The following is a 57,671-nucleotide window of genomic DNA, read 5'->3' as shown; positions in this document are numbered from 1 at the left end:
ATGAAATAATAAAAATAAAAAATAATTTAAAAGATGAAAATCAAAAGTTTGATGAATTTATTAAAATTGGTATAATGATAGAAACTCCAGCTGCTGCAATGATTTCTGATCATTTGTCTAAAGAAGTAGATTTTTTTAGTATTGGTAGTAATGATTTAACCCAGTACACATTAGCTGTTGATAGAGGTAATGATTTGATTTCGAACTTATATAATCCAATGAGTCCTTCTGTATTACGATTGATGAAAAAAGTAATAGATGCATCACACATGGAAGGTAAATGGACTGGAATTTGCGGAGAGTTAGCTTCTGATGAAAAAGCTACTTTATTACTATTAGGTATGGGAATAGATGAATTTAGTATGAGTTCTTCTTGTATTCCAATTATAAAAGATATAATAATAAATAGTAATTTTACACAAGCTCAAAAATTAGCAAAAAGAGCATTATCTCAATCTACTGTACAAGAATTAATTCATGTTCTCAAAAACGATATTTAAAAATTTTATTATAATATATTAAAAAATTAAATTAATTTAATTTTTTATTAATTTGAAATTGATATTCAGGATTAAAATATGAGTTTATTTTCTAATTTTTTTAAATCAAAAAAAGAAAAATATTTTCAAGAAATAGAAATTGTATCCCCTATTTCTGGAGAACTTATTAATATTGAAAAAGTACCAGATTCAGTTTTTTCAGAAAAAATAGTAGGGGATGGAATATCAATTAAACCTTCTGATAATAAAATTGTAGCTCCTATAGATGGAAATATTTCTAAAATATTTGATACATTGCATGCTTTTTCCATGAAATCAATTCATGGTATTGAAATTTTTGTTCATTTTGGCATTGATACTGTAAATTTAAAAGGAAAAGGATTTAAAAAAATTATTCAACATACAGGAAAAGTAAAAAAGGGAGATGTAATTATTACTGTTGATTTAGATTTTTTGATAAAAAATGCTAAATCTATCATTACACCTGTTGTTATTTCCAATATGGAAAAAATAAAAATATTAAAAAAAATGTCCGGTTTAGTAGTTGCTGGTAAAACTCCTATTATGTTAGCTACTATGTAATATTATTTTTATAAGTATAAAAACATATTTTTATATTAAAAACGACACAAAATTATGGTGTCGTTTTTATAACATATTAATATTATATATATTTATATGAATATTATTTCATTCAGATAGTTTTATTATTTTTCATGTTTATAAAATTATAAAAATTTTAATAAAATTTTTTTATAAATTTCTCCATTGTTCTATTTTTTTTATTCTTTGTCGGTTTAATTCTTTTCTGATTTCAATTCCTTTAAAATTTTTATTTAAAATAGGATGTATTGGAATAGATTTTGCAATATCAAAAGAATTTTTTAAAAAATTACCAGGGTAATATAATTTATTTTTTTCATAATGACAAAATATATTTTTATAGTAGTAATTTATCAAAATTGATAATAGAGATATTATTTTTGGTTTTCTCCAAGCATCTATAGAATAAAACATATTGATTATAGATTGAGAAGATTGAAATTTTATATTTATTAAGAAGTATTTATATCGTACAATATGAAGAACTAAATTTTTGATATATAAAGGAGTTTTAATTCGATTTAAAAAATTTTTAATTAAAATAAATTCAAATTTTTTATTTTTTAATTTATTTATTATTGTAACAAAATTATCTTGTGAAATATTTAAAACAAGAAATAAATAAGCAATACGTAGATCTATTCTTTTTGTTTTTTGAGATATTTTAGATAAACCAAATAATAATATTTTATTTAGGGAAAATCTGTTTAAAAGAATTAAATTTGATACACTTAACTTCCATAATTGATTTAATTCTGGAAATAAATAAGGTAAAGCTGAACAACTTTCTAAAGTATGAAAAAAAACATGAGGATGTTTTGTTTTCATAGCTTTTTCTATTTCTTTCCATATTCTAAAAGGTTCTAAATAAAGTATTTCTTTTTTTTTTACCATATTTATCATTAAACGCATAGTGTCTGGTGCAACTGTAAAACCTATATGTGAAAATTCTGCAGAAAATCTTGCTACTCTTAAAATGCGTAATGGATCTTCTTGAAAAGAATGAGAAATATGTCGAATAAATCCATTTTTCAGATCTTTTATTCCATTGAAAGGATCAATATAATTTCCTTTTTTATCTTGAGCAATAGCATTAATAGTTAAATCTCTTCTAGATAAATCTTCTTTTAGTGTAATATTAGAATTATATTCTATTTTAAAACCAGTATATCCTACACCTATTTTTTTTTCTTTTCGAGCTAATGCATATTCTTCATTGGTTTGGGGATGTAAAAAAACAGGAAAAGATTTTCCTACTTGTTTAAAATTATTTTTTAAAAAAAAATCTGGATATCCTCCAACGACAACCCAATCTTTATCTGTAATAGGTAAATTTAAAATACTATTTCGAACTGCACCACCTACCAAATAAATTTTCAATTACACTTTCCTGTTAAATATTTTTATAAAATATTAATTTTAAAAAAAAGTATTGTAATAAATATTTATAAAAAATCAATATATATATTTGATAATTTTAAAAGAGAATTAAAAAATTAACAATGATATATAAAATAAATTTTTTATATAATTTATTGATATCAATAAATTATATATTTTTAATATAAAAAAATAATATTATTAATATATTCATATTTATTGTTTTATATATTTAATAAAAAATTTTTATAATGTATTATATAATATTAAATTTATATATTAAATTGTTTTTTAATATTTAAAATTAATTAAATAAATTTTTTATAAAAAATTTTTATATTTTTACATTAAAAAATAGTATTTTTATTTATTGTATAAAAAATTCATTTTTATTTAGATTATATTTTGTATTAAAAATATAATAAAATATTTATTTTTATTAAAATAAAATATATAATAAAATAATTTTAAAATTATATTTTAATTTTTTTTAAATCAGATATTTTCCATTTAGGTAAAATTTTTGTTTTAGCGGAAGAAAAAAATCCTCCTTTTAATCTTAATAATCCAGTATATGCAATCATAGCAGCATTATCAGTACAAAAATTTATATCTGTAAAATAAGATTTTACACCTATATTTTTCATTACTTTATTAATTTTATTTCTTAATAAAATATTTGAACTTACTCCTCCAGAAATAATAATTTTTTTTAAATTTGTTATTTTAATAGCTCTAATACATTTTATAATTAATGTATCAATAATAGCTTCTTGAAAAGAAGCAGCTATGTTTTTTGCATCTGTTTTATTATTCATTTTTTTAATAGTATTTTTCACAGCAGTTTTTAATCCAGAAAAACTAAAATTTAATCCTGTTGTTTTAGTCATAGGTCTTGGAAAATTAAATTTATTTGGGTTTCCTGTTTGTGCTAATTTATATAAACCTAAACCTCCAGGTATATTGGTTTTTAGTAATTTTGCTATTTTATCAATTACTTCACCAGCTGCATCATCTACTGTTTCTCCTAAAATAGTATATTCTCCTAAATTTTTAGCATATATTAATTGGGTATGACCTCCAGAAACTAATAATGCAAGAAACGGAAAAAAATGTGAAATATTTTTTTTTGTATTGATCGCAAAAGAAAGTAAATGAGCTTCCATATGATGAACTAATATATTGGGAATATTTAATGCAAATGATAAAGCACTTCCTATCCCTGCTCCAACTAATAATGAACTTGATAAACCAGGTCCAGCAGTATATGCGATTCCATTTAATTCGGATAGTTTAATTTTAGATTCTTTTAAAGATTGTTTAATTAATGGTATTATTTTTATTACATGATTTCTAGCAGCTAATTCTGGTACTATTCCTCCATAATTATCATGTAAGTAAGATTGAGAATGTAATTGATTGGATAATAGACCAAGATTTTTATGATAGATTGCTACTCCTGTTTCATCACAGGAAGTTTCAATACCTAATACTTGCATTTTTTTAACCTAAATTTAAAATAAATATAAATATATTGTTTTTATATAAAAAAATTTAATTTTTTTATATAATATTATGTGTTTTATTAAATATATATTAAAATATATAAAGTATATATTCTAATAAAATTTTTATAAATTTACAAAAGGAACTGTTTTATAATGCCTATTATTCAAGTTAGAGAAAATGAACCTTTTGATGTTGCTTTGCGAAGATTTAAACGAGCATGTGAAAAAGCAGGAATTTTAGCTGAAATTCGTAGGAGAGAATTTTATGAGAAACCAACTACGGAAAGAAAAAGAGCTAAAGCTTCTGCAATTAAAAGATTAGCAAAAAAAATTTCTAGAGATTATTCTAAAAGAACACGTCTATATTAATTTATATTATTTTTAAAATATAACAATTTTATATATAAATGACCGATCTATATTTTTAGCAGTTCGGTCTTAATTAATTTTTTCATGAACATGAATCAGGTATATGACAGGAAAAATACCACAAGAATTTATTAATGAGTTATTACATAAAACAAATATTGTTGATTTAATTAATAATTATATTCATTTAACAAAAAAAGGAAATAATTATTTATCTTGTTGTCCTTTTCATCATGAAAAAACACCATCTTTTACTGTAAATGAAAAAAAACAATTTTATTATTGTTTTGGATGTACTGCACATGGTAATGTAATTGATTTTTTAATGAATTTTAATAATTTAAAATTTTTAGATACAATAGAAGAATTGTCTAATATTAACGGTGTAATAGATACTTATTTTAAATTTTTTAATACCGCCAAAAAAAAATATGATAAAAAAATTCATTTATATCAATTATTGAATAAAATATCTGTAATATACAGTAAAAATTTATTTTTTCAAAAATATAATTTTTCTTTAATTTATTTAAAAAAAAGAGGTATTACAGAAGATACCATTAATAGATATGCTATTGGATATTCAGATAATTATTCAGAAAATTTTAAAAAAAAATTAATTTTATCAGATAAAAAAAAAATTAGTTATTTTATAAAATCTGGTGTATTGATTCAAAAAAAAGAAAATTTTTTTGATCGTTTTAGTAAAAGAATTACTTTTCCTATAAGAGATTCAATAGGTCGAGTTATTGGTTTTGGAGGTAGAAGATTAACAAATGTTAATCCAAAATATATTAATTCTCCTGATACAATATTATTTAATAAAAAAAAAATTTTATATGGTTTATACGAAATTAAAAAAAAATATAAAAATATTCCTTGGTTACTAGTAGTTGAAGGATATATTGATGTTCTTACTTTATCAGAATTCAATATTCGTTATGTTGTATCTACCTTAGGATCTTTTATTTCTATATATCATATTCAAATGTTATTTAGAGAAACAGATAATGTAATCTATTGTTATGATGGAGATCATGCTGGAAATATAGCATCATGGAGGTCGTTAAAAATGACTTTACCTTATATTGTTGATGGTAAAACAGTAAAATTTATTTTTTTACCAAAAGGAGAAGATCCTGATAGTATTATTCATAAAAAAGGAAAAAAATATTTTGAAAAATTAATTGTAAATGCTACTCCATTGTCAAAATTTTTGTTTTATATTCTTTTAAAAGATATTAATTTAACTTGTATCGATGAAAGAAGTAAATTAATTGTGAAAGCATTACCTTTGATTTCTCAAATTCCTAGTAAAACAACTAAAAATCTTTTAAAAAAATATTTAGGAGAAAAAATAGGAATTTTAGAATCTTATTATTTAGATAAACGAATCAATATTAAAAAAAATAATATTTTTTTAAAAAAAACAAATAAATTAAGAAATACAACAATGCGTTTTTTAATTGGACTATTAATACAAAATCCTATTTTTGTAAAATTAATATCTCATATTCCAGATATAAAACATACTATAAAAATACCAGGATTATATTTTTTTTTAAATTTAGTTAAAATATGTATAAATTATTCCATAATGAATACTGCTCAATTAATTGAATATTATAGAAAATCCAATCAATTTAATGTTGTAAAAAAAATTGCAAAATGGAATCATATGATAGATGAAAAGAAAAAAAAATATGTTTTTATAGATTCGGTAAAAAATTTAAAAAAAATAATATTAGAACATACATATGAAAATTTAATTTTTAAAGAACGTTCTCAAGGATTAAATAAAAATGAAAAAATTAAATTATGGGAAATAAATAAAGAATTATCCAAAATATAGATTTTTATATTTTTTTTAAAAATAAATTTGTGATATTTTTAAAAATTTTTATATAAAATAATAAAATTTTTTTTAAATTATTTAATTTAATATTTAATTCATGTAAAAATGTGGGTGGATACTGTATTTATGGAACAAAACTCGCAATCTCAATTAAAACTACTTGTAATACAAGGTAAAGAACAAGGATATTTAACTTATTCTGAAGTTAACGATCATTTACCAGAAAGTGTTATAGATTCAGAACAGATAGAAGATATTATTCAAATGATTAATGATATGGGCATACAAGTAGTAGAAAGACCTCCTAATCCTGATGATTTAATACTAAATGAAAATGATAAAATCACGAATACTGATGATGATCCTATTGAAGTAGCTACACAAGTATTATCTACTGTAGAATCTGATTTAGGTAGAACAACAGATCCTGTACGAATGTACATGCGTGAAATGGGTAGTGTAGAATTATTGACCAGAGAAGGAGAAATTAATATAGCAAAAAGAATTGAAGAAGGTATTAATCAAGTTCAATCTTCTGTTGCAGAGTACCCTGAAGCTATAATATATCTTTTAGAACAATATAAAAAAGTAGAATTAAATGAAATACGATTATCTGAAATTATTATTGGTTTTGTAGATTCTAATATAAAAGAAATGTTATACCCTTTATCTAATAATTCTATTTTATTAGAAGAAAATAAAAAAAATGATGAAGATTTATCAGACGTTGATAATAATAATGAAGAAGATAATAGTATCGATCCTATAATTGCAAAAGAAAAATTTTTATGTTTAAAAAATCAGTATTTTATTACACAAAAAATTATTTTAACGAAAAAAAGAAATCATATTGATTCTATTCAAGCTATAAAGAAATTGTCTAAAATATTCAAACAATTTAGATTAGTTCCTAAACAATTTGATTATATAATTAATAATATGAGGTTAATTATTGAAAAAATTAGAAAAATAGAAAGAAATATTTTTAATATTTGTGTAGAAGATTGTAAAATGCCAAAAAAAATTTTTTTAAAATTTTTTATAAAAAGAAAAAATACGAAATGGTTGTATATATCTATTGCAATGAAAAAAAATTGGTCTGAAAAACTTTTGAAATACAAAAAAAAAATTGAAAAACAAATAGATAAATTGCATAAAATAGAAAAATATACAGGATTAACTATTGAACAAATTAAAGATATTAATAGAAGAATATTTATAGGAGAAGCAAAAGCTCGTAGAGCAAAAAAAGAAATGGTTGAAGCAAATTTAAGGTTAGTGATATCTATTGCTAAAAAATATACAAATCGTGGTTTGCAGTTTTTGGATTTAATACAAGAAGGAAATATAGGTTTAATGAAAGCTGTAGATAAATTTGAATATCGAAGAGGTTATAAATTTTCTACTTATGCGACTTGGTGGATTAGACAAGCTATTACTCGTTCCATTGCTGATCAAGCTAGAACAATTAGAATTCCAGTTCATATGATTGAAACAATTAACAAGTTAAATCGAATTTCTCGTCAAATATTACAGGAAATTGGTAGAGAACCTACTCCAGAAGAACTTGCACAAAAAATGTTAATCTCGGAAGAAAAAATACGCAAAGTATTAAAAATTGCAAAAGAACCTATATCAATGGAAACTCCAATTGGAGATGATGAAGAATCGCATTTAGGTGATTTTATAGAAGACACTTCTCTTGAACTTCCTTTAGATTCTGCTACTTCTGAAAGTTTACGATCAGCTACAAATGAAGTTTTATCAGGTTTAACCGCTCGAGAAGCTAAAGTATTGCGAATGCGTTTTGGAATTGATATGAATACTGATCATACTTTAGAAGAAGTAGGAAAGCAATTTGATGTTACGAGAGAACGTATTCGACAAATCGAAGCAAAAGCACTTAGAAAATTGCGACATCCTAGTCGTTCAGAAGTATTAAAAAGTTTTTTAGATGATTAATTATAATAAAAATTTTTAATATTTAAAATTATCGATTTATCCCTTCTGTTTTTTTTATATTTATAATTCTTCTAAAAAAAATAGAAGGGTGTTTAATTATTTAATATTTTTAGTTTAATGTATAAAAATTTATATATGAAAAAATTTTTTAATAATTGATATTATTAAATTATTTTTTATATATATATATTTTTTATTTTTTTCGTATAATTTTTGCAGGTACTCCAACTGCTATAGAAAAAGGAGGAATTCCAGTTAATACTACTGAACCAGCACCGATTTTAGACATAAAACCAATTTCTATATTTCCTATTATTTTTGCACCAGCTCCTATTATTACACCTTGTCTAATTTTAGGGTGACGATCTCCTAAAATATATTTTTTACCTCCTAAAGTTACAGAATGAAATATAGAAACATTATCTTCCACAATAGCAGTTTCTCCAATTACAATTCCGGTAGCATGATCTAATATAATTCCATTTCCTATTTTAGCCGCAGGATGAATATCAACAGAAAAAATTATAGAAATTTGATTTTGTAAAAACAATGCTAAGGATTTTCTATTTTCTTTCCATAAATAATGACTAATTCGATATGCTTGTAATGCATGGAATCCTTTAAAATATAAAAAAGGGATATAAAAATTTTTTACTACAGGATCTTTTTTAAATATTTGTATTAAATCTTTTTGTATAGATTTTTGAAAATTTGCATGATATTTTTTTAATGAAAATATTATATTTTTAATATTCTTATAATTTATTGTCGGTGTTTGTAATTTAATAGCTAGTATATGTACTAATGATTGAAAAATATTTTGATGTTCAAATATATTTTTTTTATAAAAATTTTTTAGTTCTTTTTCTTTTTTAAAATTCATTTGAACTTCTTTGTTTATTATTTTCCATATGTTATGTACTTTTTTAGCAATCACTTCATTCTCCTAACAAATAATTAATAAAAATATCAAAAATAAAATTGTAATTAATATATTAAATTTTAATTTTTTAAAATATAATTCATTAAAAAAATGAAATACACATTTTTTTATATTCTATATAAATTTAAATTTGTTTAAATAATTAAATTTTTTATGTGAATTTTAATTTTTTTGATTTTAAAATTTCTTTTTTTGCTTGTTTTATAGATTTTTTTACTTGATTTATTGAAGTTCCTCCATAAGAATTATATTTTTCTATTATTTTTTCTATTTTAAGAAAATCATAAACATCATTTTCAATTAATGAATGATATTTTTTAAAATCAGAAATTTTTAAATTCTCTAGAGAAGATCGATTTTTTATTGCATATAATACAATATTTCCAGTAATATTGTGAGATTCTCTGAAAGGAATTCCTTTTGTAACTAAATAATTAGCTAGTTCTGTTGCATTAGAATAATCAGATTTAGATGCTAATAAACATTTTTTTTTATTTATTTTAATTTTTTTAATTGTTAAAGAAGACATTTTAATACAACTATTCCAAGTATGAATGGTATTAAATAAAATTTCTTTATCTTCTTGCATATCTTTATTATAAGATAAAGGTAAACCTTTAAATATTACTAATATATTTATTAATAATCCATATATTTTTCCGCATTTTGATCGAATTATTTCTAATATATCCGGATTTTTTTTTTGAGGCATAAGAGATGATCCTGAAGATATTTCATCGTCTAATTCAATAAATTTGGATTCTCCAGAAGAAAAGAAAATAAGATCTTCTGCAAATCGAGATAAATGCAACATACTAATAGATGCAGCAGATACAATATCTATTACATAGTCTCTGTCTGAAACACTATCTAAACTATTTTTTGTAGGTTCTAAAAAATTTAAATTTTTTGATAATGTCATTCTATCTATATTCCAACTATTTCCAGCAAGAGCTCCTGATCCTAAAGGACAAGTATTTAATCGACTAAAAGAATCTTGTAATCTGCTTTTATCACGTTGCATCATTTCATAATATGCTAAACACCAATGACCAAAAATAATTGGTTGAGCTCTTTGTAAATGAGTATAACCAGACATGATAGTATTAGAATTTTTTTCTGCTATTTTAACTAATTTTTCTTGAAATTGTATAATTGAACAATATATTTTTTTTATATTTTTTTTACACCATATTTTAAGATCTGTAGTTATTTGATCGTTTCTACTTCTACCAGTATGAATTTTTTTTCCTACTGGTCCTATATTTTCAACTAAACGATTTTCTACCCATGAATGTATATCTTCTTCTTTACTACATAGTATTTTTTTAGGATTTTTATTGGTAATGACAAGCAATTTATTTAATTCTTCTTCTATTTTTATTTGTTCTTGATGTGAAATAATTTTTGCTTGTAATAATGATTTAGACCAAGCTATAGAAGTTATGATATCTTCTTTTATTAAAATATAATCGATATGTAAAGATTTATTAAATTTTTCAAAATCTTGATTGATATTTTTTTTAAATCTACCACCCCATAGTGACATAAAAACCTCTATTAATATTCTTTGTATTATAATATTTTTAATATATTAATTAAATTTTTATTTTTTATATAATGCTCTAATTTTTGATGATAAGGAAAATAATTTAATAAATCCTGAAGCGTCAGAATGGTTATAAATTTTATCTTTTTCAAAAGTAGCATATTCTTGTGAATATAATGAATTACATGATTGTTTTTTTAAAACAATAATATTACCTTTATATAAATTTAGAACAACAATTCCTGTCAGTAATTTTTTATATATACTTATTGCATTTTGTAATGAAATACGAATAGGAGTAAACCAACGTCCTTCATATATTACGTATGCCATTTCTAACGAAATTTGTTTTTTCCATTTTGTGCTTTCTTTATCTAATACTAGTTGTTCTAATTCTCGTAAAACTGTGTATATTATTGTTCCACCTGGTGTTTCGTAACAACCTCTAGATTTTATTCCTATTAATCTATTTTCTACTATATCAATACGACCAATTCCATGTTTGGAACCTATTTTATTTAATATTGATAAGGATTGAAGTATAGATACTTTTTTTTCATTAATATGAGTAATTATTCCTTGATTGATATGTAATGTTATTTCTTCAGGTTTATCAGGTGTATTGTTTAATTCATTTATCCATTCCCAACAATCTGGTTTAGATGCATTCCATGGATTTTCTAAAACTCCACCTTCAGTAGATAAATGAAAAATATTTTCATCTCTACTATACATTTTCTCTAAGGTTACTTCTATTGAGATATTTTTTTTATGAATATATTGTAATAAATCTTGTCTAGAATTAAAGTTCCAAATTCTCCAAGGTGCAATTATTTGTAAATTTGGAGCAAGCGCTGCATATGCACTTTCAAATCGCACTTGATCATTTCCTTTTCCTGTTGCTCCATGGCATAATGCAAAGGCTCCTTTTTTTAAAGCTATTTCAGTTTGTGTTTTAGCTATAATAGGTCTTGATATTGCTGTTCCTAACAAATAATTATTTTCATACATAGATCCTATTTGTAGTAAAGGATATATATATTTTTTAACAAATTTTTCTTGTAAATCTACAACAATACATTCTTTAGCTCCAGATTTTAATGCGTTTTCTTTTACTTTTGAAAAATCTTGATTTTTTTGTCCTATGTTTGCGACAAAAGCAATTACTTCTAATTGATATTTTTCTTTAATCCAAGGTATGATTACTGAAGTGTCTAGACCTCCAGAATATGCTAATACTACAGTTTTCATATTATTTTTTATTTTCCCATTTTTTTTAATATATTTTTTATATAAAAAGTTTTTTAAATATCGATTTATTATAAATTTATTAATTATAAATTATTATTTTTCGATATATTTATTTAATATATTAATTTTTAATTATAAAAAAATTATTCATAGTACTTTATAATTTTACAAATATTATAAATAATGTCTGATTTATTTAATGTATAAAAATGAAATTTTTGTACTCCTTCTTTTTTTAATTTATTAATCATATCAGTAGCTAAAATTGCACCAGTTATTTTTCCAGTTTCAGGATTTTTTTGGTTTTGAAATAAATTATGTATAAATTTAGGAATATGTACATTGGTTAATTGAGAAAATTTATATAGTTGAATAGAATTAGAAACTGGTAATATACCAGGTATAATTTCTTTTTTGATACCTATTTTTTCACATTTATCTCTAAATTTTAAATATTTATTTGTATCAAAAAAAAATTGAGTAATAGCTCTATTTGCGCCAGCTTCCATTTTTTTTTTTAAATATATTAAATCTTCTTGTGCATTAATAGCTTCTGGATGTACTTCAGGATATGCGGCAACTGAAATATCAAAGTTAGCTATTTTTTTTAATAATTTAACTAAATTTAATGCATAAATGTTGGGTTTTATATTATTATTAGGTATATCGCCTCGTAATGCAACAATTCTAGTAATACCATTTTTCCAATATTTTCTTGCTATTTTTTTTAATGTATTTTTGGAATAGTTAATACATGTTAAATGAGCAGCTGTGATTATTTTAGTATTTGTTTGTAATGTTTTAACTACATTGTAAGTTCTATTTGTTTCTCCGTTATTAGCACCATGTGTGACAGAAAAAAAATTAGGTTTTAATTGTGACAATTGGAAAGCAGTGTTATTTAATTGAAAATCATCTTTTTTATCTTTAGGAGGAAAAAATTCAAAAGAAAAATGAATTTTTTTTTTATCAATCGGTTTTTTTAATTTTATTATATTATTTTTAATCACAAAAATTTTCCTTAATTTATATTAGATAATTATTTTATAGATTATATATTTTTATATTTTAAATAAAAATTTTATTTATTTATAAAAATTAGCTTAAAAAAATTTTGAAAATACTATTATTAAATAATGTATATGCATATTATTTTTGTTATTTTGATAAATATGTTAATTAAATTTTTAATTTATTTATTTATTAAATTATATTGAAATGAAATGAATATATAAAAATAGTATGTAAAATTAAAAAATATAATTTTATTATTTTGAAATTTAATATATTTTATGATTTTAATTATTTTTTACTTTCATATAAATAAATATTTTTTTAAAATTATTTTTTATGAAAAATAAAATATTATTTAAAATATTGTGATAATTTTTATTTTTGTGATTTTTAATTCTAAAAAAAATAAATCATTTTAAATAAAGTATTAAACTTTTCTTGAAAAAATATAAAATATAGTATAATCTTAAAAAATAAAATTTTAAATATATATAATGTAAATTTAAAAAAAATAAATGCCGGTTTAGCTCAGCAGGCAGAGCAACTGACTTGTAATCAGTAGGTCACCAGTTCGATTCCGGTAACCGGCAAAAATTCAATATAAAAATATATGGTGGGATTCCCGAGTGGCTAAAGGGAGCAGACTGTAAATCTGCCGTCATTGACTTCGAAGGTTCGAATCCTTCTCCCACCAAAAAATTATACGATTTATTTTTTTTACGCGGACATCGTATAATGGTTATTACTTTAGCCTTCCAAGCTAATAATGCGGGTTCGATTCCCGCTGTCCGCTAAAAAATTAATTGTATTTAATAAATAAAATTTTATAATATTATTAATATTTATTAAATAAAGCTGATATGGCTCAGAAGGTTAGAGCACACCCTTGGTAAGGGTGAGGTCCCCAGTTCAAATCTGGGTATCAGCAAATAAAATATTTATATAAAAATTTTTAATTTTTTAGATCAATTCTAATACAATCCTTGTATATTCGACATTTATAAAAAAAATATTTATTACTATGTAAATATATAATTAATATTATTTTCATTAAATGTTCATTTCGTAATATTTCCTAAATTTATTATTATAATATATAATATATGATTGAAATAATAATACTCATTATTAAAAATAATTTATTTAAAATTTTTTTAAAATATTATTTTTTACAAATGTTAAAATAATATTTTTAATTTAAAAAAAATACTTATTTTTGAAATATTCAATTAAATATTATATAAAATATAAAAATATAATACCATTTTTTATTTTTTGTATATTTAATTTATGTATATAAAAATTTTTAAATCTGTATAAAAATTTTAAAGAGAAAAATATGAAGAAAAAAAATAAATTTAAAAAAAAATATTTTGATTTTTTTTTCAATAAAAAAAATTACATTATTTATTTAATAGCGTTAACTTTTTTTTCTTATTTTTATATAAAAAATAATTTATATAGAAATATGTGCAATATTATTTTGATTATTTTTATAGTTTATATATTTTCTTTAACAAATTTAGGAATAAGATTTTTAAGTTTTTTGCAAGAAATAAAATACGAAAGTAAAAAAGTTGTTTTTCCTAATCATAAATATACTTTTCAAACTACTATAGTAGTAATTTTTATGATAATTATTGCTTCAATGATACTATGGATATTAGATCGTATAATATTTAATATTATATCTTATATAATAAAACTAAGGATATAAAATATATGGTAAAAAAAAAAAAATGGTATGTATTACAAGCATTTTCTGGTTTTGAAAGTCGTATTGCTGAATCAATACGAGAATATATAAAAAAAAATAATATGGAAGAAATTTTTGGTGAAGTCATGGTACCAGCTGAAGAAGTAATTGAAATTAAAAAAGGACAAAGAAAAAAAAGTGAACAAAAATTTTTTCCAGGTTATATTTTGATAAATATGATTATGAATAATGAAAATTGGCATTTAATTCGAAATATACCACATGTAATGAGTTTTATAGGAGGTACATCTGATAAACCTTCTCCTTTAAGTGAGAAAGAAGTAAATGATATTATGAATAGGTTGAAAAAATCAGAAAATAAACCAAGACCAAAAACCTTATTTGATCCTGGGGAAGTAGTTCGTGTTAACGATGGTCCTTTTTCAGATTTTCACGGAGTAGTAGAATCTATTGATTATGAAAAAAACAGGTTAACTGTTTCTGTTTCTATATTTGGACGTTCTACTCCTGTAGAATTAGATTTTTCACAAGTAGAAAAAAATTAATAAAATTTTTTATTAACAGATTAATATATTAGGAAAAAATATGAAAAAAAAAATAACAGGTTTTATTAAATTACAGGTATCCGCAGGAAATGCAAATCCTAGTCCTCCTATAGGACCGGCTTTAGGACAGAAAGGTTTGAATATTATGGATTTTTGTAAACAATTTAATTTACATACTAAAAATATAGAAAAAGGTTTACCTGTTCCAACTATTATTACTGTGTATGCTGATAAAAGTTTTACATTTATTACTAAAACAACTCCTGCTTCAATATTGTTGAAAAAAGCAATTAATGTAAAATCTGGATCTAGTCATGCGAAAGAAAAAAAAATAGGAACAGTAACACAAAAGCAATTACAGGAAATAGCAAAAATTAAATTAGCAGATATGACAGGATCTAACTTAAAAAAAATAATTTCTTCTATAAAAGGTACTGCAAGATCCATGGGGATAGAAATCGAGAATATGAATAATGAAAAAAAATAATAGTAAAAGAATAAAACAATTACATAAAGAACATAAATATAATAAACAATATACATTATTAGAAGCAATTAGCATTATAAAAAAAACATCTACTGCAAAATTTGATGAAAGTTTTGATGTATCTTTACATTTAGGAATTGATCCCAAAAAATCTGATCAGAATGTTAGAGGTTCCATAACATTACCGCATGGTTTAGGAAGAAAAATATCTGTTGCAGTTTTTACTGGAGATATCTTACAAATTGAAGAAGCTAAAAATGCAGAGGCAGATGCAATTGGGTTAGAAGATTTAGCTAATAAGATTAAAAAAGAAAAAAAAATATTTGATGTTATTATAGCTACTCCTGAATCTATGAAAATAGTAAGTACATTAGGATCCTTTTTAGGACCACGTGGAATTATGCCTAATCCTAAATTAGGAACTGTTACCAAAAATATTTATAAAGCAGTAAAAAATGCAAAATGTGGATTAATTCAATATAAAAATGATAAAAATGGAATATTAAATTGTTCTATCGGAAAATCTAAATTTTCAATTAAACAAATTCAAGAAAATTTATATGCTTTAATTGATTCTGTACGAAAAAATAAACCTAGTAAATCAAAAGGAATTTTTTTAAAAAAAATTATTTTTTCTTCAACTATGGGTATATCTATAATATTAGATCAAGATAGTTTAAATTCTGTCAAGAAATAAGATATTTTTTGTCTTTACGAAAAAATAAAAATAATTTACAATAAAAAAACACATCGTAATTTTTATATTCGTGAAAAATATTTCGTATTAAATAATTTTTGTATTAAATAAATGTTTATTATTTTTTATTTTTTTATATTATTACATTTTAATTTAAATAATATTTTAAATTTAATAAAAAATTATTTTTTTTTTTTTTAATTTTTAAATATTTTTGAATATAAAACATTTTCATTACAAAATAAATGTATGTGTAAATTAGGAATTTATTAAATATGATATTAAAAAAACAAGATAAAGAAAAAATTATATCTAAAATTAATCTTATAGCTAATTCTGCTTTATCTTTAACTACTGTAATAATTAAAGGAGCTTCAGTTAATACAATTAATAATTTACGCAAGGAAGCAAGAGAAAATAAAGTAAATATTCATGTAGTACGTAATACTTTATTAAAAAGATCATTATCTAAAACATCTTTTGAATGTATAAAAAAAAAAATTACAGGACCTATTTTAACTGCTTTTTCTTTAGATCATCCGGGAAGTGCAGTAAGAATATTAAAAAAATTTGAAAAAAATAATAATGGTATAAAAATAAATAATGCTGTTTTTGAAGGAAAAATTCTTTCAATGATAGAAATAGATAATCTTGCTGTAATGCCTACTTATAAAGAAGCAATATCACGTTTTATATTTTTAATACAAGAAGCTTCAATAGGAAAATTACTTCGTGTTTTATCTCTTCTAAAGAATACAAAAAAAAAATAATAATTTTTTTTATCAAAAATATTAGAATATTTTTCATATAAAATTTTTATGGATTACTTCTAGGAAATATAATCATGTCTATTCTTACAAAAGAACAAATTGTAAATTCTATATCAAAAATGTCGATTTCGAATGTCATGGAATTAATTTCTGAAATAGAAAAAAAATTTGATGTATCTGCTGCTATGTCTATGAATACAACAAACAATCAAAGTGTAAAAACTGTAGAAGAAAAAACAGAATTTGATGTTTTATTAAAAAAAATTGGTGCTAATAAAATTTCTGTAATTAAAGCAGTTCGAAGTGCAACTAATTTGGGTTTAAAAGAAGCAAAAGATCTTGTAGAATCTGCTCCTGTAGTTATAAAAGAAAAAATAAATAATGAAGATGCAATGAATTTGAAAAAAATTTTAGAAGAAACTGGAGCAGAAGTAGATATTAAATAAAATTACATAAATAAAATTATTTTTTTAACCTATTAATTAGTTCTGGTGGCTCTAAATATAAAAAAGTCACCAGTTATTATATTAATTAAATATTTATTTTTTATAATTTAAAAAAAAAAAAATAAAAATAATTAAAATACATGTAAACTATAAAAATTTTTATGATTTATAAAAAATATATTAATAATGGTATAAGTTTATTTGTAAACAAATAAACTGTCAATATACTTATTATATAGATGAGGAAACTATGGTTTACTCTTATACAGAAAAAAAAAGAATACGTAAAGATTTTGGAAAAAGAGTACAAGTATTAGAAATTCCTTACCTACTTTCCATTCAACTTGATTCTTATAAAAAATTTATTATAAAAGATGATAAAGATGTAAGTGGTTTAGAATCATCTTTTAAATCTATATTTCCAATCAAAAGTTATAGTGAAAATGCTGAATTACAATATGTTAACTACAGGTTAGGGACAACAATATTTGAAGTACAAGAATGTCAAATACGAGGAATGACTTATTCAGCTCCTTTACGTGTTACATTAAGATTAATTATTTATGAACGAGAAAATTCTGAATTAATTGTTAAGGATATTAAAGAGCAAGAAGTGTATATGGGTGAAATTCCATTAATGACTAAAAATGGAACATTTATTATTAATGGAACTGAAAGAGTTGTAGTATCACAGTTACATAGAAGTCCGGGAGTTTTTTTTGATAGTGATAAAGGAAAAACACATTCTTCTGGAAAGATATTATATAATGCACGTGTTATTCCTTATAGAGGTTCTTGGTTAGATTTTGAGTTTGATCCCAAAGATCATGTATTTGTACGAATTGATCGAAGAAGAAAACTACCAGTTACAGTAATATTGAGAGCTTTAAATTATAATAATGAAGAAATATTAAACATTTTTTTTGAAAAAACAATATTTAATATTTTTAATAATGAATTTGAAATGGATTTTATTCCTGATAGATTTAAGGGTGAAACAGCATTATTCGATATTAAATCAAATAATATAATATATATAAAAAAAGGATCACGTATTACTAATAAAAATATTCAAAAAATTAAATTACATAAAATAAAAAAAATTATTGTTCCAATTGAATTTTTAATTAATAAAGTTGTATCAAAAAATTATTTCGATCCTAATACAAACAAATTAATAGTATCTTCTAATACAGCATTATCAATTGAATCAATACAAAAAATTATATCATGCGGATTTTCTAGTATTGAAACTATATTTACTAATACAATAGATCAAGGTTCTTATATATCAGAAACTTTAAAAATAGATTCTACTATTGATAAAACAACAGCTTTGATAGAAATTTATAGAATGATGAGACCTGGAGAACCTCCTACAAAAGAAGCATCAGAAAATCTTTTTGAAAATTTATTTTTTCATGAAGAAAGATATGATTTATCACCTGTTGGTAGAATGAAATTTAATCGATCATTAAATCAATATAATTGTGGTAATACAGGAGTTTTACATAAAAAAGATATTATCAATGTTATTAAAAAATTAATTGATATACGTAATGGAAAAGGAGATGTAGATGATATAGATCATTTAGGTAATAGAAGAGTTAGGTCAGTAGGAGAAATGACTGAAAATCAGTTTAGAATAGGATTGATTCGTGTAGAACGAGCAGTAAAAGAACGATTATCTATTGGAGATATTGATAGCTTAATACCTCAAGATGTTATCAATGCTAAACCGATATCCGCATCTATTAAAGAGTTTTTTAATTCTAGTCAATTATCTCAATTTATGGATCAAAATAATCCTTTATCAGAGATTACACATAAACGTCGTATTTCTGCTTTAGGAGTTGGAGGTTTAACCAGAGAAAGAGCTGGTTTTGAAGTTCGAGATGTACATCCAACACATTATGGAAGAGTATGTCCTATAGAAACTCCTGAAGGACCAAATATTGGATTAATCAATTCATTATCTGTTTATGCGCGAACTAATAAATTTGGATTTTTGGAAACTCCATATCGTAAAGTAAAGAATGGAATAGTGACTAAAGAGATAAATTATCTTTCTGCTATAGAAGAAGGTAGTTATATTATAGCTCAAGCTAATACTAATTTATCTCATGAAGGATTTTTATTAGATGAATTAATTACCTGCAGACATAAAGGAGAATCAGGTTTATTTGGAAAATATAAAGTTAATTATATGGATGTATCAACACAGCAAATAGTATCCGTTGGGGCTTCTCTTATTCCTTTTCTTGAGCATGATGATGCAAATAGAGCTTTAATGGGTGCAAATATGCAAAGACAAGCTGTTCCTACATTAAAAACTGAAAAACCATTGGTTGGAACAGGAATGGAACGTTCTGTAGCAATTGATTCTGGTGTTACGGTAATTGCACAAAGAAGTGGAATAATTCAATTTGTAGATGCTTCTAGAATAGTTATTAAAGTTCATGAAACAGAAACTAGTTCTGGAGAATCTGGAATTGATATTTATAACTTAACTAAATATACTAGATCAAATCAAAATACTTGTATTAATCAAAATCCATGCGTTATTTTAAATGACGAAGTAAATAAAGGTGATGTAATAGCGGATGGACCAGCGACTGATTTAGGAGAATTAGCTTTAGGTCAAAATATGCGAGTAGCTTTTATGCCTTGGAATGGATACAATTTCGAAGATTCAATACTTATTTCTGAAAAAGTAGTTCAAGAAGATAGATTTACTACTATACATATACAAGAATTATCATGTATTTCTCGTGATACAAAATTAGGATCCGAAGAAATTACTTCTGATATACCTAATATAGGAGAATCTGCTTTATCTAAATTGGATGAATCAGGCATTGTGTATATTGGAGCTGAAGTTTCTGGAGGTGATATATTAATAGGAAAAGTAACTCCTAAAGGAGAAACTCAATTAACACCTGAAGAAAAACTTTTAAGAGCTATTTTTGGTGAAAAAGCTTCTGATGTCAAAGATTCTTCATTACGAGTTCCAAATGGAGTTTCTGGAACTGTTATTGATGTTCAAATATTTACAAGAGATGGTATTAAAAAAGATAAAAGAGCATTAGAAATTGAAAAAATGCAACTGAAAAAAATAAAAAAAGATTTAACAGAAGAATTAAAAATATTTGAATTAAGTCTTTTTTATAGAATGAAAGAAATATTATTATCTGAAAATATTTCTATAGAAAAAATTAATAATATTTCTTGTGATAAATGGGTTAATATAAAAATAAAAAATAAAATTAAAATCAAAAAAATTAAACAATTAAATCATCAGTATAATATTTTAAAAAAAAATTTTAAAAAAAAAATAGAAATACAAAAAAAGAAAATTACTCAAGGTGATGATCTTGCTCCAGGAGTTTTAAAGATCGTAAAAGTGTATCTTGCAGTCAAACGTTATGTTCAACCAGGAGATAAAATGGCTGGAAGGCATGGTAATAAAGGAGTAGTATCAAAAATTAATCCAGTAGAAGATATGCCTTATGATAATCAAGGAAATCCTGTTGATATTGTTTTAAATCCTTTAGGAGTTCCTTCACGGATGAATATCGGTCAAATATTAGAAACACATTTAGGTATGGCTGCAAAAGGAATTGGAGAAAAAATACAAAAATTATTAAAAAATGTTAATAAAATACATGATATTCGATCTTTTATAGAAAAAGCTTACAATATTGGAAATAATATATGTCAGAAAGTAGATATTTCAAAATTTTCAGATACAGAAATTATACAATTAGCTGAAAATTTAAAGAGCGGAATGCCAATATCTACACCAGTATTTGATGGAGCTCAAGAAAGTGAAATTAAAGATTTTTTAAAATTAACCGGTTTACCTACTTCTGGACAAATTGATTTATTTGATGGAAGAACAGGAGAAAAATTTGAAAGACCTGTTACTGTAGGATATATGTATATGCTTAAATTAAATCATTTAGTAGATGATAAAATGCATGCTAGATCTACAGGTTCATATAGTTTAATTACGCAACAACCTTTAGGAGGGAAAGCTCAATTTGGAGGACAGAGATTTGGAGAAATGGAAGTATGGGCATTAGAAGCTTATGGAGCTTCTTATACATTACAAGAAATGTTAACTGTCAAATCAGATGATGTTAGTGGAAGAACAAAGATGTATAAAAATATTGTAGATGGTAATTATCATATGGAACCTGGAATGCCTGAATCATTTAATGTTTTATTAAAAGAGATACGATCTCTTGCAATAAATATTGAATTAGAAAACGAATAAAATAAGTTTAAATTATATTATTATAAATAAAAACTTAATTGAATAGATTAAAGTATTTCACTTCTAAGAGAGCTCAATTTGTGAAAGAACTACTAAAGTTTTTAAAAACACAAAATAAAAATGAAGAATTTGATTCTATAAAAATAGCCTTAGCCTCACCTGATACAATTAGATCTTGGTCATTTGGAGAAGTAAAAAAGCCTGAAACTATTAATTATCGTACTTTTAAACCGGAACGAGATGGTTTATTTTGTGCTCGTATTTTTGGACCAATTAAGGATTATGAATGTTTATGTGGTAAATACAAAAGATTAAAACATAGAGGTGTGATTTGTGAAAAATGTGGAGTTGAAGTAACTCAAAGTAAAGTTCGTAGAGATCGAATGGGACATATTGAATTATCTGCTCCAATAGCACATATATGGTTTTTAAAGTCGTTACCTTCTAGAATTGGATTATTATTAGATATACCTTTAAGAGACATTGAACGAGTTTTATATTTTGAATCATATGTTGTAATTAAAGAAGGTGTAACTAATTTAAAAAAAAATCAAATTCTTACAGAAGATCAATATTTAGAAGCAGTAGAAGAGTTTGGAGATGAATTTACTGCCAAAATGGGAGCAGAAGCAATTCAGTTATTGTTAAAAAATATTAAAATTACTAAAGAATGTGATCAATTACGAAATGAATTAAGTAGTAGTAATTCTGAAACTAAAAGAAAAAAAATTACTAAACGTATTAAATTGATTGAATCTTTTTCTTATTCAAATAACAAACCAGAATGGATGATTTTAACTGTACTTCCTGTTTTACCTCCAGATTTACGACCATTAGTACCTTTAGATGGTGGTAGATTTGCAACTTCTGATTTAAATGATTTATATAGAAGAGTAATCAACAGAAATAATAGATTACGTCGTTTATTAGATTTATCTGCTCCTGATATTATTATTCGTAACGAAAAAAGAATGTTACAAGAAGCAGTAGATGCATTATTAGATAATGGAAGAAGAGGAAGAGCTATTACAGGATCCAATAAAAGACCTTTAAAATCTTTAGCGGATATGATTAAAGGAAAACAAGGTCGTTTTAGACAAAATTTATTAGGAAAACGAGTTGATTATTCTGGAAGATCTGTAATTACTGTAGGTCCTTATTTGCGTTTAAATCAATGTGGATTACCTAAAAAAATGGCATTAGAATTATTTAAACCATTTATTTATGGAAAGTTAGAATTAAGAAATTTAGCTAGTACCATTAAAGCAGCTAAAAAAATGGTTGAAAGAGAAGAATCAGTTGTATGGGATGTATTAGATGAAGTCATTAAAGAACATCCTGTTTTACTAAATAGAGCTCCTACATTACATAGATTAGGAATACAAGCTTTTGAACCTATTTTAATTGAAGGTAAAGCTATACAATTACATCCATTAGTATGTGCTGCATATAATGCAGATTTTGATGGAGATCAAATGGCTGTACATGTTCCTTTAACTTCAGAAGCACAATTAGAAGCAAGAGCATTGATGATGTCTACTAATAATATTCTTTCTCCTGCGAATGGAGATCCTATTATTGTACCTTCTCAAGATGTTGTACTAGGACTATATTTTATGACACGTAAAAAAATAAATGCAAAAGGAGAAGGCATGATCTTATGTAGTCCTCAAGAAGCAGAACGTGTTTATAATTTAAATATAGCTGAAATACATGCTGTAGTAAAAGTAAAAATTACAGAATATTCTAAACAAGAAGATAATACATTTAAAGAAAATATTAATATTATTGTGACTACAATAGGAAGAGCGATATTATGGAAAATTGTTCCTCGTGGTTTACCATTTTCTATGGTGAATAAAGTATTAGGAAAAAAATCAATTTCTATAATGTTAAATACTTGTTATCGTATATTAGGATTACAAGATACGGTGACATTTGCTGATCAAATTATGTATACAGGTTTTGATTATGCTGCTCGATCAGGTACTTCAGTTGGTATTGATGATATGGTCATACCGGTTGAGAAAAATAAAATCATTACTAATGCTGAAAATGAAGTGTCTGAAATTCAAGATCAATTTCAATCTGGTTTGGTTACTTCTGGAGAAAGATATAATAAAGTTATTGATATATGGGTTACTGCTAATGAGAAAGTTGCAAGAGCTATGATGAATAATTTATCTACGGAATATTTTATTAATGCAAATGGATCAAAAGAAATTCAAAAATCTTTTAATAGTATTTTTATGATGGCTGATTCTGGAGCAAGAGGATCCGCTGCTCAAATTAGACAACTTGCGGGAATGCGAGGTTTAATGGCAAAACCAGATGGATCTATTATTGAAACACCTATTATTGCTAATTTTCGAGAAGGTTTAAATGTATTGCAATATTTTATTTCTACTCATGGAGCACGAAAAGGATTAGCAGATACTGCATTAAAAACAGCTAATTCCGGTTATTTGACAAGACGTTTAGTTGATGTGGCACAAGATTTAGTTATTACAGAAGATGATTGTAAAACGAGAGAAGGTATAATCATGACTCCTGTTATAGAAGGAGGTGAAGTAAAAGAACCTTTAAGAGACCGAGTTTTAGGTCGTGTTACAGCAGAAGATGTTCAATTTATAAAAAATAATATATGTAAAGTATTAATTAAAAGAAATACAATATTAAATGAACTTTTATGTGATGTTTTAGAAAAACACTCTATTGATAGTATTAAAGTACGATCAGTAGTAAATTGTGAAACAAATTTTGGAGTATGCGCACAGTGTTATGGAAGAGATTTAGCAAGAGGTAATTTAGTAAAAAAAGGAGAAGCAGTAGGTGTAATTGCAGCTCAATCTATAGGAGAGCCAGGAACACAACTTACTATGCGTACGTTTCATATCGGAGGTGCTGCTTCAAGAATGGCTACGGAATCTAATATTCAAGTAAAAACAACAGGAAAAATAAAATTAAAAAATGCTAAATTTGTCATTAATTTAGAAGGAAAAGTTGTCATAACATCTAGAAATGTTGAATTACAAATGATTGATACTCTTGGTCGTGTAAAAGAAAGTTATAAAGTTCCTTATGGTGCTATTATAGAAAAAAAGGATGGAAAAATAGCAAAATCGGGTGATGTAGTTGCAAAGTGGGATCCACATACTATGCCTGTAATAACAGAAGTTAATGGATTAGTTAAATTTTTAGATATGATAGAAGGACAAAGTATTATTCGACAAACAGATGAACTTACAGGATTAACTTCTACTATAGTACTAGATACTTCTGAAAGAACTGCTTCTGGAAAAGATTTAAGACCAGCTTTAAAAATAATTAATCAAAACGGAAAAGATGTTCTTATTCCAGGAACTGATATGCCTGCACAATATTTTTTACCAGGTAAATCAATAATACAAATTAATGATTCTGTTATGATTAATGCAGGAGATACACTTGCTAGAATTCCACAGGAATCTGGAGGTACTAAAGATATAACAGGTGGATTACCTCGAGTAGCAGATATTTTTGAAGCAAGAAAATCAAAAGAATTAGCTATATTATCTGAAATTAGTGGAATTGTTTCTTTTGGAAAAGAAACAAAAGGAAAAAGAAGATTAATTATTACCCCTATAAAAGGTAATAAAAAAACACCTTACGAAGAAATGATCCCTAAATGGAGACAATTAAATGTATTTGAAGGAGAAACAGTTGAAAAAGGTGATGTAATATCTGATGGTCCAGAATCTTCACATGATATATTGAGATTAAGAGGTGTAGAATCTGTAACAAGATATATTGTTAATGAAGTACAAGATGTATATCGATTACAAGGAGTAAAAATTAACGATAAGCATATAGAAGTTATTATTAGACAAATGTTAAGAAAAGCAACTATTGTTTTTCCTGGAGATTCAGATTTTTTAAATGGAGAACAAGTAGAATATTCAAAAATTAGAATATCAAATAAAAATATTTTAAGCAAAAAAAAGAAACCAATTACTTTTACTCGTGATTTATTAGGAATTACAAAAGCTTCGTTAGCAACAGAATCTTTTATATCAGCTGCTTCTTTTCAAGAAACTACTAGAGTTTTAACAGAATCTGCTGTAGCAGGAAAAAAAGATGAATTACGTGGTTTAAAGGAAAACGTTATTGTAGGAAGACTAATTCCTGCAGGTACTGGATATTCTTATCATAAAGAACGTTTATTAAATCGAAAATCTAAATTGAATAAAAAAATTGTAAAAAATAATATCAATAATTCCAATTTATCTTCTGTAGAAGAAGCATCTGCTAATTTATCAGAAATGCTAAATTCTGATTTAAATTAAATATATTTTTTAATCAAATCATTAAAATTATCTTGAAAACTTATTAAACTGTATGTTTTCAAGATTTAATCACAAAATTTATTTAAAAATTATATAATATATTATTATTTTATTTTTAAATGAAATTAATATATTTTAAAAATATGAAAAACCAAATAGAAAGAAAAAACGTTTTAATTAGTGTATATAATAAAAAAAATATTTTTTATTTATCAAAAGAATTAATAAAAAGAAATTTTAAAATTTTTGCTACAACAGGAACTTTTAAATTTTTAAAAAAAAAAAATATTCAAGTATATAAATTATCAGATTATACACAGTTTCCAGAAATATTAAAAGGTCGTGTAAAAACAGTACATCCAAAAATATTTGGAGGTATATTAAAAAATAATACAAGTGATATTAAAGAAATAGAAGAACATAAAATTATTTTATTTGATTTAGTTATTTCTAATTTTTACCCATTTGAAAAAATAATTGAAAAAAATACAAATAATGTTATTGATATTATGGAATATATAGATATTGGAGGTCCGGCAATAGTTAGAGCAGCAGGAAAAAATTATGCTAATGTACTAGTGGTTGTTGAAATAAAAGATTATGAATTTTTAATTCAATTGATACAAAAATATATGTGTATACAAAATAAAAATATTCCAGAAAAAATACGTTTAAATTTTGCAATTAAAGCATTTAAATATACTCAGTTATATGATAAATCTATTCATAATTATTTGTTAAATAGAATATTAGTAAAAAAAAAAAAAATTAGTGATTTACCTGAAGAAATTAATCTTATTATGTATAAAAAAAAAGATCTCAGGTATGGGGAAAATCCACATCAACAATCTTCTTTATATATAGAATCAAAAAATATATTAAAAAATACAATATTAAATACTCAAATTCTTCAAGGAAAGAGTTTATCTTATAATAATATACTTGATTGTGATGTTGCTTTAGATTGTATAGAAAACTTTGTTTGTCCTACTTGTATTATTTTAAAACATGGAAATCCTTGTGCTGTAGCTACAAATAAATGTATTTTACAAGCATATAAAAATGCATTTTTAAGTGATCCTATTTCATCTTTTGGTGGAGTAATTATTATCAATGAAAAATTGAATTCAGAAACTGCGCAATTTATGATAAATAATCAGTTTTTAGAAGTGCTTTTAGTTCCTGATATTGATGAAGAATCTATAAAAATATTATATACTAAACCTAATATTAGAGTATTAAAATATAATAAAGAGAAAAATAAAAAAAATATTGAAAAATATTCTATTCGAAATGTTCGTGGTGGTTTTTTGATTCAAAATAATAATTATTCTATACAGAAAAATAAATTATGGAAAGTAGTAACTAATCGAAAACCAACAAAGCATGAATTACAAGATGCAATATTTGCATTTAAAATTTCTATGTTTGTAAAATCTAATGCTATAGTATATGCAAAAAATAATCAAACAATTGCAATCGGAGCTGGACAAATGAGCAGAATAGATTCTGTTTTAATTGCAAATATGAAAGCTAAAAATAATAATATTTCTACTAATAATGCAATCATGGCTTCAGATGCGTTTTTTCCATTTAAAGATGTCGTAGATTCAGTTGCTGAAAAAGGAATTTCTTGTATTATCCAACCTGGAGGATCTATACAAGATGATAAAAGTATTGAATCGGCGAATAAAAATAATATAGCGATGATTTTTACTAATTTTCGTTGTTTTAAACATTAAAAATTTTTTAAAGTATAATTAAATATTAATTTAATATAAATTAAAGATGCTATTTATTTATTTCTTAAATAAATAACATCTTGTATATAAATTTTTTATTTATTTTTTAAAAGATCTTTTCTTACTTTTTTTGCAGTTTCGACCATATTTTGTAATGCGTTTTCAGTTTCAATCCAATTTCTTGTTTTTAAACCACAATCCGGATTTACCCATAAACGTTCTATTGGAAAATATTGTATAAATTTATTTAATAATTTTTTCATATTTTCAATACTTGGTATATTGGGAGAATGTATATTATATATTCCAAGTCCTATTTCATTAGGATAATTGAATTTTTTTAATAAACTTAATAATTTCGTACTGGATCTAGATGTTTCTATAGTTATTACATCTACGTCTAAGTTAATTATATCTTGTATGATATCTTGAAATTCGCAATAGCACATATGAGTGTGAATTTGAGTACTATTTTTAACTCCATAACAACTCAATTTAAAAGATTCAACTGCCCATTTTAAATATTTTTTTTGTTCTTTTTTTCTTAAAGGTAGACCTTCTCGAAGAGCAGGCTCATCAATTTGAATAATATTAATTCCAGAATTTTCTAATTCTAATACTTCATCTTGTAATGCTAAAGCTATTTGTTTGGTTATTAATTTTTTTGACAAATCTTCTCTAGGAAATGACCAGCATAATATTGTAACAGGACCAGTTAACATTCCTTTTACCGGTTTTTTTGTTAATGATTGTGCATATTTTATTAGTTCTATCGTAATTGGTTTATCACGATAAATATCCCCAATAATTATTGGTGGTTTTACGCATCTTGATCCATAACTTTGCACCCATCCATTAGAAGTAAAAGCAAATCCATTTAAATGTTGTCCAAAATATTCTACCATATCATTTCTTTCAGGTTCTCCATGTACTAATACATCTAAAGATAATGATTCTTGTCTTTGAATATTTTCAAATATAATTTTTTTAATTTTTTGTATATATTTTTCTTTATCTAATTTTTTATTTATAAAATCAGATCTTAATTTTCGTATTTCTTTTGTTTGTGGAAAAGAACCAATAGTTGTAGTTGGTAGAATAGGAAGTTGTAATTTTTCTTTTTGTTCTACAATTCTTTTTTTATACATCTTATTTCTATTTGGTATTAAATTTTCAATTTCTAGTATTCTTTTTTTTACTGTTGTATTATGTACTTTATTTGATTTTGATCTAGAAAATATAGGTTCACTCCATATTTGTAAATCATTTATATCATCTTGTAGTAATGCTTTTTTTAATAAATAAAGTTCAGTACATTTTTGTATAGCAAAAGAAAACCAACTTTTTATTTCTTGATCTAATTCTTTTTCACAATTTAAATCTATTGGAGAATGTAATAATGAACATGATGATCCTAAAAATATTTTTTTTCTATTTTTTATAAGTTTTTTTATTTTATAAAACCAATATACTAAATCTGTTTTCCATATATTTCTACCATTAATAATACCTAAAGATAATAACCAATTATTTGGAATTGATTCATTTATTTGTATTAAGTCGTGATTATTAGAAGATAATATATCTAAATGTATTCCATCAATAGATAAATCACGAATAATTTCCATATTATGTTCTACGCTTCCGAAATATGTAGTTAACAGTATTTTTATATTTTTTTTATTATTATATAAAAATTTATATGAATAAATAAATGCATCTAGCCAATCGGTTGGAAGATCTAAAGATAAAATTGGTTCATCAATTTGAACCCATTCAATATTTCTTTTATTTAATTTTTTTATAATTTTTTTATATACATTTAAAATATTATTTAATAAATCTAATTTATTTACTTTATTATCTTTTTCTTTTCCTAACCATAAATAGCTTAATGGACCTAACAATACAGGTTTAATGTTATGTCCATATGATAATGCTTCATCTATTTCTTCGATTAATTGATTCCAAGAATATTGAAATACAGTATTAATAGTAAATTCGGGAACAATATAATGATAATTAGTATTAAACCATTTTTTCATTTCAGAAGCAGGAGCAGAATTTCCTGTTTCAGAAATACCTCTAGACATGAAAAATAAAGTGTCCAATCCAATTTTATTATTAAAACTACGATGTCTATCAGGTATGTTTCCTAACATCATAGAAGTAGTTAGTACATGATCATACCAAGCAAAATCTCCTACTGGTAGTAAATCAATTCCTAGTTTTTTTTGTTGCTCCCAATTTTTCTTTCTTATTTTTTTTCCTATATTCATTAATTCTTGTTGAGATATTTTTTTATTCCAATACTTTTCTTGTGCTGTTTTTAGTTCTCGGTTTATTCCTATTCTAGGAAATCCAAGTATATGATTGATAATGTTCACAAATATATACTCCTAAAGATATATTTTAATTTAAATACTATAATTTTTTTAGGTCCATATATGATTATAGTATTATAAAAAATAAAAAATAAAAAAATTAATTAATTGTATAAAGGAAGTTTATGATAGAAATTAAACATTCAAAACTTCATAATTTTTTATGATATAAGATCAATAAAAAAAACAGATATATTTTTGCATAAAACGTAATAATATTTATATTGTCAAATTAATAAAATTAAAAAAAATATGTTTCATTTTATTTATAAAACGAGTAATTTTGTAAAATTTATATTATAAAATCAAATGATTTTAGAATTATCTAAAAGATTATCATCTGATATAAAAAATATTATTCAGAATTTTAATTACGTTAAAAATGAAAAAATTAATATTATGAGTCGATATCATAATTGTATTTAATAATTAATTCTAACATTTAATATTTTTCATACAAAATAGGATATTTTTTTTATTCGTTTAGATATAAATATCAATTTTTATCTTCTATTTTAAATTAATAACAAAAAAAAAGAGATTTAGTATTTACTTTCGGTATTATTTTAAGCAGTAATTTGTTTTTTATTTTTATTTTTTTATTTTTAAATAAAATTAACTTGATTTTATAAATATAAATTTAATATAAAAAAATAAATATATTATTCTTGAATATTTTGATTCAGAAATATTCATAGTATATTCAGTATATAAAAAATTGAATATATGAAATTTTTTTAAAAAAAATAAAATAAATACAAAATTTAAGAATGTATTAAATTATTTATTGATTATACCAATGATAAAATATAATCTATGTATTTATTATTTACTTATTTTGGTTAATAAATATTTTTGAAAAATAAGGTAGTAGTATTACTTAGCGAATAGGATTAGGTTTATGAAAAATATTATATTCTGCTATTCGCTATGAATCAAAAATTTTTTACTATTTATAAATTCATTAATTATATGAAATAAAATAATTGTAAAAAAATTAAAAAATTATAAAAATAAATATTTTTATAAAAAATATTTCATAAATATATATTTTTTAATATAAAAAAATTTTATAGAAAATATCGTTTAATACATACAGCAACACCATTGTTTTTATTGCTTTCGATGATTTCTATATTAGGTAATTTTTTTTTTAAAATTGGATCCGCATTTTTCATGATAAAACTTTTTCCTGATATTGATAGCATACTTTTATCATTCATACCATCTCCAAAGGACATGAATTTTTCAAGAGGAATATATAAACATTTTTTTGAAATAAATTCTAATGCGGTTCCTTTCGTGACTAATTTTTCAGTTATTTCTAAACAATAATTACTAGAAAAAAATGATTCTATTTGAGAATGTAATTCTTGATGAATTTGTTTTTCTAATTTTTTTAATTTATTTTTATTATTGGATGTAAAAAATACTTTATTCACTGGTTTATTTTTAAAAAAAATAGGTTTATATCCTATTCTTTTCATTGAAAAAGATGCTTGTAATTTTGGATTATGAACAAAATAATTTTGTACATACCATTTATTATTATAATATATTTGTGTAGTAATTTCTTTTTCTAAATACGCAATTTTACATAATCTATAAGTTGTTTTTTCATTGATATAGCAGTTAAATATTTTATTTTTTTCTTTATTATATATTTCTGAACCATTACAAGAAATAATAAAACCTGAAACTCCTATTTCATTTAGTACTTTTTTTGCATCAATATAATTTCTACCAGTAGCTATAATGAGGTGAATATTTTTTTCCATTACAACTTTTTTTAATATTTTTTTAGTATATTCATTAATATGATAATTGGTATCTAACAAGGTTCCATCTAAATCGCATACAATTACTTGATACATGTATAAATATCTCTTTTGTGTATAATAAATAGTTATATAAAAAATTATGATTATAAAATTTAACTTTCAATTGCTATTTTTAATTTTTTCATTGCATTTTTTTCTAATTGTCTAACACGTTCTGCAGAAATTCCATAATTGTTTGCAATTTTTTGTAAAGTAATTTTTTTATTTTTATTTAACCAACGGGAATGAATAATATCACGACTTCTTTTATCTAGTATTAATAAAGCATTATTTAATTTATTAGTATTATGTATATCCCAGTTATCTTCTTCTAAATTTCTTGCAAAATTTGAATTATAGTCATTTAAATGTGAAAAATTTATATTTATTTGTTTATTATCATAATATTTTTCTTCAGGGTTTGGATTAAATGCAATATCTTGAGCAGACATTCTCGATTCCATTTCTCTAACATCTTTTGTACTAACACCTAATTCTTTAGCAACGCTTTTTATTTCATTTTCGCTAAACCATCCAATTCTTTTTTTATTTTTTCGTAAATTAAAAAATAATTTTCTTTGAGATTTAGTAGTTGCAACTTTTACAATTCTCCAATTTCGTAATACATATTCGTGTATTTCTGATTTTATCCAATGAATAGCAAAAGAAACTAATCGTACACCTACTTCAGGGTTGAATTTTTTAACAGCTTTCATTAAACCTATATTTCCTTCTTGTATTAAATCAGCTTGTAATAATCCGTATCCTGAATAATTTTTGGATATATGAATAACAAAACGTAAATGAGATAGTATTAAAGTTTTTGCTGCTTTTAAATCACTTTTATAATATAAGAGATGGGTGAGTGATTTTTCTTCTTTTAAAGATAGCATGGGCCATGAATAAGCTGATCGAATATATGCATCTAAGTTATCTAAAGACTTACAGGATAATTTTTGCATTTTTTTAATCATTTTGATCTCTTATAAAAAAATTATTTTTTAAAAAAAAATTTTTACTTTTTTTATAATACTTTAACAAAAAATATAAATCAAAGAATATATTTTTATGTTTTTGATAAAAATATTTTTTATTAATTATATTTTTGGTATTTATATTTTTAAATTTTATAAACATTTTTATTAATCTGTAAATAAAGAATCAATAAATTTATTAGGTTTAAATATTTCTATGTCTTCTTCATTTTCTCCTATACTAATATAGCGAATGGGAATAGAATATTGATTAGAAATAGAAAATACTACTCCTCCTTTTGCCGTTCCATCTAATTTTGTAATCATTAAACCAGTAACTTCTACGTATTTTTTAAAGGAATAAACTTGTTCTAAAACGTTTTGACCACTTGTAGCATCTATAACCAACATAATTTCATGAGGAGCTTGAATATCTATTTTTTTTGTAACACGAATTATTTTTTTTAACTCTTCCATTAAGTTTTTTTTATTATGTAAACGACCAGCTGTGTCTGCAATTACTATATCAATATTTTTTGATTGAGCTGATTTAAAAGCATCAAATATTACTGAAGCAGAATCTGATTTATTTTTGTGAGAAATAATAGGAATATTATTTTTTTGTGCAATAATAGATAATTGTTTTATTGCTGCAGCTCTAAAAGTGTCTCCAGCTGCTAGAATTACACTCTTATTTTTTTTTTTGATATAATAATTAGATAATTTTCCTATAGATGTTGTTTTTCCTGAACCATTAACTCCAATTACTAAAATTAAAAATGGTTTTTTAGAGTTATATTCTAAAGGAATAGAAACATTTTTGATAATATTAAATAAAATTTTTTTAAGAATAATATAAAGCTCTTTTTTTTCTGAAATATTATTTTTTTGTGAATATTTTTTAAGATTTTCTATAATTTTTACAGTAGTATTAATTCCTATATCAGATAATAATAATTCTTCTTCTAATTTTTTGAAAAAAATATTTAAATCTATATTTTTTTTTTTAAAAAATAAATTTATTATTTTATCATTTATTTTATTTCGAGTATTTTTTAATTTGGATTTTAGATTATTAAATAATCCAGTATTCGTTTTATTATTATTTTTAATATTTATATTTTTAATTACATCACTGTTTTTTATGATCTTTGTTTTATTTTTTATATTTTTTTTTTTCTTAAAATTTAAAAAATCAAAAAAACTTTTTTTTTTTGACATTTTTTCTCCTATTAAATTATAAAAATTTTTATTTTATTAAAAAAAATTGTAAAAAATATTTTTAATATTGTAATATTATATTATGTAATAATTTTTTTAATTAATATATGTATTATACATATAAAATAAAAAATTATAATACAATAAAAAATTATATAAAATATGAGAAAAAAATTACAAAAAAAAATATATCTTCGTATTATTAGCGGAAAATTTGGTTCTAGAAAAATACATGCTTTTTATAATAAAGATATGAGACCTACTACTTCTATAATTCGTGAAACATTATTTAATTGGTTAGATCCACATATAATTGGATCAAATTGTTTGGATTGTTTTTCTGGAAGTGGAATATTGGGAATAGAAGCAATATCACGAAATGCATCATCAGTTGTATCTTTAGAAAATAAAAAAAAAAATTTTTTATCTATAAAAAGTAATTTAAAAAAATTATCAATTCAAAATTTAAAAATAATTTATACAAATACATTACATTGGTTACAAAAAAATAATTTTAAATACGATATAATTTTTATTGATCCACCTTTTCATCTAAATTTAATTAATCAAACAATATTTTTTTTATATACAAAAAAGTACACGAAAAAAAATACATTAATATATATAGAATATTCATATAAAAATTCAACTATAAAAATCCCAGAAACATGGATTTTATATAAAAAAAAAAAATCTGGTACTACAATATATAGTTTGTATATAAATAAAAATTAAAACATTTTATCAATACATATTTTACAGGAATATTAAATTGTCATCAATTAATAAATTTAAACCTTTTTATCAGATTACTTTAGATGTTTTTTCTAATAATTATAAAAAAATAATAAAATATTCTAAAAATAAAATTATAGAAATAAAGGATCAAAAAAAAACTATTATGTATATTTTAACTCCTCAGCAAATGAAATCTTTATCTTTAATAAATAATAATAAAAAAAAAGATAATATTATTTTTACAAAAAAAATATTTCAGAATTTAAACAAAATAGAACAATTAGAATATAATAAAATTAATTTACATGGAAAATTTCAAATTCATGAAAAATGGATGCCTGATAAAGATTTTTTAAAAAAATCTGCAATTTGGGGTATCAATTTAAAAAATTTTCCTACGCAAGGAGAAATTGCATCTTTTATATCTTATTGGAAAGCAGAAGGTCGTTTTTTTTATCATATTCAATGGCAACAAAAATTAGCGCATAGTATTAAAAAAAGTAGATCAATTTTATATAGTGTCAATAAATACAAAAGAGACATCAATGAAGTTGCTACTCCAGATCAAAAAATACCAGATGGATTTAGAGATAAATAATGAAAAATCAAAAAAATTTTTTAAAAAGATTACAGAGATTAATACCAAATAATGTTCAACCGAAATTCAATACAGAATCAGATTTATTAGCATGGAATCAAGAAGAAGGTCGTATATCTTCCGAATCAATATTAAGAGAAAATCAAGCTATGAAAATGCAAAGAATTTTAGGTCGTTCAGGAATACGAGAATTATATATTAATTGTTCTTTTGATAATTATAAAATAGAACATCAAGGTCATCAAAGAGTGTTATCTGCTGCTAAACGATATGCTGAAGAATTTAATGGAAATATAGCAAGTTTTATTTTTTCAGGAAGACCTGGTACAGGAAAAAATCATTTAGCTTCAGCTATTGGAAATTATTTAATTATAAATGGAAAAACTGTTTTAATTGTTACAGTAGCAGATTTAATGTCACATATGAAAGGTACTTTTAATGGTACTAGTAATGTTACTGAAGAGAATCTATTGCATGATTTTAGTTCTGTTGATTTATTAATGATTGATGAAATTGGAATGCAGACAGAATCAAGATATGAAAAAGTTATTATTAACCAAATAGTAGATCGAAGATCTTCTTCTAAAAGATCTACTGGAATGTTATCAAATTTAGATCATAAAGGAATGAAATCTCTATTAGGAGAAAGGGTTATTGATAGGATGAGATTAGGAAATAGTTTGTGGTTGACTTTTGAATGGGATAGTTATAGAAAGAATGTTAAAGGAAATGAATATTAATTTCATTAAAAATATTTTTTTCAATATTAATTTTTAATGAAAATAGAATTTGTGTTTATTTTTTTTAAAAAAAAGTTTATTTTAATCAGATTTTTTTGTAATTCTAGATATATATTCTTCTGATCTTGTATCTACTTTAATTATATCTCCAATTTCAATAAATAATGGTATTTTTACTTTAACTCCAGTTTCTAATTCAGCTAATTTATTTCCTGAATTAATTGAATTACCTTTTATATTATAAACGAAATTAATAACTTTTAAATTTACAAAATTATTTTTATGTATAGAAATTATTTTGTTTTTCCAAATATGTGCTGTGTAAGTATTTTGTTTTATTATCCATTTATTTAGGTTTCCAATAATTATTTTATTTACTGAAAAATGTTCAAAATTTTTTTTATCCATAAAAAACCATGTATCTTTATTTCTATATAAATAAATTAATTTAGTAGTATTTATATCTGCGCTTTCAAATGAGTCAGTGGATTTAAATGTTTTATCAATTAATTTTCCTGAAAAAATGTTTCGTAGTTTTGTTCTAACAAACGATTGTCCTTTTCCTGGTTTTACAAATACACTATTTTCTATAATATAAGGAATATTTGAAAAAACAATTTTTATTCCTTTTTTAAAACTATTACTATAATATAGTACCATATTTTTTATTTTTTTATTTTATTTTTTTTTTTTTTGAAATTAATTATTTTTGTATATAAATTTTAGTATTTATTTTTATTATTTTATTAGTACCTCCAGATTTTTACTATCTGAAGGTAAAATATTAATATAAATGTTCAATTTAAAAATTTTTTATATATTTTAAAAAAAAATTTTTTTTTAATATATTTTTTAAAAACTAAATTATATTTTTTAAAATTAAATTACATCATTCCACCCATACCACCCATTCCACTTCCAGGAGGTACTCCTATATCTGATTTTTCTTCTTTAGGTAAATCTGTAACCATACATTCAGTAGTAATCATTAATCCTGCAACTGAAGCAGCATATTGTAGAGCAGATCTAGTTACTTTAGTTGGGTCTAATATACCAAAATTAATCATATCTCCGTATTGATCAGTAGCTGCATTGTAACCATAATTGTTTTTTCCATCTTTAACATTATTTGTTACAACTGAAGGTTCTTCTCCTGAGTTGGATACTATTTGACGTAAAGGAGCTTCCATTGCACGTACAGCTACTCGTATTCCAACATTTTGGTCTTCGTTTTCTCCACTAATTTTAGATACTTTTTCTGCAACACGAACTAAAGCAACACCACCTCCAGGAACAACACCTTCTTCTACTGCTGCTCTTGTAGCATGAAGCGCATCTTCTACTCTAGCTTTTTTCTCTTTCATTTCTACTTCAGTTGCTGCTCCAACTTTTAATACCGCTACTCCACCAGAAAGTTTAGCTAATCTTTCATTTAATTTTTCTTTATCATAATCTGAAGTAGCTTCTTGAATTTGTTGTCTTATTTGAGATATACGAACTTGTATATTTTTCTTTTTTCCAATTCCACCAATAATAGTAGTTGTATCTTTAGTTATTACAACTCTTTTAGATTGACCTAAATCTTCTAAAGTGGTTTTTTCTAAGTCCATTGCTAATTCTTCAGATATAACATTACCTTCTGTTAAAACAGCTATATCTTGTAACATGGATTTTCTTCTATCACCAAAACCAGGTGCTTTTACAGCAGAAACTTTTACTATTCCTCTCATGGAATTAACAACAAGAGTCGCTAAAGCTTCTCCTTCTAAATCTTCTGATATAATTAAAAGAGGTTTTCCGGATTTTGCTACGGATTCTAAAATTGGTAATAGTTCTCGAACATTAGAAATTTTTTTATCAGCCATTAAAATATAAGGATTTTCTAATTCAACTAATCCAGTTTCTGGTTTGTTGATAAAATATGGAGATAAATAACCTCGATCAAACTGCATACCTTTTACTACTTCTAATTCATTTTGTAAACCAGTTCCTTCTTCTACAGTGATAACTCCATCGTTACCTACTTTTTCCATTGCTTCTGCTATTAAAGATCCTACTTTTTCATCTGCATTTGCAGATATAGTTCCTACTTGAGTAATTGCTTTTGAATCAGAACAAGGCACTGACAGTTTTTTTAATTCTTCTACTGCATGAATTACTGCTTTATCAATTCCTCTTTTTAAATCCATAGGATTCATTCCAGCAGCAACAGCTTTTAAACCTTCATTTACTATTGCTTGGGCTAATAAAGTTGCTGTAGTTGTTCCATCTCCAGCAGCATCATTTGCTTTTGATGCAACTTCCTTAACCATTTGTGCTCCCATGTTTTCAAACTTATCTTCTAGTTCAATTTCTCGAGCAACAGATACACCATCTTTTGTAATACTTGGTGCTCCAAAAGATTTATCTAAAACAACGTTTCTACCTTTTGGTCCTAGTGTGACTTTTACAGCATCTGCTAATATGTTGACACCACGAAGCATTTTTATTCTTGCTTCATTTCCGAATTTTACATCTTTAGCTGCCATATATTTTTCCTTTTCAAAATGTAAGTTTTAGTAAATAAAAAGAATTGAATATTATTCTTCTACAATTGCTAAAATATCACTTTCCGTTAAAATTAATACTTCTTCATTATCAATTTTTTCAGTTTTAGCTCCATAACTTTCATTAAATATTACTGTATCGCCTACTTTAACATCTAATGGTTTTATACTTCCATTATCTAAAATTCGCCCATTTCCTACAGCGATAATTGTTCCTCTATTGGATTTTCCGGCTGCCGATCCTGTTAAAACTATACCTCCAGCGGATTTAGATTCAATTTCGTTACGTTTAATGATAATTCGATCGTGTAATGGACGAATATTCATTTTTTAAATCTCCTTGTAATCATCTGTTTTAAAAAATTTTAACTATTTTATAAAACTTATTTTGTATTGGTTATACATATTTATATATGGATTATTTATGAAAGTTTCAAGGGTTATTTTTTTTTATAATTATAAAAAAAATTAAATAAATAAAAAATTGACGTATTAATATAATTAATATATATTTAAATAAACAGCCCGAATAGCTCAGTCGGTAGAGCAGGGGACTGAAAATCCCCGTGTCGGTGGTTCGATTCCGCCTTCGGGCAATTTTTTTTTAAATTAAAAAATAAAAAAATTTTATAAAAATATTTATTTATACAGTAAATTTTTTTTGATAAACAAAAATATTTATTTACCAATACAAAATTTAGAAAATATTTTATTTAAAACTGTTTCAGAAGATTGATTACCTTGTATTTCTTCTAAAAATATATTTATAGTTCTTAAACTTTCAGCAAATAATTCAGAATTTTTATTTTTTTTCCAATTTTTTACTCCTTGAAAAAATTCATAATATATTTTTTTAAATATATTTAAATGTCTTCTTCGAGATAAAAATATTTTTTCATTTGTTTGCTTGAAACTATATTTTTTTACAATATGTGATTTTAGTATATCAATTCCTAAACCGTTTTTTGCTGATAGTATAATAAAATAATTTTTATTAATTATTTTAATAGTTGGTTTAGTAGAAATTAAATCAGATTTATTGAGTATTACTGTATAAGGTTTATTATTTTTTATTTTTTTAATTAAATTAAGATAAAATTTATTATTTTTATAATATTTTTGAATGTCAATAACAATCAATAAATGGTCTGATTTTTTTATTTCTTTATGTGTTAGTTTAATTCCAATTTTTTCTATTCTATTTTCTACATTGTTTCTAATTCCAGCTGTATCACTAATAATAAATGGAATATTATTTATATTAATATGATGCTCTAAGATATCCCTGGTAGTTCCTGGTATTTCTGTAACGATTGCAATTTTTTTTAATGCTAATTGATTTAATAAAGTTGATTTTCCTGAATTCGGAGGTCCGATAATAGATATATTTATTCCTTTTTTTAATATTTTTCCTTGATATTCTGTGTATTTAATTTTTTGTAGAATATCAAAAATATTTTTTATTTTTTTTTCAAGATTATTTATATCTAAATTTAAATAATTTTCTTCCGAAAAATTTAAATCCATTTCTAGCATAGCTTGTAATTCATATATATTTTTTTTTACATTTAAAATGTATTTTTTTAAAAAACCGGACATTAATTTTAAGGAAGACTGTGCTTCTAATTCTGATTCAGAATTTATTAAATCTGCAATTCCTTCTGCTTGTGATAAATCAATTTTTTTATTTAAAAAAGATCTTTTTGTAAATTCTCCTGGTTGAGCAATTCGAACATTTGGTATTAATAATATTCGTTTAATTAATAAATCCATTAAAAAAAAATTTCCATGTCCTTGTAATTCTAAAACGTCTTCTCCAGTAAAAGAAAAAGGTTTTGGATACCATATTGCTATTCCTTTATCTAATATAGATTGATCAAAATTTAAAAAATTTAAATAAACTGCTTTTCTAGGTTTTGGAATTGTTCCTAAAACTGTTTGAGCAATATTTTTACTTTTTTTACCAGATATCCTTAATATCCCTATACCGGATTTACCTTCTGGAGTTGCTGGTGCTATAATAGTATCTTCAAAATTCATATTTATAGTATCTTTAAAATTTATAGAATTTTTACTGAATATTATAAAATATAAGTAAAAAATTTATTTATTGAATTTATAAAAAAATAATTTTTGTTGCAATATCGTTAAAATATTACTGACGGTATAGTATAAAACTAATCCTGCAGGAAACCAAAGAAAAAAAATTATAAAAATAAAAGGAAAAAATTTCATTATTTTTTCTTGGGTAGAATTATTTGTTTGATTTTGAGAAAAATTTGTATTTTGGCTAAAATACATGCTAATTCCCATTAAGATAGGTAGTATAAAATATGGATCTTGACTAGATAAATCTTGAATCCAAAATATAAATGGAGCATGTCTTAATTCTACCGAACCCATTAACATATAATATAAAGATAAAAAAATAGGCATTTGAATTAAAACTGGAAAAATACTGCTTAAAGGATTAATATTTTCTCTTTTATATAAATTAATTATTTCTTGAGTCATTTTTTTTTTATCAGAGGAATATTTTTCTTTTATATTATTAATTTTTGGGTTTAAAGATTTTATTTTTTGCATAGAAATATATTGTAATCTATTAAAAGGATGCATAAAAATTTTTGTTATTACAGTAATACCTATTATTGCAATACCCCAATTTCCAAATATATAATATAAAAATTTTAATAATTTAAATAAAGGTTGAGATAAAAACCATAACCATCCATAGTCGACTGTTAAATCTAAATATGGAGAAATGGAAGCCATTTTTTCTTGTATTTCTGGACCTACCCATAAAATTGAATTAATATTGGTTTTGCTGTTGGGTTTTATTTTAATTAGATCAGATTTATATCCTATTAAGGTAGTATTATTTTTACATGAATGAGTATAAATAGTATTGTTTCCATTATTTTTTGGTATCCAAGCTGAAACAAAATATTTTTGTATCATAGCTACCCATCCAGATTTTGTAGTAATATTTAAATCTTTTTCTTTTTTTATTTTATCGAATGTATATTTTTTATACTTATTATTATGACTAGAAAAAGCACTACCTCTTAACGTTCGAAAAGAAGAATCACTATTTTTAATATTTTTTTTTTGTTGTTTAATATTTATTGTTTGAACTAATTGTCCTAACATAGATACTTTTATTGTTTTTTTTGAATTATTAAAAATAGAAAATTCTACTTGTATTGAATATTCTTTTTTTTTAAATATAAATGTTTTAGTATATATAGAACCATCTTTAGATATTATGGTCATAGGAACACGTAATTCTTTTTCTTTACTATTTGTAAAATCAAAAAAATTTTTTTGTGTTGAATATATAGGTCTTTTGTTATTTTTAAAATTATCTATTCCATTAGGACCAATTAAACCACTTTGTGCTTGGTAAACAAAATTTTTATTTGTATCCAAAAGTTTAATTGGTAATTTTGTTTTCAAATTTTTGTTAAACTTAAGTAATTTTGCTTGTTTAATGTCACCTCCTTTTTTACTAATAATTACTTTTAAAACATCTGTTTTTACTATAATGTTAGAATCGTTATTTTTATTTTTATGAATGCTTGATGTTATATTTTGTTTTTTATGTAAAAAATTCTCATTACTTCCTAAACTTTGTTTTAAAAAAGAAAAAAAAAATAATGTTGTTCCAAAAATAGAAAAAATAAAAAAATTACGTAATAAATCCATTATTTATATTCTCTTGTGTTTTATTTTTTTTTAAGATTTATAGAAATTTATATTTTTAAATTTATATATGAATTTTTTAACAATATAAAAATACCATTTTATAAATTTATTTTTTTATATATGTAAAATTATTAATTTTATATATATATATTATAATATCGTATCCATGTTTGATTTAATATTTTTGTTAGTTCTTTTTTATTTATAAATAAAAAATTTTTTTTAATTGTTATAATAAAGTCCATTTTTATTAAATAATTTTTTTTTATTCTAAAACTTTCTTTAGCAATACGTTTAAATATATTTCTTTTACAAGAACTCGGTATTATTTTTTTAGATATGCTAATTCCTAGTCTAGGGAAATTTAAGTTATTGTAAGAACCTAATATAATTAAATTATCTTTTTGTATTTTATAAGATTTTTTAAATACTTTATTATAATTATTAGATTTTTTTAAACGAAATTTTTTAGAAAACGAGAATATTTTCACTTCACAATTTTTACTTAATGATTTATTTAGTAGAAGAAACAGTTAATCTTGATCGGGATTTAGATCTACGTCTAGATAAAATATATCTTCCATTTTTAGTAGACATTCTAGAACGAAAACCATGTATACGATTTCTTTTTAATAAAGATGGTTGAAATGTTCTTTTCATAAATAATTATTATCCTATTTATTATTATTTTTAATATCTATATTATAAATATAGATAAAAAATATTTTTTATAAAAAAATTTTATGTAGTTAAATTAAATATAATGAATAATTATAGAATAATATTTAATATTAAGAGAGTCAATTAACTTTACTTTTATATTAAAAAATATTTTTTAATATGAATATAATATTAATCTATTATTGTAATATGAAAAGGATAGTAAATAACGTTAAAAATATATAATAATTTTTTTTATTTTAATTTATAAAAATTTTTTATTTTTAACAAAACAATATACAATATATTAAAATATATAACTTTTTTTAAATTTTTTATAAATTTTATAAATATTATTTTTTTAATGAATATGTTCCTATAATGGAGTCTGTAGTGTCTATTCTGCTTTGGAAAAAGTGTCTTTCTATATTAAAAAATGATCTACAACCCACAGAATTTAGTATATGGATACGTCCTTTAAAAGCAAAATTAAATGGTAATGTATTGGAATTATATACTCCTAATAAATTTGTATTAAATTGGGTAAAAAAAAAATATTTACAGAAATTCAATAAATTATTAATTCAGTTTTATTCTCATCCTCCTCCAATAATTGAATTTAAAAATTGTTCCAATGATATAAGTTTTAAAAAAATAAAAAAATGTACTATTTTTAAAAAAAATTTTAAAGAAACAAATTCACCATTTAAAAAATTTTTTTTCTATAAAAAATTTTTTATTTCTTCTAATATTAATAAAAAATATCATTTTAAAAATTTTATAGAAGGAAGATCTAATAAATTAGCACGATTATCGGCATATACAGTTTCAAAAAATTTAGGTAGTTATTATAATCCTTTATTTTTATATGGAGGTACTGGATTAGGAAAAACTCATTTATTACATGCTATTGGAAATAAAATTTTATCAAAAAAATGTAAAATAAAAGTTGTTTATACACATTCTGAAGGTTTTGTACAAAATATGGTTAAAGCTTTAAAAAACAATGTTATAGATGAATTTAAACAATACTATAGATCAGTAGATGCTTTATTAATTGATGATATACAATTTTTTTCAAATAAAGAAAGATCACAAGAAGAATTTTTTCATACTTTTAATACATTAATAGAAAAAAATCAACAAATTATTTTAACATCTGATCGATACCCGAAAGAAATAAAAGGTGTGGAAGATCGTTTAAAATCACGATTTAGTTGGGGTTTAACTATTTCTATAGATCCACCTGAATTAGAAACACGAATTTCTATTTTAATGCAAAAAGCAGATGAAAATAAAATTTGTTTAACAGAAGATATTGCTTTTTTTATTGCTACAAGATTAAAATCGAATGTGCGAGAATTAGAAGGAGCATTAAATAGGATAATTGTTAATTCTCAACATAATGGTAAAAAAATTACTATTGAATTAGTAAAAGAATCTATTAAAGATTTATTATTTTTTCCAAAAAAAATTATTACTATAGATGTTATTCAAACTACTGTATCTGAATATTATAAAATAAAGATATCTGATTTACTTTCTCGAAAAAGATCTAGATCAGTATCTCGACCACGTCAAATGGCAATGGCGATTGCTAAAAATCTTACACATTATAGTTTACCTGAAATTGGTTATGCTTTTAATGGACGAGATCATACAACAGTTTTACATGCATGTAGAAAAATAGAACAATTACGAAAAGAAAATAATAATATAAAAAAGGATTTTTTAAATTTACTTAGAACTTTATCATCTTAATAAAAAAATATGCTGAAATTTTCCATAGATCAAAAAAAATTTTTAAAAATTTTGCAAAAAGTATCTATTTTATTAATAAAAAATAATTCTTTATCTATTCTTGAAAATATATTAATTAAGGTAGAAAGAAATATTTTAACATTAACTAGTACTAATATGGATACAGAAATTAATGTTTCTGATACTTTAGAAGTAAATAATGAAGAAGGTTTTGTATGTGTTTCTGGTCGTAAATTATTAAGTATTTGTAAAAGTATTCCGGAACAGTCAATTATTTATATTGAAACTAATGATGTAAAGATGTTTATTAATTCTAACAATAGTTTTTTTGAATTATCTATAGTTTCTGAGAATAAATTTCCTATATTGCAAAATTTTATTCCAGAAGTAGAAATTATATTATCACAAAATATTATAAAAAAAATGATTTGCGATACATATTTTTCGATGGCTGTGAATGATGTTAGGTATTATTTAAATGGAACATTATTAGAAATAAATAAAAAAATGATTAGAATGGTTTCTACTGATGGGCATAGAATGGCGATTTCTTCTTTTCGATTAAATATATTTAAATCGTTATACTCAATAATAATACCTAGAAAAAGTATATTAGAACTAAATAAATTATTGTTTAATAAAAGCGAACCAACAAAATTACGAATAAATAAAAATAATATTCAAATAAATATTCAAAATGTTGTTTTTACATCAAAATTAATTGATGGTCAATATCCAGATTATTTTAATGTTTTAATCACATCTCCAAAAGTAAAAATATCTATCAATGCAAAGAAATTGAAACAAGCACTTTTACGAGTTTCTATTTTATCTGATAAACAGTTTCAAAGTGTTCATTTTTATTTTTTTGAAGGAAAAATAGAGGTTACCGCAAATAATGAATCGGAAGAAATAGCAAAAGAAATAATACAATTAAATTATTATGGAGAAGAAGTAAAGTTTTCTATTAATTCTACATATATTATCGATATATTAAATAATTTTTATGATGAAAATATTATTTTATTATTTAATATTCCAGTTTCAATAATACAAATTGAAAATTTATCTTATCCATTAAATTATTTTGTAGTCATGCCATTATTATTATAATTAATAAATAAAAATTATTTTTATTTTCATAAAAATTATTTTATTTTCATAAAAATTAAAAATTTTATATACTAATAATTTAATAATATTATTATTGTGTAAATACAGAAAACATAAGAGGTATTTAATGTCGCATTCCTATAACTCGTCCAATATAAAAGTTTTAAAAGGATTAGATGCAGTACGAAAAAGACCAGGAATGTACATTGGAGATACAGATGATGGAAGTGGTTTACATCATATGGTGTTTGAAGTTGTAGATAATTCAATTGATGAAGCTTTAGCTGGTTATTGTAAGGAAATTATTGTTACTATACATAAAGATAATTCAGTTTCTGTTCAAGATGATGGAAGAGGTATTCCTGTTGATATACATAAAGAAGAAGGAATACCAGCTGCAGAAGTCATTATGACTATTTTACATGCAGGTGGAAAATTTGACAATAATTCTTATAAAGTTTCTGGAGGTTTACATGGAGTAGGTATATCCGTTGTAAATGCTTTATCAGATAAATTAGAATTGATAATTTATAGAAATAAAAAAAAATATTATCAACAATATCGAAATGGAAATCCTGTTCATTCATTAAAAGTAATAGATATTTCGAATAAAACAGGAACAAAAATTAGATTTTGGCCTAGTTTAAAAACTTTTACTAATATCACAGAATTTAATTCTGAAATATTATCGAAAAGATTAAAAGAGTTATCTTTTTTAAATTCTGGAATTTGTATTTGTTTTAATGATATTAAAACAAATACAAATTGTAAATACCATTATAAAGGAGGTATTAAAGCATTTATAAAATTAATAAATAAAAAACCAATTCATCCAAAAATTTTTTATTTTTCTTCTAAAAAATGTGATACTTCTGTTGAAGTAGCTATGCAATGGAATGTAGGTTTTAAAGAAAAAATATATTGTTTTACAAATAATATTCCGCAAAAAAATGGCGGAACACATTTATCTGGTTTTAAATCTGCAGTGACTCGTACTGTTAACAATTTTATAGAACAAGAAGGTTTTAATAACAAAAAATATAAAATTGTAACTACAGGAGATGATACGAGAGAAGGTTTAGTTGCTATAATATCTATTAAAGTACCTGATCCTAAGTTTTCTTCTCAAACTAAAGAAAAATTAATTTCATCGAATATTAAACCTGTAGTAGAATCATTAATTAATGAATTTTTAATAGAATTTTTTCTAGAAAATCCTAATGATACTAAAATTATAATAAATAAAATAATTGAATCTTCTCGAGCGCGAGAAGCAGCAAAAAAAGCAAGAGAAATTACAAGAAAAAAAGGAAGTATAGAGATATCAGGTGGATTGCCAGGAAAATTGTCAGATTGTCAAGAAAAAAATCCTTCTTGTTCTGAAATTTATATTGTGGAAGGTGATTCTGCTGGTGGTTCAGCTAAACAAGGAAGAAATAGAAAAAATCAAGCAATTCTTCCTTTAAAAGGAAAAATATTGAATGTTGAAAAATCAAGTTTTGAAAAAATGATTTTATCACAAGAAGTCGTAACTTTAATTACTGCATTAGGTTGTGGAATAGGTAGAGATGAATACAATCCTGATAAATTACGTTATCATACAATTATAATTATGACAGATGCAGATGTTGATGGATCTCATATTCGAACTTTACTTCTTACATTTTTTTATAGACAAATGCCAGAAATTATCAATCGAGGGCATATATATATTGCTCAACCTCCTTTATATAAAATTAAAAAAGGTTCAATGGAAAGATATATAAAAGATAATAATGAATTAGATAAATATCAGATTGATTCTGCATTAGAAGATTGCACTTTTTATGATTCTATAAACAAAATAAACATTGTTGATGATGAAGAAATACATTTAATGCTGCATAAATATACATTGTTAAAAGAAAAAATATATAAATTAAAAAATAGTATTCCAAAAATAATTTTTAATGGATTATTGTATTTTTCTATTTTATCTGATATGTATTCAAAAGATAAATTATTCCATTGGATTAAAAATTTTTCTATTTTTTTAAATAAACAAAATGAAAATAGAAATTTATATTCTGGATATATTCAATATTGTAAAGATACAAATTATTTTGCATTAATATTAGAAAAAAAAATATATGGAAATAAATATTGTTATAAATTAGAAAAAAAATTTTTTACTGGATTATTTTATAAAAAAATATCTAACATTAATTCTATTTTACGATCTCTTATTCAAAAAAAAATATATATTCAGAAAGAAGATAAATTATATTCGTTTAAAAATATTGAAAAAACTTTAAAAGAAATAATGTTAATATCGCAAAAAGGATTAATTGTACAAAGATATAAAGGTTTAGGAGAAATGAATCCTGTTCAGTTATGGAATACAACAATGAATCCTCAAACTAGAATAATGTCACAAATTTCAATTCAAGATGCTTCTGATGCAGATCAACTATTTCGAACTTTAATGGGTGATGTAGTTGAACCTCGAAGAAATTTTATAGAAAAAAATTCTTTATATGTTCAAAATATTGATTTTTAAATTTTTTATTAATTATATATTTCCAATTAAAATAACGGCAGGTATAAAAATATAAATACTCTGCCGATATGTAGTATATATTTTTTTTAAAAAATTTTTTTTGTATATATTTTACTTTTTAACATTTCCAAAATTTTTATTTTGCATAATTGTCTAGATAAAGATTTTTTAATTTTTAATTTTTCTTCCATGGAAATAATATTTTTTTTTAATTCATTTTCTAATCTGTATTTTTTTTTCAATGTTGTATTAAGATTAATTTTATTACTAATAATAGCATTATCAGCTAAAATGTTTATAAAAGATGGTTGTACTTCCAAAATTCCGCTATATATATATATATATTCTATTTTTTTTTCTAACATAAAAATATATAATATTCCTGGTTTAATAAAAGTTAATAATTGTCTATGTCCAGGATAAATTCCTAAATTTCCTTCAATTCCAGAAACTATAATTTTTTTCACATATTGAGAAAAAAATGTAGATTCTGGACTAACAACATTTAATTTTATATTCTGTATTTTTTTTTTCATATTTTATTTTTTTATTTTTGTATTTAAATATTTATTTTTTTTTTGGAATATACTTCTTTTATATTTCCAATCATATAAAAATTTTGTTCAGGATAATGATCTAATTCTCCATTAATAATTTTTTTAAATCCTTCTATTGTTTCTTCTAAAGAAACATATTTTCCTTTAATACCTGTAAAAATTTCTGCAACAAAAAAAGGTTGAGACAAAAATTTTTGTATTTTTCTTGCTCTTGAAACCAATAATTTATCATCTTCTGATAATTCATCCATTCCTAAAATAGCTATTATATCTTGAAGTTCTTGATATTTTTGTAAAATTTTTTGTACTTGTATAGCAGTATTATAATGATTTTTTCCTATTATTAATGGATCAAGTTGTCTACTAGTAGATAATAAAGGATCAATAGCAGGATATATTCCAAGTGATGCGATATTACGACTAAGAGTAACTGTAGAATCTAAATGAGCAAATGTTGTTGCTGGAGATGGATCTGTTAAATCATCTGCAGGTACATATACAGCTTGAATAGAGGTAATTGATCCTTTTTTTGTAGAAGTAATTCTTTCTTGTAAAATACCCATTTCTTCAGATAAAGTTGGTTGATATCCTACAGCAGAAGGCATTCTTCCTAGTAAAGCAGATACTTCTGTTCCTGCTAAAGTATATCGGTATATGTTATCGATAAATAATAAAACATTTTTTCCTTCATTTCTGAATTTTTCTGCTAAAGTCAGCCCTGTGAATGCAACTCTAAATCGATTTCCTGGAGGTTCATTCATTTGTCCATATACTAAAGATACTTTATCTAATACATTAGAACATTTCATTTCTTTATAAAAATCACTTCCTTCTCTAGTTCTTTCTCCTACTCCTGTAAAAACAGAATATCCAGAATGTTTTATTGCAATATTACGAATTAATTCCATCATATTAACTGTTTTTCCTACTCCTGCTCCTCCAAATAGTCCTACTTTACCTCCTTTTGAAAAGGGACACATAAGATCAATTGCTTTAATTCCTGTTTCTAATATTTCTTCAGAATAAACTTGTTCTTCATATTTAGGAGGTGTTCTATGTATTTCCCAATATTCTACAATTTTTTTTTTATCTGTATATATAAAATCTCCTTTCATATCTATAGGATTTCCTAAAACATTCATAATTCTTCCTAAAGTAATTTCTCCTACTGGAACTTTAATTCCATGATTAAGATCAATAACTTCTAATCCTCTTTTTAAACCTTCAGAAGAACCCATTGCAATTGTACGTACTATTCCACCTCCTAAATGTTGTTGTACTTCTAATATTAAATGATTATTTGAATTAGTTTTTATTTTTAAAGCATTATATATTTTTGGTATAGTTTTTGTTGTGAATTCAACATCAACTATCGCTCCTATAATTTGTATTATTTTTCCAATATTTTTCATATAAAAACCTTATTATTGTTTTTTTTTTTTGAATTATTTATGTAGATTTTTTATTTTAATTATTATTCAGTAGAAGAAGATATAATCTCAGAAAGTTCTTGTGTAATGGATGATTGACGGGATTTATTAAATTGTAATTTTAAGTTATTTATCAATTTATCACTATTTTCAGTTGCGCAATGCATAGAAATCATTCTAGCAGATTGTTCACTTGCTAAATTTTCTAAAATTATTTGATATATTTGAAATTCTAAATATTTATTAAATAGCGTATTTAATATAAATTTGGAATTAGGTTCATAAATATAATCCCATGAAGTATTTTTTTTTTTTTTTAAAAAAATTTTTTCATAAGAAAAAGGAAGCAATTGAATAATTTTAGGTTTTTGAACTAATCTATTAGTAAACTTATTAAAACTAATGAATATTTTTTTAATTTTATTCTTTTCATATAGATCAATTATTGGTTTTACCGAAGAAATGATTTTTTTAAAAGATGGGTTTTCTCCAATTTCAGTAGTTATATTTATTTTTTCATATTTATAATGTTGAAAAAATTTTTTGGCTTTTGATCCTATAATAATTAATTTAATATTATAATTTTTTTTTTCAAAATACGATATTTTATCCATTGTTTTTTTAAAAATATTAATATTAAGTCCTCCACATAACCCCTTATCAGTAGATACAATAATTATTCCTATAGAATTTATTTTTTTTTTTTTTAAATAAGGATGTATATATTCTAGGTTTGCTTGCATGCTATTTTTAATAACTTGTTTTAACACCATATAATATGGTTTTCCTAATAGCATTTTATTTTGTGTTTTTCTCATTTTTGATATTGATATCATTTCCATAGCTTTGGTAATTTTGCGAGTATTTTGTATACTTATAATTTTATTTTTTAATATAGAATTGAAAGACATTATATGTTCCTGCTTTTAATTATGAAAATATATAATATATTTTTATAAAAATATATTTTTTTTGAATTCTGTTATTAAAATATTGAAATCTTTTTTTATTTTATCGTTATAATCACCTTTTAAATTTATTTCAGAAAATAGTGTAAAATAATTTGATTTAAAAAAATATAATATTTTTTTTTCAAAATTTCTTATTTTTTGAATAGATATATCTTCTAGATAACCATGAACAGCACTGAATAATAGTATACTTTGCTCGGCTATACTTAATGGATGATATTGTTTTTGTTTAAGTAATTCTGTAATTTTTTGACCGTATAATAATTGTTTTTGTGTTTCAAGATCTAAATCCGATGAAAATTGAGAAAAAGATGCTAATTCACTATACTGAGCAAGAGCAGTTCGAATACCACCAGAAAGTTTTTTAATAATTTTAGTTTGAGCAATACTACCAACTCTAGATACAGAAATTCCTGTATTAACTGCAGGTCGTATTCCTGAATTAAATAAATTTGATTCTAAAAAAATTTGTCCATCAGTAATGGATATTATATTTGTTGGAATAAATGAAGATACATCTCCGGCCTGAGTTTCTACAATTGGTAATGATGTTAATGATCCAGTAGTATTTATTTTTTTATTTTTTGTATGTTTATGAATATATGATATGTTTACACGAGCAGAACGTTCTAATAATCTTGAATGTAAATAAAATACATCTCCAGGGAATGCTTCTCTTCCAGGAGGTCTTTTTAATAGTAGAGAAATTTGTCGATATGCAATAGCATGTTTTGTTAAATCATCATATATAATTAAAGCATCTTCTCCTTTATTACGAAAAAATTCTCCCATAGAACAACCACTATATGGAGCAATATATTGTAATGCAGCAGATTCTGATGCGGATGCAACTACAATAATTGTATTATTTAAAGAATTATGAATTTCTAATTTTTGAACTACATTTAAAATAGTTGACATTTTTTGTCCAATAGCAACGTAAATACATTTTACTCCAGATGTATTTTGATTGATTATAGTATCAATAGCTAAAGAACTTTTTCCAGTTTGTCGATCACCAATAATTAATTCTCTTTGCCCTTTTCCTATCGGTATTATCGTATCAATACATTTATAACCAGTTTGTAAAGGCTCACTAATTGATTCTCTTTCTATTACACCAGGAGATTGAGATTCTATCGGAAGATATTTATCCGCATTAATTTCTCCTTTATTATCAATGGGAACACCTAAACTATTAACAATTCTTCCTAAAAAATTATTTCCTACAGGTACTTCTAGAACTTTTCCTGTAGAATATACACGCATTCCTTCTTTTAAATGAATATAGGATCCTAAAACCACCGCTCCTATGATATCTTTTTCTAAATTTAATGCTAAACCGTATAAATTTTTTGATAAAATTAACATTTCTCCTTGCATAACTTCTGAAAGACCGACAATTCGAATGATACCATCATTAATAGAAATAATTGTTCCTTCATTTTTTTTTTCTTGAATAAAATCAAAATTATTAATTCTTTTTTTTATAATTTTGTATATTTCACTAGAATTTAATTTCATTATTTTCTCTTTTTTTATTTTATTTAAATATAATTTTTTTTATTTCAACTAATCTATTTTTAATAGAATGATCCATTACTATATCGTTGATTCGTATAATTATTCCTCCTATTATTGTTTTTTTTATATTTTTTTTTAAATATATTTTTTTTTTAATTATTTTTTCTAATTTATTTTTAATTTTTTGATATTCTAAAATATTTAATTCATATGCAGTAGTAATTTCTATTTTTTCCATTTGTCTATCTTGCAATGAAAATTTTACAAATAGTTTATAAATTGTAGGCAATAGAATTAATTTTTTGTTTTCTAAAAGAAGTTTAATAAAATTTGTAAAAAAAATATTTTTTTTTATATCGCATATTTCAATAAAAATTTTTTTAGAATATTTATATTCTAAAAGACCTAAAATAATTGGTTGTAATTTATTTATTTGAGAAATTTTAGAAGAAAAAAAAATTAATTTTTCCCATTCTTTGACACATTGATTTTTTTTTGAAAATTGAAAAGCAGCTTTGGAATAAGGTAGAGCTAAACTGTTATTATGCATCTTGATAGAATATTCCTATAAATTTTTATAACTTTGAAATAATTTTTTTTATTAAAATATCATTATCTTTTTTATTTATGGATTTTTGTAAAATTTTTTCAGCAATTTTTAAAGATAAATCTCCAATATATTTTTTAGATTCTAAAAATATTTTTTTTCTTTCTAAATCTATTAAATTTTTTGCTTGTGCAATAATTTTAATTTTTTCTTTTTCTGCTTCTATTTTTGTTTCTTGTAATATTTTTTCTTTGTTACGATATGCTTTTTCTAAAATTATTGATGATTCTAATTTGGATTGTTGTATTTTTTCTTTTATATTTTTTTGTAATTTATTTAATTCAATATTTTTTTTTTTAATAGATTCTAGTGCATTTATAATTTTTTGTTTTCTACTTTCTATTTTTTTAATTATAGGAGGCCATATAAATTTCATGCATATTAATACAAATAGTAAAAATGAAATCGCTTGACCTAAAATAGTAGCATTTAAATTCATATATATATTCCAGGTTAATAAAATTTTTTTTAATTCCTTACGTTTAATTAAACGTAAGGTATTTATATATTTTAATAAAAAAATAAAAAAACATATTTTAAAACAAACGTAATAATAAACACTATTTAAGTAACGGCAAATAGAATATATAAACCTAAACCAACAGAAATCATAGGAATAGCATCAACTAAACCCATTACAATGAAAAATTGAGTTCTTAGCATAGGAACTAAATCTGGTTGTCTTGCAGCTCCTTCTAAAAATTTTCCTCCTAAAATTCCGATTCCAATAGCTGCTCCTATTGCAGCTAATCCCATCATGATTGCTGCAGACATATAAATTATTTCCGTATGAAGATGTTCCATTTTTATTCTCCAAATATTTATATAAATTTTTATAGAATTTTAATTTAATGTTTACGCAATGCCATGGATAAATATACAATAGTTAAGATCATAAATACAAACGATTGGAGAACGATGACTAAAATATGAAATATTGCCCAAGGTATATTTATAATCCATTGTAACCACCAAGGTATAAAACTAGAAATTAAAATAAAAATCATTTCTCCAGAATACATGTTTCCAAATAAACGTAAACCTAACGAAATTGGTTTAGATAATAAATTGATAAATTCTAATATAAAATTGAATATAAAAAATATAGGATTATTAAAAGGTTGTAAAAAAAGTTCTTTTAAAAATCCAATTATCCCTTTTATTTTTAAACTATAATATAAAATTAAGCAAAAAACTCCTAAAGACATGGATAATGTGATATTAATATCAGCAGTAGGAACAATACGTAATGTAGAAATATTAAATATTTTTTTTGATAAAAACGGAATTAAATCAATAGGAATTAAATCCATTGAATTCATTAATAAAACCCAAACAAATATTGTCAATGATAAAGGAGCAATTAAATTATTTTTACATAAAAAAATTTCTTTTACATTTTTGTTTACAAAATTTATTATCAATTCAATAGATATTTGTAACTTATTGGGATATGTATTAAATGATTTTTTTGCTGTTATATAAAAAAAAAATATAAAAACTATACCTAAAAAAAATGAAAAAAAAATAGAATCCAAATTCAAGATCCAGGGAGAATGTATTATATGATGTGGATTTACAATTTTTAGATTTCGAAGATCTAATTGTAAATGTTGTAAATGATGACTAATATACTCTTTAGGAGTAAATATTTGTCTATTAGACATTATGTCTCAAGTCCTTCTAAATGGTTTAATTATAATCTAAATAAAATAATTGCAGTTTATTATATTTGAATTAATTTGATTATAATAAAATATATATAAAAAATTTTATTTTTCAAATAGTGAATATAATTATTTTTATTTTTTTAAATAAATTTATAAATAATGTAAATTTTATTTTTAAAATAAGTAAATTAATAAAAATATTAAAAATAATTTTGACTAAAAAATATTAAAAATTTATATTTTTTATAACATAAAAAATATAAATTTGATTAATTATTTTTTTAAAATTGAAATACACCATTTTTAAAGTTAATTAGTAAAATAGATATAGCAGCTGGCGTTACTCCATCTATTCTAGAAGCATGACCTATAGATATAGGTTGAAAATAATTTAATTTATACGATACTTCTTTCGATAGACCTATTACTTTATTATAATTAAAATTGTTAGGTAATTTGGATTTTTCGTTTATTAAATGACGTTGAATTTCATTTTTTTGTCTTTTGATATAACCTTTATATTTAATTTCAGTTTCAATTTCTTTTAATACTTCTATATCTTTAATATCTATATTTATAGAATCAATTTTAAATAAAATATCAAAATTAATTTCTGGTCTTTTTAATAATTCTATAAAATTAGTATCTTTATTAATATTTATTTTTGTTAATTCAAAAAGTTTTTTGGATGATTGTGAATTTTTTAAAATTTTTAATTTTTTTATTATATTTTTTTGATATTGTATTTTTTTTATTTTTTCGTTATATCTATTCCATCTTTTTTTATTGATTAAATTAAATTTTCTCCCTATTTTAGTCAATCGTAAATCTGCGTTATTTTCTCTTAATAAAAGCCTATATTCTGCTCTTGAAGTAAACATTCTATATGGTTCTTGTACACCTTTAGTACATAAATCATCTACTAAAACTCCCAAATACGCCTCATTTCTTTTTGGAAACCATCCTTCTTTGCATTTTTCTTTTATATTTTTAACAGCATTTATACCAGCGAGTAATCCTTGAGATGCAGCTTCTTCATATCCAGTAGTTCCATTAATTTGACCTGCTAAAAATAAATTATTAATGTATTTGCTTTCTAATGTTGGTTTTAATCCTTGAGGATCAAAATAATCATATTCTACTGCATAACCCGGTTGTAAAATTTTTGCATTTTCTAGACCATGAATTGAATTAATAACTTGTTTTTGTATTTCAATAGATAAACTAGTAGATATCCCATTTGGATATATTATTGAAGAATTCAAACCTTCTGGTTCTAGGAAAATATGATGTTTATTTTTATCTTTAAATCGAATGACTTTATCTTCAATAGATGGACAATATCTTGGACCTTTTCCTTTAATCATTCCATTATACAAAGGACTATTTTTTATATTATTAAGAATAATTTGATGAGTTTTTTCATTTGTATAAGTTAAATAACATGGTATTTGTTTAGGTCTTTTAAAATTAGGTTTTAAAAATGAAAAATATGGTAAAGGAAAATCACTATGTTGAGATTGTAAGAAACTAAAGTTTATACTATTTTTATCAATCCTTGGAGGAGTACCTGTTTTTAGTCTACCTTGTTTTAATGGTAATTCTTTTAATCTCATGGATAATGAAATTGAAGAAAAGTCATTTCTTCTACCACCTGCAAAGCATTTTTTTCCTATATACATTGTACCGTTTAAAAATGTTCCAGTAGTTAATATTACTGATTTGGAAAAAAATGATTCTTGTGATGTAGTTTTTATTCCTATTACTGTTTCTTTTTTTATTATTAAATCGCTTACTTCATATTCTAGTATTGTTAATTTAGTTTGTTTTTTTAAAAAATAATTTATTGTATATTGATATATTAATCGATCTGCTTGTGCTCTTGTAGATTGTACAGCAAATCCTTTACTAATATTAAGAATTTTAAATTGTATACCAGCTCGATCAATAGTAGAAGCCATAATTCCACCTAAAGCGTCAATTTCTTTAACTAAATGACTTTTACCGATTCCTCCTATAGAGGGATTACATGATAATACTCCTATAGATTTTTTGTTTTGAGTTATTAATAATGTTTTCAATCCCATACGAGAGCTTGTCATAGATGCTTCAGTTCCTGCATGACCTCCTCCTATAATGATTACATCAAATTTTTTTTTGTTTGTCAT

General features: G+C 22.9%; 46 protein-coding genes and 5 tRNA genes (1 of these 51 running past the window's edge). 25 read left to right on the top strand and 26 right to left on the bottom strand.

What is annotated here, in order from left to right; translation table 11 throughout:
* Together ptsI and crr are read left to right on the top strand one after the other, a co-directional pair.
* Window positions 1-500: the 3' end of a phosphoenolpyruvate-protein phosphotransferase PtsI gene (ptsI, locus tag RJU59_RS00255; protein WP_343155179.1), read on the top strand. The gene continues 1,210 nt to the left of window position 1, outside the view; 500 of the gene's 1,710 nt are visible here — the last part of the coding sequence; its start codon lies off the left edge, out of view; the stop codon is at window positions 498-500.
* Window positions 501-578: 78 nt separating this feature from the next.
* The gene (gene crr, locus RJU59_RS00250; RefSeq protein ID WP_343128650.1) at window positions 579-1,082 is read left to right on the top strand and encodes a PTS glucose transporter subunit IIA; all 504 of its coding nucleotides are present in this window, start codon (window positions 579-581) and stop codon (window positions 1,080-1,082) included.
* A 171-nt stretch (window positions 1,083-1,253) separates the two neighbouring features.
* Here the strand turns inward: crr and RJU59_RS00245 are convergent, their stop codons facing one another.
* Together RJU59_RS00245 and tsaD are read right to left on the bottom strand one after the other, a co-directional pair.
* Window positions 1,254-2,483 (bottom strand): tRNA CCA-pyrophosphorylase, encoded by a 1,230-nt coding sequence (locus RJU59_RS00245; protein ID WP_343155178.1) that lies wholly within the window; start codon window positions 2,481-2,483, stop codon window positions 1,254-1,256.
* Between the two features lie 473 nt (window positions 2,484-2,956).
* Complete coding sequence (gene tsaD, locus RJU59_RS00240) at window positions 2,957-3,982, bottom strand: tRNA (adenosine(37)-N6)-threonylcarbamoyltransferase complex transferase subunit TsaD (protein WP_343128648.1); 1,026 nt, start codon at window positions 3,980-3,982, stop codon at window positions 2,957-2,959.
* A 162-nt stretch (window positions 3,983-4,144) separates the two neighbouring features.
* Between tsaD and rpsU the strand changes: the two genes are divergently transcribed.
* The 3 genes from rpsU to rpoD all read left to right on the top strand — a co-directional run bounded on the left by rpsU (window position 4,145) and on the right by rpoD (window position 8,177).
* The gene (gene rpsU, locus RJU59_RS00235) at window positions 4,145-4,360 is read left to right on the top strand and encodes a 30S ribosomal protein S21 (RefSeq protein ID WP_343128647.1); all 216 of its coding nucleotides are present in this window, start codon (window positions 4,145-4,147) and stop codon (window positions 4,358-4,360) included.
* Window positions 4,361-4,463: 103 nt separating this feature from the next.
* The gene (dnaG, locus tag RJU59_RS00230; protein ID WP_343155177.1) at window positions 4,464-6,212 is read left to right on the top strand and encodes a DNA primase; all 1,749 of its coding nucleotides are present in this window, start codon (window positions 4,464-4,466) and stop codon (window positions 6,210-6,212) included.
* A gap of 129 nt (window positions 6,213-6,341) precedes the next feature.
* Complete coding sequence (gene rpoD / locus RJU59_RS00225; protein ID WP_343155176.1) at window positions 6,342-8,177, top strand: RNA polymerase sigma factor RpoD; 1,836 nt, start codon at window positions 6,342-6,344, stop codon at window positions 8,175-8,177.
* Window positions 8,178-8,370: 193 nt separating this feature from the next.
* Here rpoD and cysE read toward each other — a convergent pair whose 3' ends face one another.
* From cysE to metF, 4 genes are all read right to left on the bottom strand, one after another.
* On the bottom strand, window positions 8,371-9,114 hold the full coding sequence (gene cysE, locus RJU59_RS00220) for a serine O-acetyltransferase (protein ID WP_343128644.1): 744 nt from the start codon (window positions 9,112-9,114) through the stop codon (window positions 8,371-8,373).
* 157 nt (window positions 9,115-9,271) lie between these two features.
* Window positions 9,272-10,669 carry an argininosuccinate lyase gene (gene argH / locus RJU59_RS00215; protein ID WP_343155175.1) on the bottom strand — a complete coding sequence of 466 codons (1,398 nt, stop codon included), beginning with the start codon at window positions 10,667-10,669 and terminating at the stop codon, window positions 9,272-9,274.
* Window positions 10,670-10,726: 57 nt separating this feature from the next.
* On the bottom strand, window positions 10,727-11,920 hold the full coding sequence (locus RJU59_RS00210; protein ID WP_428994327.1) for an argininosuccinate synthase: 1,194 nt from the start codon (window positions 11,918-11,920) through the stop codon (window positions 10,727-10,729).
* Window positions 11,921-12,063: 143 nt separating this feature from the next.
* Window positions 12,064-12,930, bottom strand: coding sequence for a methylenetetrahydrofolate reductase (gene metF, locus RJU59_RS00205; RefSeq protein WP_343155174.1), 867 nt, complete (start codon window positions 12,928-12,930; stop codon window positions 12,064-12,066).
* Window positions 12,931-13,451: 521 nt separating this feature from the next.
* Between metF and RJU59_RS00200 the strand changes: the two genes are divergently transcribed.
* The 13 genes from RJU59_RS00200 to purH all read left to right on the top strand — a co-directional run bounded on the left by RJU59_RS00200 (window position 13,452) and on the right by purH (window position 27,942).
* Window positions 13,452-13,524 (top strand) — tRNA-Thr (locus RJU59_RS00200).
* A 22-nt stretch (window positions 13,525-13,546) separates the two neighbouring features.
* Window positions 13,547-13,628 (top strand) — tRNA-Tyr (locus tag RJU59_RS00195).
* Window positions 13,629-13,655: 27 nt separating this feature from the next.
* Window positions 13,656-13,727: transfer RNA gene (locus tag RJU59_RS00190), tRNA-Gly, on the top strand.
* Between the two features lie 61 nt (window positions 13,728-13,788).
* A tRNA-Thr gene (locus RJU59_RS00185) sits at window positions 13,789-13,862 on the top strand.
* Window positions 13,863-14,273: 411 nt separating this feature from the next.
* Window positions 14,274-14,651, top strand: coding sequence for a preprotein translocase subunit SecE (secE, locus tag RJU59_RS00180; protein ID WP_343128641.1), 378 nt, complete (start codon window positions 14,274-14,276; stop codon window positions 14,649-14,651).
* A 5-nt stretch (window positions 14,652-14,656) separates the two neighbouring features.
* Window positions 14,657-15,196: a transcription termination/antitermination protein NusG gene (gene nusG / locus RJU59_RS00175; RefSeq protein ID WP_343128640.1), complete on the top strand. Its 540-nt coding sequence runs from the start codon at window positions 14,657-14,659 to the stop codon at window positions 15,194-15,196.
* A gap of 40 nt (window positions 15,197-15,236) precedes the next feature.
* Window positions 15,237-15,683: a 50S ribosomal protein L11 gene (gene rplK, locus RJU59_RS00170; RefSeq protein WP_343128639.1), complete on the top strand. Its 447-nt coding sequence runs from the start codon at window positions 15,237-15,239 to the stop codon at window positions 15,681-15,683.
* The gene (gene rplA, locus RJU59_RS00165) at window positions 15,670-16,380 is read left to right on the top strand and encodes a 50S ribosomal protein L1 (protein ID WP_343155173.1); all 711 of its coding nucleotides are present in this window, start codon (window positions 15,670-15,672) and stop codon (window positions 16,378-16,380) included. Before rplK ends, rplA begins: the two co-directional genes overlap by 14 nt.
* Before the next feature lie 275 nt (window positions 16,381-16,655).
* Window positions 16,656-17,150 carry a 50S ribosomal protein L10 gene (gene rplJ / locus RJU59_RS00160; RefSeq protein ID WP_343128637.1) on the top strand — a complete coding sequence of 165 codons (495 nt, stop codon included), beginning with the start codon at window positions 16,656-16,658 and terminating at the stop codon, window positions 17,148-17,150.
* 74 nt (window positions 17,151-17,224) lie between these two features.
* Window positions 17,225-17,596 (top strand): 50S ribosomal protein L7/L12, encoded by a 372-nt coding sequence (rplL, locus tag RJU59_RS00155; RefSeq protein ID WP_343155172.1) that lies wholly within the window; start codon window positions 17,225-17,227, stop codon window positions 17,594-17,596.
* A gap of 250 nt (window positions 17,597-17,846) precedes the next feature.
* Window positions 17,847-21,875: a DNA-directed RNA polymerase subunit beta gene (gene rpoB, locus RJU59_RS00150; RefSeq protein ID WP_343155171.1), complete on the top strand. Its 4,029-nt coding sequence runs from the start codon at window positions 17,847-17,849 to the stop codon at window positions 21,873-21,875.
* A gap of 80 nt (window positions 21,876-21,955) precedes the next feature.
* On the top strand, window positions 21,956-26,200 hold the full coding sequence (gene rpoC, locus RJU59_RS00145; RefSeq protein ID WP_343155170.1) for a DNA-directed RNA polymerase subunit beta': 4,245 nt from the start codon (window positions 21,956-21,958) through the stop codon (window positions 26,198-26,200).
* A 143-nt stretch (window positions 26,201-26,343) separates the two neighbouring features.
* On the top strand, window positions 26,344-27,942 hold the full coding sequence (gene purH / locus RJU59_RS00140; protein ID WP_343155169.1) for a bifunctional phosphoribosylaminoimidazolecarboxamide formyltransferase/IMP cyclohydrolase: 1,599 nt from the start codon (window positions 26,344-26,346) through the stop codon (window positions 27,940-27,942).
* 95 nt (window positions 27,943-28,037) lie between these two features.
* Here purH and metE read toward each other — a convergent pair whose 3' ends face one another.
* The 4 genes from metE to ftsY form a co-directional block, all read right to left on the bottom strand.
* Window positions 28,038-30,329, bottom strand: a complete 2,292-nt coding sequence (metE, locus tag RJU59_RS00135) for a 5-methyltetrahydropteroyltriglutamate--homocysteine S-methyltransferase (protein ID WP_343155168.1) — start codon at window positions 30,327-30,329, stop codon at window positions 28,038-28,040.
* A 1,067-nt stretch (window positions 30,330-31,396) separates the two neighbouring features.
* Window positions 31,397-32,200: an HAD family hydrolase gene (locus RJU59_RS00130; protein ID WP_343128631.1), complete on the bottom strand. Its 804-nt coding sequence runs from the start codon at window positions 32,198-32,200 to the stop codon at window positions 31,397-31,399.
* A gap of 59 nt (window positions 32,201-32,259) precedes the next feature.
* A complete protein-coding gene (gene rpoH / locus RJU59_RS00125; protein ID WP_343128630.1) occupies window positions 32,260-33,120 on the bottom strand; it encodes an RNA polymerase sigma factor RpoH in 861 nt (286 codons plus the stop codon).
* Between the two features lie 168 nt (window positions 33,121-33,288).
* The gene (gene ftsY, locus RJU59_RS00120) at window positions 33,289-34,341 is read right to left on the bottom strand and encodes a signal recognition particle-docking protein FtsY (protein WP_343155167.1); all 1,053 of its coding nucleotides are present in this window, start codon (window positions 34,339-34,341) and stop codon (window positions 33,289-33,291) included.
* Window positions 34,342-34,503: 162 nt separating this feature from the next.
* Here ftsY and rsmD point away from each other — a divergent pair, with 162 nt between their 5' ends.
* From rsmD to dnaC, 3 genes are read left to right on the top strand one after another with little or no spacing between them, the layout of a single operon-like run.
* Window positions 34,504-35,076 carry a 16S rRNA (guanine(966)-N(2))-methyltransferase RsmD gene (gene rsmD / locus RJU59_RS00115; RefSeq protein WP_343155166.1) on the top strand — a complete coding sequence of 191 codons (573 nt, stop codon included), beginning with the start codon at window positions 34,504-34,506 and terminating at the stop codon, window positions 35,074-35,076.
* A gap of 37 nt (window positions 35,077-35,113) precedes the next feature.
* Window positions 35,114-35,677, top strand: a complete 564-nt coding sequence (locus tag RJU59_RS00110; protein WP_343155165.1) for a DnaT-like ssDNA-binding domain-containing protein — start codon at window positions 35,114-35,116, stop codon at window positions 35,675-35,677.
* Window positions 35,677-36,417 (top strand): DNA replication protein DnaC, encoded by a 741-nt coding sequence (dnaC, locus tag RJU59_RS00105; protein WP_343128626.1) that lies wholly within the window; start codon window positions 35,677-35,679, stop codon window positions 36,415-36,417. Before RJU59_RS00110 ends, dnaC begins: the two co-directional genes overlap by 1 nt.
* An 81-nt stretch (window positions 36,418-36,498) precedes the next feature.
* Here the strand turns inward: dnaC and efp are convergent, their stop codons facing one another.
* From efp to RJU59_RS00090, 3 genes are all read right to left on the bottom strand, one after another.
* A complete protein-coding gene (gene efp / locus RJU59_RS00100; protein ID WP_343128625.1) occupies window positions 36,499-37,077 on the bottom strand; it encodes an elongation factor P in 579 nt (192 codons plus the stop codon).
* 224 nt (window positions 37,078-37,301) lie between these two features.
* A complete protein-coding gene (gene groL / locus RJU59_RS00095) occupies window positions 37,302-38,945 on the bottom strand; it encodes a chaperonin GroEL (protein ID WP_343155164.1) in 1,644 nt (547 codons plus the stop codon).
* A gap of 51 nt (window positions 38,946-38,996) precedes the next feature.
* A complete protein-coding gene (locus RJU59_RS00090; protein ID WP_343128623.1) occupies window positions 38,997-39,290 on the bottom strand; it encodes a co-chaperone GroES in 294 nt (97 codons plus the stop codon).
* A 196-nt stretch (window positions 39,291-39,486) separates the two neighbouring features.
* Here RJU59_RS00090 and RJU59_RS00085 point away from each other — a divergent pair.
* A tRNA-Phe gene (locus RJU59_RS00085) sits at window positions 39,487-39,559 on the top strand.
* An 82-nt stretch (window positions 39,560-39,641) separates the two neighbouring features.
* Here RJU59_RS00085 and mnmE read toward each other — a convergent pair.
* From mnmE to rpmH, 4 genes are all read right to left on the bottom strand, one after another.
* The gene (gene mnmE, locus RJU59_RS00080; protein WP_343155163.1) at window positions 39,642-41,003 is read right to left on the bottom strand and encodes a tRNA uridine-5-carboxymethylaminomethyl(34) synthesis GTPase MnmE; all 1,362 of its coding nucleotides are present in this window, start codon (window positions 41,001-41,003) and stop codon (window positions 39,642-39,644) included.
* A gap of 63 nt (window positions 41,004-41,066) precedes the next feature.
* Entirely contained in the window at window positions 41,067-42,671 is a 1,605-nt protein-coding gene (yidC, locus tag RJU59_RS00075; RefSeq protein ID WP_343155162.1) for a membrane protein insertase YidC, read from the bottom strand.
* A gap of 137 nt (window positions 42,672-42,808) precedes the next feature.
* Window positions 42,809-43,162, bottom strand: a complete 354-nt coding sequence (rnpA, locus tag RJU59_RS00070; protein WP_343155161.1) for a ribonuclease P protein component — start codon at window positions 43,160-43,162, stop codon at window positions 42,809-42,811.
* Window positions 43,163-43,184: 22 nt separating this feature from the next.
* On the bottom strand, window positions 43,185-43,331 hold the full coding sequence (rpmH, locus tag RJU59_RS00065; protein WP_343128619.1) for a 50S ribosomal protein L34: 147 nt from the start codon (window positions 43,329-43,331) through the stop codon (window positions 43,185-43,187).
* 393 nt (window positions 43,332-43,724) lie between these two features.
* Between rpmH and dnaA the strand changes: the two genes are divergently transcribed.
* The 3 genes from dnaA to gyrB all read left to right on the top strand — a co-directional run bounded on the left by dnaA (window position 43,725) and on the right by gyrB (window position 48,744).
* Window positions 43,725-45,092 carry a chromosomal replication initiator protein DnaA gene (gene dnaA, locus RJU59_RS00060; RefSeq protein ID WP_343155334.1) on the top strand — a complete coding sequence of 456 codons (1,368 nt, stop codon included), beginning with the start codon at window positions 43,725-43,727 and terminating at the stop codon, window positions 45,090-45,092.
* 9 nt (window positions 45,093-45,101) lie between these two features.
* Window positions 45,102-46,205 carry a DNA polymerase III subunit beta gene (gene dnaN / locus RJU59_RS00055; protein ID WP_343155160.1) on the top strand — a complete coding sequence of 368 codons (1,104 nt, stop codon included), beginning with the start codon at window positions 45,102-45,104 and terminating at the stop codon, window positions 46,203-46,205.
* A 127-nt stretch (window positions 46,206-46,332) separates the two neighbouring features.
* Entirely contained in the window at window positions 46,333-48,744 is a 2,412-nt protein-coding gene (gene gyrB, locus RJU59_RS00050; RefSeq protein ID WP_343155159.1) for a DNA topoisomerase (ATP-hydrolyzing) subunit B, read from the top strand.
* Between the two features lie 86 nt (window positions 48,745-48,830).
* Here the strand turns inward: gyrB and atpC are convergent, their stop codons facing one another.
* The 9 genes from atpC to mnmG all read right to left on the bottom strand — a co-directional run bounded on the left by atpC (window position 48,831) and on the right by mnmG (window position 57,671).
* Entirely contained in the window at window positions 48,831-49,280 is a 450-nt protein-coding gene (atpC, locus tag RJU59_RS00045) for an ATP synthase F1 subunit epsilon (RefSeq protein ID WP_343155158.1), read from the bottom strand.
* Between the two features lie 23 nt (window positions 49,281-49,303).
* Complete coding sequence (gene atpD / locus RJU59_RS00040) at window positions 49,304-50,713, bottom strand: F0F1 ATP synthase subunit beta (protein ID WP_343155157.1); 1,410 nt, start codon at window positions 50,711-50,713, stop codon at window positions 49,304-49,306.
* A gap of 62 nt (window positions 50,714-50,775) precedes the next feature.
* A complete protein-coding gene (gene atpG, locus RJU59_RS00035) occupies window positions 50,776-51,642 on the bottom strand; it encodes an ATP synthase F1 subunit gamma (RefSeq protein WP_343155156.1) in 867 nt (288 codons plus the stop codon).
* A 42-nt stretch (window positions 51,643-51,684) separates the two neighbouring features.
* The gene (atpA, locus tag RJU59_RS00030) at window positions 51,685-53,226 is read right to left on the bottom strand and encodes a F0F1 ATP synthase subunit alpha (RefSeq protein WP_343155155.1); all 1,542 of its coding nucleotides are present in this window, start codon (window positions 53,224-53,226) and stop codon (window positions 51,685-51,687) included.
* 19 nt (window positions 53,227-53,245) lie between these two features.
* The gene (locus tag RJU59_RS00025) at window positions 53,246-53,776 is read right to left on the bottom strand and encodes a F0F1 ATP synthase subunit delta (RefSeq protein WP_343155154.1); all 531 of its coding nucleotides are present in this window, start codon (window positions 53,774-53,776) and stop codon (window positions 53,246-53,248) included.
* Window positions 53,777-53,801: 25 nt separating this feature from the next.
* A complete protein-coding gene (atpF, locus tag RJU59_RS00020; RefSeq protein ID WP_343155153.1) occupies window positions 53,802-54,272 on the bottom strand; it encodes a F0F1 ATP synthase subunit B in 471 nt (156 codons plus the stop codon).
* Window positions 54,273-54,397: 125 nt separating this feature from the next.
* Complete coding sequence (atpE, locus tag RJU59_RS00015; protein WP_343128610.1) at window positions 54,398-54,637, bottom strand: F0F1 ATP synthase subunit C; 240 nt, start codon at window positions 54,635-54,637, stop codon at window positions 54,398-54,400.
* Window positions 54,638-54,681: 44 nt separating this feature from the next.
* Window positions 54,682-55,500, bottom strand: coding sequence for a F0F1 ATP synthase subunit A (gene atpB / locus RJU59_RS00010; protein ID WP_343155152.1), 819 nt, complete (start codon window positions 55,498-55,500; stop codon window positions 54,682-54,684).
* A 284-nt stretch (window positions 55,501-55,784) separates the two neighbouring features.
* Window positions 55,785-57,671: a tRNA uridine-5-carboxymethylaminomethyl(34) synthesis enzyme MnmG gene (gene mnmG / locus RJU59_RS00005; RefSeq protein WP_343155151.1), complete on the bottom strand. Its 1,887-nt coding sequence runs from the start codon at window positions 57,669-57,671 to the stop codon at window positions 55,785-55,787.

The sequence above is a fragment of the Buchnera aphidicola (Kurisakia onigurumii) genome (assembly GCF_039394605.1).
GTDB lineage: Bacteria > Pseudomonadota > Gammaproteobacteria > Enterobacterales > Enterobacteriaceae > Buchnera_I > Buchnera_I aphidicola_B.
This window is presented reverse-complemented; position numbering and strand designations above follow the sequence as displayed.

Excerpts from the sequence above, each read along its gene's own strand:
- crr (WP_343128650.1), top strand. The coding sequence starts at position 579 with ATGAGTTTATTTTCTAATTTTTTTAAATCAAAAAAAGAAAAATATTTT.
- tsaD (WP_343128648.1), bottom strand. The coding sequence starts at position 3,982 with ATGCAAGTATTAGGTATTGAAACTTCCTGTGATGAAACAGGAGTAGCA.
- rpsU (WP_343128647.1), top strand. The coding sequence starts at position 4,145 with ATGCCTATTATTCAAGTTAGAGAAAATGAACCTTTTGATGTTGCTTTG.
- dnaG (WP_343155177.1), top strand. The coding sequence starts at position 4,464 with ATGACAGGAAAAATACCACAAGAATTTATTAATGAGTTATTACATAAA.
- rpoD (WP_343155176.1), top strand. The coding sequence starts at position 6,342 with ATGGAACAAAACTCGCAATCTCAATTAAAACTACTTGTAATACAAGGT.
- argH (WP_343155175.1), bottom strand. The coding sequence starts at position 10,669 with ATGTCACTATGGGGTGGTAGATTTAAAAAAAATATCAATCAAGATTTT.
- RJU59_RS00210 (WP_428994327.1), bottom strand. The coding sequence starts at position 11,920 with ATGAAAACTGTAGTATTAGCATATTCTGGAGGTCTAGACACTTCAGTA.
- secE (WP_343128641.1), top strand. The coding sequence starts at position 14,274 with ATGAAGAAAAAAAATAAATTTAAAAAAAAATATTTTGATTTTTTTTTC.
- nusG (WP_343128640.1), top strand. The coding sequence starts at position 14,657 with ATGGTAAAAAAAAAAAAATGGTATGTATTACAAGCATTTTCTGGTTTT.
- rplK (WP_343128639.1), top strand. The coding sequence starts at position 15,237 with ATGAAAAAAAAAATAACAGGTTTTATTAAATTACAGGTATCCGCAGGA.
- rplA (WP_343155173.1), top strand. The coding sequence starts at position 15,670 with ATGAAAAAAAATAATAGTAAAAGAATAAAACAATTACATAAAGAACAT.
- rplJ (WP_343128637.1), top strand. The coding sequence starts at position 16,656 with ATGATATTAAAAAAACAAGATAAAGAAAAAATTATATCTAAAATTAAT.
- rplL (WP_343155172.1), top strand. The coding sequence starts at position 17,225 with ATGTCTATTCTTACAAAAGAACAAATTGTAAATTCTATATCAAAAATG.
- rpoB (WP_343155171.1), top strand. The coding sequence starts at position 17,847 with ATGGTTTACTCTTATACAGAAAAAAAAAGAATACGTAAAGATTTTGGA.
- purH (WP_343155169.1), top strand. The coding sequence starts at position 26,344 with ATGAAAAACCAAATAGAAAGAAAAAACGTTTTAATTAGTGTATATAAT.
- RJU59_RS00130 (WP_343128631.1), bottom strand. The coding sequence starts at position 32,200 with ATGTATCAAGTAATTGTATGCGATTTAGATGGAACCTTGTTAGATACC.
- rpoH (WP_343128630.1), bottom strand. The coding sequence starts at position 33,120 with ATGATTAAAAAAATGCAAAAATTATCCTGTAAGTCTTTAGATAACTTA.
- ftsY (WP_343155167.1), bottom strand. The coding sequence starts at position 34,341 with ATGTCAAAAAAAAAAAGTTTTTTTGATTTTTTAAATTTTAAGAAAAAA.
- rsmD (WP_343155166.1), top strand. The coding sequence starts at position 34,504 with ATGAGAAAAAAATTACAAAAAAAAATATATCTTCGTATTATTAGCGGA.
- dnaC (WP_343128626.1), top strand. The coding sequence starts at position 35,677 with ATGAAAAATCAAAAAAATTTTTTAAAAAGATTACAGAGATTAATACCA.
- efp (WP_343128625.1), bottom strand. The coding sequence starts at position 37,077 with ATGGTACTATATTATAGTAATAGTTTTAAAAAAGGAATAAAAATTGTT.
- groL (WP_343155164.1), bottom strand. The coding sequence starts at position 38,945 with ATGGCAGCTAAAGATGTAAAATTCGGAAATGAAGCAAGAATAAAAATG.
- RJU59_RS00090 (WP_343128623.1), bottom strand. The coding sequence starts at position 39,290 with ATGAATATTCGTCCATTACACGATCGAATTATCATTAAACGTAACGAA.
- mnmE (WP_343155163.1), bottom strand. The coding sequence starts at position 41,003 with ATGAATTTTGAAGATACTATTATAGCACCAGCAACTCCAGAAGGTAAA.
- yidC (WP_343155162.1), bottom strand. The coding sequence starts at position 42,671 with ATGGATTTATTACGTAATTTTTTTATTTTTTCTATTTTTGGAACAACA.
- rpmH (WP_343128619.1), bottom strand. The coding sequence starts at position 43,331 with ATGAAAAGAACATTTCAACCATCTTTATTAAAAAGAAATCGTATACAT.
- dnaN (WP_343155160.1), top strand. The coding sequence starts at position 45,102 with ATGCTGAAATTTTCCATAGATCAAAAAAAATTTTTAAAAATTTTGCAA.
- gyrB (WP_343155159.1), top strand. The coding sequence starts at position 46,333 with ATGTCGCATTCCTATAACTCGTCCAATATAAAAGTTTTAAAAGGATTA.
- atpC (WP_343155158.1), bottom strand. The coding sequence starts at position 49,280 with ATGAAAAAAAAAATACAGAATATAAAATTAAATGTTGTTAGTCCAGAA.
- atpD (WP_343155157.1), bottom strand. The coding sequence starts at position 50,713 with ATGAAAAATATTGGAAAAATAATACAAATTATAGGAGCGATAGTTGAT.
- atpG (WP_343155156.1), bottom strand. The coding sequence starts at position 51,642 with ATGTCTTTCAATTCTATATTAAAAAATAAAATTATAAGTATACAAAAT.
- atpA (WP_343155155.1), bottom strand. The coding sequence starts at position 53,226 with ATGAAATTAAATTCTAGTGAAATATACAAAATTATAAAAAAAAGAATT.
- RJU59_RS00025 (WP_343155154.1), bottom strand. The coding sequence starts at position 53,776 with ATGCATAATAACAGTTTAGCTCTACCTTATTCCAAAGCTGCTTTTCAA.
- atpF (WP_343155153.1), bottom strand. The coding sequence starts at position 54,272 with ATGAATTTAAATGCTACTATTTTAGGTCAAGCGATTTCATTTTTACTA.
- atpE (WP_343128610.1), bottom strand. The coding sequence starts at position 54,637 with ATGGAACATCTTCATACGGAAATAATTTATATGTCTGCAGCAATCATG.
- atpB (WP_343155152.1), bottom strand. The coding sequence starts at position 55,500 with ATGTCTAATAGACAAATATTTACTCCTAAAGAGTATATTAGTCATCAT.
- mnmG (WP_343155151.1), bottom strand. The coding sequence starts at position 57,671 with ATGACAAACAAAAAAAAATTTGATGTAATCATTATAGGAGGAGGTCAT.